Below are 57,671 nucleotides of genomic sequence, written 5' to 3' on the forward strand. Positions count from 1 at the left end.
CGCAGTATGGTGACATGCCTGTTGCGGCGGCGTCCCTGGGCGTTGCTCAGAAGTCCGATGCGAAGATCACCTCGATGGGTCAATATTCTTACGCAATCGGCACAACCGGCGCAGACACCGGCAGCGGTTACTCTGTCGGCACAGTGACCAAGACCGAGACCAAGGGCACCATCACCATCACCAACTACTGGGATAACACCCGCGGCATGAACAATGCAGCATCGGGTCTGTCGAACTACAACAAGGCGATCACCGTTCTTGCAGTTCGTATCCCGGCAGGCGCGACCCTGTCCGTGAGCGGCACAGGCACAGGCGTCAAGGCGAGCGTTGTCGGTTTGGAATACGGCACATTGGGCCTGAACTCCACCGACGGTTTGGTCGACGCGTATGTCACGATCGAATACTCGACCGTGAGCAGCACAAGCTTCACCCTGACAGTCAACTATGACGATGGTCCGAACGACGGTGTCAAGGGCGTCAGCGCATTCAGCAGAAGCTGGACAGTCACAACCAACTGGGTTGTCAGAACTGATGCGAACCCCGACACGACGAATGCTGCTTCGAAAGCGTACAACGCATTCACAAGCACACTGGGCAAGACCCTGACCCCGGCCGCGGCAGTTATGCCGTCGAACCCGAATGAGGCTCAGGAAGTCAGCTCGACTCCGTCGGTTGCTCCGTCCTCCACCGTGTCTGTTGCTCCGTCCGACACAAGCACCCCGGCGATGGGCAATCCGTTCAACGCGATTGCATACCTCATCACCATCGGCGCTTCTGCCATCGGCGGCATCTCCACACTGGTTATCCGCAAAAGAAAGTAATTAAACCTTTCGGTTTAATGAATCCTTAACGGACTAAGAAAACCCCCGCTGCATTCGCAGCGGGGGTTTTTCAGTTTATCATAAGATCAAGTTGTCATCCTGAGCAGTCCGCCGTTTCACGGCGGGCTTGTCGAAGGGTCTTTAATTGATAAAAGCTAAAATATTCGCATCCGTAACCCATAATCTTTTGGAGATTCTTCGACTCCGCATTTGATGGAAACCCAAAAATGCTCCGCTCAGAATGATATCACTTGCTTTTTATATAATTATTGAATGAATAAGAAAAGAAATTATTTTAAAAAATCTGTGCGTCTGTCAATTAAATAAGGAAAACGCTTGCGGTACACATATACTTCGGTAAGATTTACAGTTTGTACAAGAAGCCCCTCTTCCTGAATGGGAAGTTGAGAAATCACCGTACCTCTCGGGTTTATTATTTTGCTGTTTCCGAAAAGATAGCTCGTGTCTGTTTTTTCAAATAAATTGACACCGCAGACAAACATCATATTTTCCGCTGCTCTGGCGGGCAAGAAAATCTCCCACAGATCTTTATTGATATAATCCCATGCCGCGGGTAAAACCAGCATTTCAGCGCCTTTAAGCGCGGCGGTGCGTGCCATCTCGGGGAAGTCAATATCATAACAAATCATCAATGCGATTTTGCCAAACGGGGTACAGGCAACGCAAACGCCGGTATCACCGTATGAAAAATAATTCTTTTCGCTGTCCCACAGATGGGTTTTACGGTACTTGCAGAATATATCACCATGCCCGTCAATCAGCACAAGAGAATTATACATCTTACCGTTATCTTTTTCGGCATAAGGCACCACGGCCCAGACAGAATTGCTTTCACAAAGCCGTTTGAACTGTTCCAGCATATACAGATTCTTTTTGGAGGTCTCTTCCGATTTGTCCGGTGTGTAAGCGTTCAGATCATATCCCTCGTAAAACAATTCGGGCAGAACAATAAAGTTTGCACCTTGCTGTACGGCTTTTTCAAATAGCTGTGTGGCGTGTGCAAGATTGTTTTGGCAATTTCCCAAGACGCATTCTACCTGTAAAAGAGCGATTTTGAGCTCCATGGATTCTTTATTCAAACGGACGGCCACCTTTCTTTTAAGGGCTTCGCAATAATAATTTTCAGCAGATGTTTTATATGGGCTTGCGATTTTCGAGATTATAATAGGTGATTTTTAACTTTTTGTCAACCGTAAACACTGTCATGATTCGCTAAAGGAAAATTCGCATTGACATGATTCTTGAAAATTGTTATAATGGCAGCATTAGGAGGGTGATTTTGGAAGGTGATTCGAGCGCGATGAAAACCAAAGAGCTGCAAGCAAAAGAACGGGCGAAAATTGCCGTGCAGATACTGGAGAACCGTTATCCTGAGGCAATTTGTTCTCTTGATTATGAAGACCCTTTCCGCCTGATGGTCAGCGTCCGGCTTTCGGCGCAGTGTACGGATGAGCGGGTAAATATGATTACGCCGGAATTATTCAAAAGATATCCCACGATCACTGATTTTACCGAAGCGGATCAGGGGGAATTGGAGAAATACATTTTTTCCTGCGGCTTTTATCATTCCAAAGCAAAGGATATTATCGGTGCGGCAAAGGCGGTCAATGAACGGTTCGGCGGGAAAATACCCGATGATATGGAACAACTGCTTTCGATACCAGGCGTGGGGAGAAAAAGCGCGAATCTGCTGTTGGGGGATATCTACGGAAAGCCCGCCGTGGTCGCCGACACACATTGTATCCGAATATCAAACCGGCTCGGACTGTGTGAGACCGTCGATCCTTATAAAGTCGAAATGGCGTTGAAGGCGATTTTACCGCCGGAAAAAAGCAATGATTTTTGTCATCGGCTGGTTTTGTTCGGACGGGAGATCTGCACTGCAAGATCGCCGAAATGCAGTGAGTGCCCGCTTTTTGAAATCTGTTTGAGCAAACCGCAATCGGAAAAATCCGATCGCATAAAGAAGGGGAGAACGAAATGAAATCATATGGGAAAAAAGCAGCGGCAATTGCAGCGGCGTTGATATTATTATTTTCAACTTTAACCGGATGTGCGGGGACCTCTATGAAGGAAGTCACGGACGCAATCGATGCAGCATTTATGGCTGATGTGGGTACAGTTGCCGTTCCGGTGGGGCGGTCAGAACTCTCGAAGGATGCATTTTTAATGGCAACCGGTTTGAGTGCGGATGATATTAAGGACTATTACGGCGTTGTCAGCTCAGATGACGGATATTGCGACCGGATCATTGCGGTACGTGCGGGGAAAAATTCAATTGAGACAGTAAAAGCCGCATTGGAGCAGATGAAAACGGATTTAACGGCCTATTATCGGTCGTATTCCGTGAACGGCTCTTATCAGCGCGCACAGCTGTCTCAAATCGTGGAACGCGGTGACTGCCTGTTTTATATCTGCCTCGGAATGATGCCGACCGACACAGATGCACCTTTGGAGTTTGGGATTGATCTGGATTTGGCCGTGAACACCATCAACAATTATTATCCGCCCGAAAACTAAGGCGAAGAGTGATGTTCGAATTTTTAACAGGGAGAGTCGAATTGATCAGCACCTATTCGCCGGAAGTTTTTGCGCGAACCACAGATTTATTGAACAGCGAACGCATCAGATATTCGTTTAAAACGACTTATACAGGAAGCAGGGGCAGAAATACGGGAACGCTTGTCTCACTCGGGAATAATCCGGAATTTGAAACGCAGTATCAGGTCTTTGTGAAAAAGCAGGATTATGAAAAAGCGGCTCATGTAATCAACAAGAAATAAAACCCGGTTTCCTTTTGGGAAGTAACTTTGACGACCTGTCTGGGCATCAAGATAAACATGTTAATATCATAATAGTGAGTAATGGATTCTATAACGGCACAAGGAAAGCGGTAAAATAATGAGAGTCGATTTATTACCAGCTGAAGGAAATTTATACAAAGCAAACCTGCATTGTCATACAAAAGAAATTGATTCCGGTTACGGATTTTCGACCCCTCAGCAAATAAAAGAGCTTTATAAAGAACACGGGTATCAAATCATTGCTTTCACAGATAATAAACTTTCGTATAAAGATTATCTGAACGATGATGAATTTATGGCGCTTCCGGGATTTGAAGTACATTGGGAAAACCGTAAAACGCTGAAAATCTATCATTTTAATTGTTATCCGAAATATTACGGCGTAAAGGAAGAATATTTTCCGCTCGATCTCGAATGTAACCTTGTAAACGCCAATAAATTGATAAAATCCTATGTCGACAACGATTATTTGGTGATGTACAATCACCCCGCCTGTTCATTCCATGGTGCTTCACATTATGAAACCAAAGAATTTTTCGGACTTCAAAACATCTTCGCGATGGAGATTTATAATCATATCGTTGAAAAAATGAACCGCACGGGCTGGTCGGATGTCTACTACGATGCGATGTTACGAAACGGGCGTAAGATATGGGCTGTCGCTACCGACGATAACCACAGCGGAAATAAAGATTTTGACGCACCTCCCGATTCGCCGTACAGCAGCTATATGGGCGGATTTATCATGATAAAAGCAAAAGAATTAAACCATTCGAATATTATCAATGCCCTTGAAAAGGGAAACTTTTATTCATGCGTCGGGAAAAACGGTATAGCTCCGCAAATACATAATATGTACATTGAAGATCATGTTTTTTATGCGGATTTTTCGCCTGTGAAATCCGTTTATTTGAAAAATCCGATTTGGCACTGCCCGCGACAGTTATCTTTTAACGATGATATCACGCATTTCGAGACGAAAATTGATGACTCGTGGACTTATGTTCGTCTTGAAATTACCGATTCCGACGGATGCAAAGCGCTTGGTAATCCGTACTATATAACATGATTAATCCGGTACTGCACTTGTTCAAAATCGCCCTGATTAAATTTAAAACCCCGTTGTCCGAAAAATCGGCAGCGGGGTTTTTAAATCATATGGGAATGTCACTTTAAACTTTACATTTTACACAAAACTGCAAAAAAACTTATTCCATGCTGTGCCAGTAGTCGGTGACGTCGTCGTTATCGTCGAGTCCGTCGGTGAGTTTGCTGAATTTGATGAGCGCTTCTTCGTCGGTGACTTTGGTGTAGGTGGTGGGGATATAGGCCGCCTCTTCGGATTCGAGCTTGTAGCCTGCTTTTTGCAGGGTGGCGCTGACGGTTTCGAGATCAGCGGTCGCGGTTGTGATGATAAAGCTTTCATCGTCGAGTGTGATGTCGTCGGCACCGGCGTCGATGCAGGCCTCGGTGAGTTTTTCTTCATCGACGTCCTCGGCATCGATCGTGATAATGCCCTTTTGATTGAACATAAAGGACACACAGCCGGTCTGGCCGAGATTTCCGCCGTTTTTATCAAAAATGTGGCGCAGGTCACCGGCTGTACGGTTGCGGTTGTCGGTCATGGTTTCGACCATGAAAGCGATACCCGCGGGACCGTAACCTTCATACATGATAATTTCGAATTCATCCTTATTATCCGCACCGGCCGCCTTTTTGATAGCGCGTTCGATGTTATCGTTTGGGACATTGTTGGCTTTTGCTTTTGCAACGAGGGTGGCAAGCTTAAAGTTGGTAGAAGGATCTGCACCGCCCTCGCGGACAGCGATGGAGATCTCACGGCCCATCTTGGTGAAGATCTTCGCCTTGGCACCGTCGGTAATTTCCTTTTTGCGTTTGATGTTATTCCACTTGGAATGACCGGACATAAAACCCCTCCGAATCTGATTATAGTATTATTTTATCATAAAATACAGAAAAGTTCAACACGTGTGTGATGGTTTGTGGAAAAAATTCGAAAACGGTTGACATTAACAAAAAGTTATTCTATAATGACCTTATGAAATTATTTCGGGGGTTCTGATTTATGGCTTCATTGAAAAAGCGCCAGGGGTTGGCGCGTATGATCATTCGTCGGGTGGTTTGTTCCGTCTGTGCCGCCGTTATGCTGTTTTCAGCTGTGATGGCATGCACAAAATTGGATCAAAAAGCCGATATTTTGGATGATCTCTATTCTCGAACGATGCGGCAGGAGGAACCGTACATCAACCAAGTTGCCCACTATAGACGCAACGCTCGTTTGTGGTATGCTTCTTCCGACTTGGGAACCTTTATCAGTCAAGTGAATTTTGATTTGGTTGATCAAATCGATTCTAAATATAATGAAATCAGCATTTTCACCGAACAATATCACTTGATCATCAATAATCTCCCCAAAGATACCGATAATTATTTTTTGAGAAAAGTTTTTTCAACATTTGATAGCCAGTATTTGTTCGATATGTGGTTGGCAGGTTTCCAAAAAGCAAGTGTTACTCCCTATCTTGAACAGATTCGCGCAATAGAAGGACAGATGTTCGGTTGGTACGGTATCTTTACTGCAGCATTGTTCGTCCTTTTACTGGTATATGCTTTTACGGTAGAAAAGGGTATGTTCAACCGGTTTATGCCGAAAGGTGAAAAGTCCTCAACGGGCGCTCCGTTGTACTTATTGAGTATCTTAAATTATCTGACCTTCGGAATTGTGGGTTTGATCTATTTCTTTATTGAAAAGAAGAGCCGTTATGTTAAGCAAGCGGCAGTTCAGACAATGTTGCTGGCTTTGATCACAGTGGTTATCGTTTTTGCGTTGTCGATTATGTACAGGATTTTCTCCTACATGTTCCCGCCCGTGCAGAATATCACACAGACGATTCGTCTGTCCATCATGTTTACATTTATCGGTACTTATGTGTTTGGTTTATTGATGACCCTTGCAGGGCGTGTGTTCCAGATTCCGATTCTCGGTAAGTTGTCTGTCAGAAGCTCTTATTGCGACTGATTCGTTTTGTTGAAACCAATAGTGCGGGAATTTGACGATTCCCGCATTATTTTTTAGAGATAAGAAGGTTTAATAAAGTTTTTCTCCCGGTCCGAAAGGATGACTTAATATGGTTACACTTATGTGCGGAAAAATTGCATCGGGAAAGACCACCGAAGCGCAAAAGATTGCTGAAAATGGTACGGTATTACTGTCGTGTGACGAATTGATGCTCACGATTTTCACCGAATGCTTGGGTGCGAAACATGCCGAGACTGAGCGTCGGTGTCTGCGGTACCTGTTTAAAACAGCCCGGCAGCTCGATGAAAAAGGTATAGACAGTGTGATTGACGCGGGATTTTGGACAAAGGCGGAACGCGCCGAAGCGGAAACGTTTTTTGAAGACCATTGCATTCGATATGTTTGGAAAAAGGTTGAGACGCCGGATGAGGTGCGGGCTGAACGCATTAAAGCGCGGTATGAACAAGCGAAAAACAGGGAATCCAAAGAACGGGTGTTTGCTCCGTCTCCCGAGCGAGCCGCACAACTGGATCAAAAATTTGAAGAATAAAAGGTGGGTTTTATATGCAGCATTTTCAACGCATCCCGTTTCAAAAAGTGGACATTGAGGGCGGATTTTGGGGACAAAAACAGCAATTGAATCGCGATGTGACCATTCGCGCGGTGCGCGATCAATTTGAGGACACCGGGCGTTTTGCCGCCTTTGATTTCGACTGGACGGAAGGAAAGCCGAATAAGCCGCATTATTTTTGGGATTCGGATATCGCGAAGTGGATTGAAAGCGCGGCTTACATCATTGATAAAAACCCCGATCCTGAACTCGAAGCAAAAATCGAGGAAGTGATCGATAAAATCGAAGCGCACCGCCAACCGGACGGTTATTTTAACATCTATTTTACGGTGGTGGATCCGGAAAACAAACTGAAAGTCCGCGGGTGGCATGAACTCTACTGCGCCGGGCATCTGTTCGAAGCGGCCGTGGCTTATTACGAGGCGACCGGCAAAGACCGCTTTTTGAATCTGATGCGCGACTATGCCGATTTTATTTATGATACATTTGCAGTGAAAAGAGCGGCTGCGTTTTTAACGCCGGGACATGAGGAAATCGAACTGGCGTTGATCAAGCTCTGGAAGGCCACCGGCGAGCAAAAATATCTCGACCTTTCAGCCTTTTTTATTGATAACCACGGTACACCGGAAGATGAACTGGACGGTTGGGCGATGTACTGTCAGTGCCACCTGCCGGTGCGCGAGCAGAAAACAGCTGAGGGCCACAGCGTTCGGGCGTGCTATCTGTACAGCGGAATGGCCGACAATGCCTGGGCACGTAATGATAAAGCACTGTTTGAGGCCTGTGAAATGCTTTTCAAAAATATCACCGAGCGACGGATGTATATCACGGGCGGCATCGGGAGCAGCAACAACGGTGAGGCCTTTACAATCGACTGGGATTTACCGAATAAAACCGCTTACGCCGAGACCTGTGCGGCGATTTCACTGGCGATGTTTGCGAATCGGATGTTGAATTTGGAAGCTGACAGCCGTTATGCCGATACGGTGGAACGGGTGATGTATAACGGATTTTTAGCGGGTCTCTCACTTGACGGAGAGAAATTTTTCTATACGAATCCGCTGAAAATCACTCTTTGGGACCGTGGCAGGCATACTTCGATGCCCAAAGACCCGGATTATTTACCGATCACCGAACGTGTCAGGGTGTTCAAATGCTCCTGCTGCCCTCCGAATGTCACGCGTTTTATCGCCGCGCTGGGCGAATATTTCTATACCGTTTCGGAAAACACCTTGTTTGTGCATCAATATGCCGGTTCGACAGCTGAATTCGAACTCGGAGGCCGCCCGGTGACGGTCACGCAAAGCACGAAATATCCGGCCGACGGCAAAATCGAGATTCGCGTCACGGGCGCAAAAGGCAAAAAGCTGGCAGTACGGCTTCCGGGCTGGTGTGCGAATCCCGTTATCGGTGAAACGAATACAATCATAAACGGTTATGCATATATTGAAGTTACAACCGATGATTTTACGGTTGAACTCGATTTCCCGATGATTCCGGTTGCATATGAGGCGAACACGCACATCACAGAGGATTCCGGACGCATTGCGATTATGCGCGGACCGGTGGTCTTCTGCGCCGAAGCGGTTGATAACGGCGATTATCTGGATAATGTACGGGTCAAGCTGCCGCTCGAAACCGAAGTCGGCTTTGATGAAGCGCTGGGTGTACAGACATTGACCGTTTCCGGTTTGCGTGAATATGACAATAGCCCGATGCTTTATCGGCCCTTTAGTGGAAACACCCAACCGTCAAAACTGAAATTGATCCCGTATTATGCGTTTGCCAACCGCGGGCCCAGTGAAATGGCGGTCTGGCTGCGCCGTTAAATGTTTGGTTATATCAAGCCGTTTACCCCCCGGCTTTTGGTCTGTGAATACGAGAATTATAAGGCGGTCTATTGCGGGGTGTGCCGCGAGCTTCAAAATTATGCGCCGATGCTTCGGCTGTCGCTGTCCTATGATTTTGTCTTCGCGGCGCTGTTTCGCATGTGCGCGACCGGTGAGACAGAAGTGACCAAACCGTTCCGTTGCGCCGTGAATCCGACCAAAAAAAGACCACTCTGTCAAAACGAAGCCACAAAGTTCAGCGCGGCGGTCGCGGTGGTAATGAGTTATTATAAACTCTGCGATGATGTTGCCGACGGAAAGCGGCTGCGGGTTTTGTTGAAACCGTTTTTCAAAAGGCCGCTGAAGCGGGCCGAGCGCGATCACCCGGGACTTCGTGCCATCGTATCGGAGGGGTTTGACAATCAACTGCGCGTTGAAAAAGACCCGGACGCCGGCATCGATTTAGCCGCTGACCCAACCGCGACCGCATTGGGGAAGATTCTCGAGAGCTGTGAGCCGAACCCGGAGCGGAAACGGCCGGTATATGAATTCGGGTATATGCTCGGGCGGTGGGTCTATCTGATCGACGCGGCGGACGACTTGAAAAAAGACCAAAAAAGCGGCGGATTCAATCCGTTCAAAACCTGTCCGGAACGGATGATTGAGGTTTTAAATCTGTGCCTGACCGAGGTCTCGGTACGATATGATAAACTCCCTTCACAATATCATCACCCTATTATCGATAATATAGTTGAGCTGGGAACACTCAAGGTTCAAAACGACGTCATGCGTCCCGGATCTGAAAAACCGAAGAAACAAAACGACAGACGCAGTTTTCATATGGGAAACTGAAGTTCTCCGAATATCCGATTCTGTACGAAAGGAACGGTTTAAAAATGGACCCTTATGAAGTGCTCGGTGTAGCGCCGAATGCCACCGAAGAGCAGATCAAAGCCGCTTATCGCGAGTTGGCGCGCAAATATCATCCCGATAACTACAACGGCAACCCGATGTCGGATCTGGCTAAAGAGAAGATGCAACAGATTAACGATGCTTATGATCGCGTTATGTCCGCCAGAAGGGGTACGACGGGCTCGGGTGAGGGCAGTGCGCAGTTCGCTGAGGCTCGCGCTTTTATTGCGCGCGGGGATTACGCCGGCGCCGACAGTGCTTTGGAACGGTTTCCGAGCTCGGCCCGTAACGCCGAGTGGTATTATCTTAAAGGCGTCGTATTCGAACGGCGCGGTTGGATGGAACAAGCTGCTGCGAATTATGAGCGGGCGGCCAATATGGATCCCAATAATAATGAATATGCCTCTGCGACAAACCGGGTTAAGTGGCAGCGTTCCGGGAATTACGGTTCTCCGAATCAACAGCAAAACGGGCCTTATCGCCAGACCGGCACCGGCGGCTGCGGAACGGGTGGCTGCGGTTCCTGCGATATGTGCGCGGGTCTGTGCTGCGCCGATACCTGCTGTGAGTGCATGGGCGGCGACTTGTGTACCTGCTGTTAAGGAAACCCATTTGATGGTTGAATTGCGGGGGAGCCGATGAGAATCAAAACAAAGGCTGTGGCGTTCGGCGGCGTGATTACGGCACTGGCATTGGCGCTGATGCTGCTTGCAGGCGTATTGCCGACGGCCTCGTATTCGCTAGCGGCGCTGGCGGGTATGCTGCTGGTACCGCTCGTGATTGAATTCGGCTTCAAGACCTCGGTGAGCGCGTTTGTGGCGGTGGGACTGTTGTCCATTCTCCTGTTGGCTGATAAAGAGGCGGGAATCCTGTTTTGCTGTATTCTCGGCTGGTATCCGATCGCCAAAGCGCCGATTGAGAAAATTAAGTCGAATATACTGTGCTGGATCGTCAAAGTGGCGGTCTTTAACCTTGCGGTAGTGGGGTTTTATTTCATCAGTACCCGGTTGTTTTTCGTGACCGGGTTCGAGAATACGGTGTTGGGCCAATACGGCATCCCGGCATTGTGGGGGTTGGGTAACATCGCTTTTGTAGTTTATGATATCGCATTGTCTAAATTGATTGTTTTATATATGAGACGGCTGCATGACCGGCTGAAAAAACTGATTGGGTGAGGTGTTTGGTTCATGAGCGTTATTACAATTAAAAAGGCGGAAATGACTTCTCGGCAGCGGGTGTTGACCGCGTTTTCACACGAGATTCCGGACAGGGTTCCGATTGATTACGACTGCAATCCCGGCATCAACCGCAAGATTGCGGCGGCGCTCGGGGTCGATCCCGCTGATCGATACGCGGTCAAAAGCGGCCTCGGCTGCGACTTTTTCGGTATTCGTCCCAAATACATCGGCAAGCCGCTGTTTGCACCGTCGGAGAAGCCGGGTGTTACGGTCAATTCGATCACCGGTATTCACACCCGCTGGGTCCAGCATGAGTCGGGCGGCTATCAGGACTACTGCGATTTCCCGCTGGCCGGTGCTGACGAGGAAGTGATCGCCAACTGGCCGATGCCGAATCCCGATGATTATGATTATGAGGGCTGCCGGGATTTTCTGCGCGCTAACACCGACAAGGCGATTTATTACGGCGACCCGGGCGTCGGCGACATCATCAATTCCACCGGTATGCTGATGGGCATGGAAGACGTGCTGGTGAATCTGATTACCGACGATGAGGCAACCCTGACCTATATCAAACGCAAAACCGATCACCAACTGGCGGTTATGGAGCGGATGTTTGAAAAATTCCACGACGACATCACGTTTTTCTGGATGGGTGAAGACCTGGGGACACAGAAAGGTCCGATTATCGGCCATGATTTATATTTGCGCAATATCCGGCCGATTCATGCGAAATTCACCAAACTGGCACAGCACTACGGCAAAATGTCGATGATCCACTCCTGTGGGTCGTCGAGTTGGGCGTTTAACGATTTTATCGAAATCGGCATCAATATCGTGGACACTCTTCAGCCCGAAGCGGCGAACATGGAACCGGCTTATTTAAAAAAGACCTACGGCGATAAACTGGCCTTTCACGGTTGTATCTCAACCGCAGGGCCGCTGGCCTACGGTACGGTGGAAGACGTCGTTCAAAACTGTAAAGAGACGTTGGACATCATGATGCCGGGCGGCGGATACGCCTTTGCTCCGACCCATGCGATTCAGGATAACAGCCCGTTGGAGAACGTGTTGGCTGCTTATAATACGGCGCATGAATACGGAATCTATCACAAATAAAGGGGACTGACTGAAATGACGGCAAGAGAACGGCTTCAATGTATTTTCAACGGTAAAAAACCCGATGACAGACTGCCTGTGATTGAGTGGGCCGGATGGTGGGATAAGACCGTCGAGAACTGGGAGAGTCAGGGGATGCCGAAAGACCTCGGCAGGATCGGGATGTACGATTATTTCGGCATGGATCGGAATCATCAGATTTGGCTGCAGCACAGCACGTCCGATCTGCCCAAACCGGCTTATCACGGCGCACCACGTATCACCAATATTCAAGAGTACCGCGAGGCCCGTAAAAACGGCTGGATTCTGCCGGATGCCATCGAGCCGATCAAAGAGCAGCTCGAACAATTGGCTGAATGTCAAAAGGACGGACAGATCACCTGGTTCACATTTGACGGCTTTTTTTGGTGGCCGCGCGTGCTGCTCGGGATTGAACCGCACCTGTATTCCTTTTATGATGAACCCGAGATGTACCATGAGATCTGCGAGGATCTGCTCGACTGGCATCTGCGCATGCTTGAAAAAATAACGGCGATCTTTGAACCCGATTTTATGACTTTTGCCGAGGATATGTCCTACAACAACGGCCCGATGCTGTCGGAGGACATTTTTAACGAATTTATGAAACCCTACTATCAGCGGATCATTCCCGAACTGAAAAAGCACCACATCAAAGCCATTGTCGATTCGGACGGAGATATCTCCAAGATGGTGCCGTGGCTGATCGGTTCCGGGATAGAGGGCATTTTGCCGCTGGAACGCCAAGCCGGTGTGGACATTGTCGAACTCACCAAAAAGTTCCCCGATTTTGTTTGGATCGGCGGATTTGATAAGATGACGATGTTCAATGTCAAAGAAGACCCCAATTATAACCCTGAAAAGAGCATGAGAGCCGAATTCGAGCGCCTGCTTCCGGCGATGAAATACGGACGGTACGTCGCGGCAGTAGACCATCAGACGCCGCCTAGCGTTAAAATGACTGACTATCGGATCTATGTTCAACTCGCCAAGGAATATGCCGAAAAAGCTGTGAAATAACGCTCAAAATACGTGAGGATACATAAAAAGCGGCAAAAAAATTTAACAAATACCTTTTCTTTGGCGCGACAGTGTGATATAATGTAACCGCTTTGGTTTGAAAAAATGTGTAATTATTGGCCAGGGCGGTTTATCTGTCTCTTACTAAGCTATAAAAAGGAGGGTTACGATGGACGTGAAATCCGAGAATAGCTCGCTCAGAACTGCAGCAGCGGCTGTGACCGCCGATAATTCCGATCCGGTATACATCTCAATGCTCGGGCGTTTCGAGATTCGTGCCGGAAACGGCGTTGTTTCCGATGCGACCAACCGTTCGATGAAGATGTGGAATTTTCTGGCGTATATCATCACAAACCGAGGCAAACGCATTTCTCACGAGGAATTTTTTGATCTTCTGTGGGGAAGTGATGATAATGAGAGTGAAAATCTGATCAGCGCCCTGAAAACCCTGCTTTATCGCGTAAGAGCGTTTTTGTCCCCGATCGATCCCGCAGGAGAACTGATCATTGCGCAGCGGGGCAGTTATTGTTGGAATCCCGAGTCAAAATGTGTGGTGGACGTCGAACAGTTTGAACGGCTTTGTAAACGGGCCGCAATCAAAGGACTGTCCGATGAAGAGGCCATTGATTATTACGCAAAGGCGCTGCGTCTTTACCGGGGCGACTTTTTGCAGAAATTATCGGGTGAACTCTGGGTCATTACCCTCCAGACCCATTATCACACCATGTATTTGAACGCCGTCTACAGCATCTCCGAACTGCTGCAGACCAACGGCCGGTACGCCGAGATGGAAGAATACTGTACCAAGGCACTGCAGACCGACGCGATGGATGAAAAACTTTACTGCCTGCTGATTACGGCATTGCTTCGTCAGGGAAAAGAGCAGGCGGCAATGGATAAATACAAGACCATTACCGATCTTTTATACCGCAATCTCGGCGTAAAGCCCTCCGAGGAACTGCACGGGTTGTACGAGGAGATCATGAAGATTCAAAAGGATTATGAAACGGATCTTTCGGCGATCTTCGACGACCTGCGTGAATCCGAAAAAGCGGCGGGGGCATTTTATTGCGAATACGGCTTCTTCCGCGAAGCCTACCGGCTTGAAGCCCGACGTGCGGCTCGATTGGGACTGTCGATTTATGTGGCGCTGATGACCGTCTCGGCACAGAGCGGGAAAATGCCGCCGATGAAATCCGTCGTCTCGGTGATGGACAAGCTACAGCAGAGTATTTTGACTTCACTGCGGAAAGGCGACGTCGTATCCAAATACAGCCCCCAACAGTTCGTCATCATGCTGCCGGCGCTGACATTTGAGGACGGAGAGATGGTTATGCGGCGAATTATCTCCGCTTTTTATAAGAATAACCGAAAAAATTGGATGACGATCAGTTATAAATTACAGCAGATTGAGTTGGCCGAATAGGCCTTCTCTTTTATGGGAAAAATGATGGAACAAAAGAGGATAATAGCGTTTTTTACTGCTTTAATACTGACGATGTTTTCGGCGGGCTGCTCAGGCATGCCCCAATCGGAGACATCGTCCGCTTTTTCAAGCGTTGCCTCTGTCGCTTCCATCACAATGTCACAATCCGAGGTGCAAAGTTCATCTCTGCTCTCTTCGGCCCCGGAGATCTCTTCGGAACCGGTTTCATCGGCCATTTCAGCTGAATCATCTCTCGAGAGCTCTTCGGAACCGATTGCATCATCCGAACCGGTATCGGTTGTTTCAACAATTTCTTCGGAACCGGAAAGCACAGCGGAATCGGTTTCGTCCCAGCCGGTTTCGTCACAGGCGGTTTCATCGGAACCGAGCGGTCCGGTACAGCGGGTTTATTCATCAAACGTACCCGATATAAGGGATATCGTATACGGTGCTGACGTTCTGGCGGGTGAAGGGGCAAGCGTGGACTGCAGCAACCTGTCCGAGGGGTTTATCATCGTCAAATACGGCGGCAGCGGTACGGGCGGACGTTTGAAAACCCAGGTGATCAAGAGCGGCGGTGCTACATACAACTTCGATATTGCCCCCAATAAAAATGAAATTTTACCTTTGACACAGGGCAGCGGAAATTATACAATCAATGTGGTAGAGGGGATCGGCGGAACAAATTACGCGGTGATGTTTTCCTGTACAATCAATGTCACTTTGAGGGACGATTTGCTGCCGTTTTTATATTCCAACCAATTTGTCGATTTTGCCTCGGCACCCGATACCCGCGCGAAGGCCGAAGAACTTGCAAAAGGCCTGTCCACCGACGTCGAAGTGACTTCGGCAATATTCGACTATGTCACACGGACGCTGACTTATGATTATGAGCTGGCCGCAACGGTTAAAAGCGGTTACATTCCGGTGTTGGATAACGTTTTAGCCGCAAAGACAGGGATTTGTTTTGACTATGCGTCCTTGATGTCCGGCATGCTGCGCTACAACCGCATTCCCTGTAAATTAATTATCGGTTATGCGGGCGACGTTTATCACGCTTGGATCGATGTGTGGCTGGACGGTGAGGGCTGGATCGGCGGGTTGATTTATTACGACGGAAACGGCTGGGAGATGATGGACCCCACTTTCGTATCGGCCTATCTCGATAATCCTAAATTGAATTCGCTTTACAGCAAAGGCGTCAATTATACACAAAAATATCAGTATTAGGGGAGTGGCGTGTATGGAAACAAAAATCAAAAAACTCACGGACGAAGAACTGGGGGCGTTCAGCCGCGAGCTGGCGATGATCATGCAGGCCGGAATTTTGCCTTCGGATGCAATTGCGGCAATGAAAACAGATTGCACGGACAATCGGGAGATGGAAATCCTCGAGAAGCTGTATACCAAATTGGAAGCCGGGAGTCCGCTTTGGGAAGCTGCGGAAGGTGCCGGCGTTTTTCCGGCGTACATGCTGAGCATGCTGAAACTGGGAGAGACCTCGGGGAAACTTCAACAGGTATGCACGCGTTTGGCTGAGCATTATGAGCGGCTTGCCGAGATTTCGTCGAGTGTCCGCCGTGCGGTGACCTATCCGCTGATTCTGCTGCTGTTGATGGTCATCGTCGTTATGGTGCTGACGGTCAGCGTACTTCCGGTTTTCGCCGGAGTTTACAACGATTTAGGTATCGAGGTTTCAGCTACGACAATGGCACTGCTCCATTTCGGAGAAGCGTCTAAATGGGTGGCATTCGGCATTGCTATTTTGACAGCATTTGTGGGATTTGCCATGCTGATTATGACAGCGCAGGAAAAAGGCAGGGAACGGGTGCGGGAGATCGGTTCGGCGATTTTCGGGGGCAAAAAACTCGCACGCGAAATGGCACTCTCCGATTTTTGCTCTGCGGCAGCGATGCTTTTAGCCGGCGGTGCGACCTACAGTGAAGCGATTAAAGGCGGAATGAGCGTTACTAAGGAAAAAAAGGTACTGGCGGATGCCGATAAATGCTTGGGATTGCTGGAAGAAGGGAAATCTTTCGGCGCGGCTGTCGGCGGCAGCGGTCTGATGACCGGTTTATCGGCGGGACTGCTCTCGGCGGGTGTAAAAGCGGGTGCAGCGGAAGAAGCGATGGCAGAAGCGGCACGCAGATACAAGGAAGCAGCCGATGAGCGCATCTCAATCGCGGTCGGTAGGGTCGAACCCGCAATTGTCATCGTGTTGTGCGTGATGGTGGGTTTGGTGCTGCTTTCGGTGATGCTGCCTCTGACCGCGATTATGAATTCGATCGGGTGACGGTATGTTTATTAAAGAAAAAGATCATTCGCTTCGCAATACGCTGATCAAGCTGATCTTTTTTGCCCTTATCGTGCTGGCGGTGGTGACAGGTGTCAAAGCCTATGACCGTTCGAGCGTCGAACGCGGCAGAAAGATTGTCAATGACAGTGTCATTCGGGCAGCCGTTCAATGTTATGCCTTGGAAGGCAGATATCCGGCGGATGTCGAATATTTGCGCAGTCATTACGGGCTGTCGGCCAACGAAGAAAAGTACACGATTCATTATCAATTCATCGGAGACAATATTATGCCCGATGTAACCGTGACCTTGAGGACGCAGCCATGATGAACAGCAAATTCAAAAAAGGAACGGGAACGCTCTCCGGCGTTGCAATTTTGATCCCATTGTTGATTTTTGCGCTGCTGGCAATGCTGCTGACGACCATGGGGATTTCGGTATATCGTGCCGTGATTGATAATTCCGAACAAAATTACAGCAGACGTATGGCGGTCTCTTATATATCCAATCGCGTGCGGAGAGCGGATCGGGCCGGTGAGGTTACTGTCGGTACATACGGCGATGGCGATGCGTTGCTTTTAGGCAGTGAATACGGCGGCGTGGATTATGTGACGAAAATCTATTATTACGACGGTTCCATTTGTGAATTGTTTTGCAAAGCAGATGCAGAAATTGATGTGAATGCCGGTACGGCGCTGATATCGGCAAAGGGTTTTTCGGTCAGTACGGGAGACGGTTTTGTAACCGTAACCGTCACGGATGAATACGGGAGTGTCAACAGCGCGGTGATCGCCCTGAAGGGGGTGTCGGAATGAGTGATACCGGGAGAAAAAGTTCTTTAATTATGATCGAACTGATGTCGGCAATGCTGATCTTTTCGATCTGCTGTGCGATTTGCGTGGGCTTGTATGTGGAAGCGGATCGTGAGAGCAAAAACAGCGCCCGCTTGACACAAGCGGTATTTTTGGCGCAAAACGCCGCCGAACTTTTGAATGGAGACTACGAGAAAAATTTAACTTCGGTTTTGAACATGAAGGCCACCGATAATGTTTATACGGCGCAGTATGATGAAAACTGGCAGCCGACATCCGAAACGGGGCATTATGTTCTGATCATTACGGTGGATGCGCAAAAAGGAATTGCCGACATTCTCGTAACCGAAATCGGAACCGAGGTTTATCGCATAAGTGCCGGGATCATCAATTTGAACGGCGGGAATGTTTGAAAACAACATCTTTCAAACATGGGATTTGGTCCTTTTCGTAAAAACATAAATTTAAATCTGCAACAGGGGCCCAATATTCCGATTTGATGAAAGGATGGTTATAAATTTGAAGAAACACGAAAGCGCTTACGGGTTAGGGATTATTTCAATCTTCCTGATTTTTGCGGTATTGTTTCTGACGGTTTTTGCTACGCTGGCGGTCAGCTCTGCGCGAGCCGATTATCGCCTGAGTGTTAAAAACGCCGACTATGTGAAGAAGTATTATATGGCGACTGCAGAATGTGCGGAATTCGTACAGCAGGCCGAAGCGGCTTATTCCGATGAAGTGCCGACTGCGGTTTCTTCAGGCAATATCGAAGGAGATCGGATTAAATATGATATGACTTTCAACATCGATGAAAACAGCGGTTTACATGCAGTATTTTATATTGCAGGCAGCGGCTGTGAGTTTACAACGTTTGAAATCACGACCTATGTGATCGGGAGTGAATCCACGGGTGAGCAGACCGTAAATGTCTGGCAGCCTTAAAAATGAAAGGACGACAATAACATGATGATGGAACTCAATGAAATTTTGCGGACAGCAGTTGACAGGAAGGCCTCGGATATTCTGCTTATCACCGGGCTTCCCGTATCACTGAAAATCGACGAATCGATTATGCGCTTGAATGACACGCGGCTTTCTCCGGAAAACACGGAGGGCTTGATTCGTCAGATCTACGGTATGGCCAACCGTCCGATCAATAAAGTGCTGACCGAACAAGGGGACGATGATTTCTCGTTTTCGGTCACGCAGCTTTCACGGTTTCGCGTCAATGCCTTTAAACAGCGCGGTTCGTATTCTGCGGTGATCAGGGTGTTGAGCTTTGAGCTGCCCAATCGGCTCACACTGGGCATTCCAGACGCCGTGATCGGACTTTCCGACCGCAAAAAGGGGTTAGTGCTTGTGACCGGTCCGGCGGGAAGCGGTAAATCGACAACGTTGGCCTGTATGGTGGATCATATCAACAAGACCCGCAGCGCACATATTATCACCATCGAGGATCCGATTGAGTATTTACATAAACACAATAAGAGCGTTGTGACACAGCGGGAATTGAATGTGGATACGATCAGTTACGATGAAGCACTTCGTGCGGCGATGCGTCAGGCACCCAATGTAATTTTGTTGGGGGAAATGCGTGATTACGAAACCATGCGGGCGGCATTGACGGCGGCCGAAACCGGGCATCTGGTTATCTCGACGCTTCACACAACAGGTACAGCCAGTACCATCGACCGTATTGTGGACGCATTCCCGCCCTCTCAGCAAGCGCAGGTCCGGATACAGCTCGCAATGATTTTACAGGGCGTGGTTTCGCAGCAATTGATTCCGAAAATCGGCGGCGGAGTCGCTCCGGCATTTGAGATTATGATTGTAAATAATGCAATTCGCAATATGATCCGCGAAGGGAAGACGCATCAGATTGACAGTGTGATTTATTCCGGACGCAGCGAGGGGATGATCACAATGGATGCCTCAATCTGCGAACTGACCGAGAAGGGTAAAATCACTGTGCAAAATGCCGAAATCTTTTGTATTAATCCTGAACAAGTCATGCGCAAATTACAAAAACAGTGAGAAATTTTACATTCAAATAGTTAAAATGTAACCGAGATGAAACCGATATGTAGTATAATAAAAACGAAAAAGGGCGAGATATATGTTTCACTCGATTTCGAAATTATGATATGCTTGGAGATAAACATGTACAACTATCATAACACGGGTATTACTGTGTGTATTGACAAGTCAATAAACGGAATTTTGAGCGGCCGGCTTGTCTGTCCGATACTTCCGCATGCCCGACATTTTACGGATGTCGGCAATATGCTTCTCCAAATTGAACAAATTCTCGATACCATTGGATACCCCTGCGCATTTCAACGCTTGCGCAGTTTTAATAACCAACTGCCTAAATACAGTAAACCCAATTTCGCCGAAAAAGTGATCCCCATTTTGCCGGAACAGAAAAAAGGCGAGCTGATGACTGTGGTGGTGCGGGTGATCTCGCGGCAGAACGCATCCTGGCAGGGCATCGCCGAGACAGAGGGCGGAAAGAGATTAAAGTTCGAAAGCGCATTGTCGTTTTTGAAGCTGCTGGTGGCCGAATATGAGCGGATGAGCGCCGAAACACAAACAACAGAGCAGCTTGAAAAAACACAACCCATGATGGCATAAATATCACAATATTAAAAATCCCCGAAAGGGGATTTTTAATTTGCAGGTTTTAAATTAATTTCTCACATGCCTAATAAACGAATTGTTTCTCGTAGTTCCAATCATGTCTCCAAAGGGTATAGTAAAATTCCTCCGGGACGTCTTCATCAGTGTCTGCATAAGGCGGGATGACGATGTAATACTGCCAACCGCCGATGTATCCGGGTAAATTTGTTTTATCCGCTTCGGTGATTTTAAAATCGTCCATATTGATATCCATTATAGCATATGACATATTTTGATCATAAATATAGTCAACAAAGAAATGTTCGTCTCTGACAGCCGAACTGCCAACCGAGAACTCAAAACCGAGTTTATTATTCAGAAATACGGTGGTTTTGTTTACAATATCATATAAATAAACATGTGTATACGCACCGGCGCTGTATAAAATGTAATCGCCTGAAACGGTAAATGCTTTTAGATTTCTCATTTCCATGACCCGGTTCAATTTCTGCGTTTCGAAATCAAAAAAGTAGACAGTACTGTAATTGTTATTATTGATTTCAGGATAATTAATTATATATATCCCTGTTTTATGGATTGAAAATAGACCGATATCGGTCATCAGCAGCTCATCTTCGCCGTTTGGATTCACTTTATATAGATCTCGTTTAAAACTGGGGTAAAGGACATCATCAATTTCTTTCAAATTGATGTAGTAATCATCCCCCAATCCTTTGAAAGGATAAAAGTGATCCTCCCTTTCGCTTGAATATGGGGTTACCGATTGATCGGTTAAATCAATCAGTAGATATTCGTAATAAAAGGGGCCAAGTGCTTCATATCCCCAAGATTGGTCAGCAAAACGTGCACAAATTATATTTTCATCAAATTGGATCAAACCGCCAAAGTAAAAATCGGTATCCGGATATTCATAAAGCACTTGAAAATCAGACCAATCTTCTTTAAAACTGATGAGCTTGTTTTTCGATCCTGAAAAGATCCGATCGCCGATTTTGATGGCCTCAACATAGGAGATTTCATCGCCGTTATCTGCGGGGATTTCGTTAATCAATGTGACATAATAGTCTTCATAATAGGTCTTGCTTGCTGCAGAACCAAAGCTGCTCTTCGGGGAGGCCGGCTCGCTTGCAGTGAAAACAATGACACTGCTTTCTGCGGATATGTTTTCGCTTGGGAATGAAGTTGGGCTGTCTTCGGATAATATCGGTTTTTTTGTGCTGCAGGAGCACAGAGCTAAGGCTAATAAAACAAACAATGACAGCGCTTTTCGCATAATTTTCCTCCGAAAACCGATCTGTTTTCAATTTGTATTTAAAGAAGAGAATATTTAATGAATGTTTTCTCGTTTCAATGAAATTAAATACACTCGGGTATCCTCTACCCCGAGTATTGCGGTTATCGTATAATCGGTAGCGCCGATAAATTCCTCTCCGTGTATATAATCAGCGGTGAATTGATATTTTCCGGGTTCGATTTCTTTCAAATCACATACCGGATCCGCGCGGCCACCACCAAAGCCCTCCATCAATCTGTAAATGCCTTGTTTTTCCTCTGACCAGCCGTCGATTTTTGTGCAATCGATCTTGTAATTAAAAAAGTAATATGCATATTTTTCAATAGTCTCTTGCTTATAAAAGAAAACACCATTTTTATCTGTAGTTTCTTCGATTTCTTGATTTTCCGGAAATTCATCAAATATCAGTAAACCTGTAAGATAATAAAAAATATTATTATCTCCTAACTCCTGAGGGGATGAAAATTCAATATTCGAAAATATCAAATCAAAATCGTATACGAACGCCTCAATTACATCCATTAAATCCGAATCACTTTTAACAAGATATATCTCCGGATATTTGATGTTTTTAATCAAATTCTCGTAATAAGCATCGTCTTTGACAACAGTATTTTCGGACGCGGGCAAACTGCTGCTGATTTTACTTTGTTGGCTTGTATTTGGGATTTGAGTTGAACATCCTGCGATCATCATAATTACAATAAAAATTATGATGATGTTTATCCTCTTTTTCATCTTTCTATCTCCTTATTCATCGACATATTCCATTATAATATAATCCGTAAAGGCGATTGAAATTACATGAAAACTCTTATCAGACCTTTAATCGGAGTATAGTTTAAATTTACCATTTTGTCAATATTTAAAAATATACTTTATCACTTTAGTTGACAAAAGCGATGAAGCGGTGTATAATGGAGGTATAAACCCTTGGAGGTGGCCTTGTTGACCGAGAAACTGCCGTTTTTTGACCGGATTCCCCTGCAGCTGCGGGCGCTTTACGAGAGCTTCGGCTATCGGAAATACCGCATGGATAAGTTCGAGACCTACGACACTTATCGCGAAAATAAAAATTTCCTGACCGGAGAGGGCATTATCACCTTTACCGGCGCGGGCGGCCGGTTGATGGCTTTGAAGCCCGATGTGACGATCAGCATCATTAAAAACGTCGATCCGGAAGATGTGCGGGAGAAATTATTTTATCACGAAAACGTGTTTCGGATGAAAAAAGGCGACGGCGAAGTGCGCGAGATCAGCCAGACGGGGTTGGAATACATCGGGGCTGACGACGCTTTCTCCGAGGCCGAGGTCGTGATTTTAGCCGCAAAGTCCTTGTCGTTGTTGGATGAAAATGATATTTTGAATATCGGGCATATGGGCTTTCTCTCGGGTGTATTCGGGGATTTGAGCGAGGAACTTTTAGACGCTTTGGCCGGCAAAAACCGCGCGGCATTGGCTGAGATCTGCGGCGATGCCGAATTGGCGGAAACACTGTGCACGCTCTGCGAAAAACCCACGGCGGAACTTGAATTTTTAAAAGGGCTGGTTAAAAACGAACGCACACAGGCTGCGTTCGAGGAACTGAAAACGCTGGCGGGGTTGCTTTGTGCGGCGGGACTGGATGAGAATATTCGCATTGATTTTTCGACCGTCAATGCCCCGGATTATTACAACGGCATCGTCATGCGGGGATATATCTCCAAAGCGGCTTCGGCGGTGCTGGCCGGCGGCCGTTACGACAGCATGATGCGGCGATTCGGCAAGCCGCAGACCGCGCTCGGGTTTGCGATTTATCTGGGCGAACTGGAGCGGGTGTTTTACGAGCCGTCCGAATTTGACGCGGACATATTATTGGTTTACGGCGAATGCGATCCCCGTGAGGCGTTGGAAAAGGCCGAAAAGATGCGGGCGCAGGGATATACCGTGCGGGCGGAAAAAGATCAAAACGGCGGCGTGCGCGCCAAGAAAACCATTGTTTTAGGAGCGAATCAAGATGCTTAACATCGCGCTTCCCAAGGGTCGTTTAGGCGATCAGGTGTATGATAAATTTCAAAAACTCGGGCTCGGCTGTTCCGGCATGGACGGCAGTGACCGCCGTTTGGTGTTCGAAAATCCCGAAGCGGGGGTGCGTTATCTGTTGGTCAAACCGTCCGACGTGGCGGTTTATGTCGTGCATGGCGCGGCGGACATCGGCGTGGTCGGCAAAGACGTTTTGCTTGAGACCGAACCGGACGTTTATGAACTGTGCGATCTCGGCATCGGCAAGTGCCGCATCGTGATCGCGGCGAAAAACGGCTTTAAAGAGGATACTTCGGTGCCGCTGCGGGTGGCGACCAAATATCCGCATGTGACCGCGCATTATTATGCCGATCTGAATCGGCGCATCGAGTTGATTAAACTCAACGGCAGCATCGAACTCGCTCCGGTGACCGGGCTTTCGGACGTGATTTCCGACATCGTCGAGACCGGAACGACGCTGAAAGAAAACAATCTTTCGGTTCTTGAAACCATCGCTTTTTCGAGCGCACGGCTGATTGCCAACAAGAGCGCTTATCAATTCAAGCGGGAGATGATCGACGGCATTCGGGACAGAATGGAGCAATTACGATGAATATCAAAATCATTGATATTAAAGATTTAAATAACGAGACGATTTTTTCGCGCAGTGTCTCCGAGACCCCGAAGCAGGTCTGCGAGGCAGTCGATGAGATTTTGAAAGCCGTTATCGCGGAAGGCGATTCGGCGGTTTTGCGGTTCACCGAAAAATTCGACGGCGCGAAACTTTTAAAAATTGAAGTTGATAAAACCGAACTCGATAAAGCGGAAAAGGAAGTCGGCGACGATCTGCTGGCGGCGATGAGGACCGCGGCGGAGAATATCCGGGAATTTCACTCAAAACAAATGCGCACGGGGTTCGAATTCAAACGGCCCGACGGGGCTGTTTTGGGTCAGCGGTTCACGCCGATTGAAAAAGCGGGCGTCTATGTGCCCGGCGGCACGGCGCGCTATCCCTCGACCGTTTTAATGGACGTGATTCCGGCAAAAATCGCGGGCGTCAAAGAGATTGTGCTGGCGACTCCGCCGGCAAAAGACGGGAAAATCCCCGCGGTAACTTTGGCGGCGGCCAAAATCGCAGGCGTCGACAGGGTATTTGCGGTCGGCGGCGCGCAGGCGATTGCGGCGTTGGCTTACGGCACGCAGAGCGTCCCGAAAGTCGACAAGATCGTCGGGCCGGGCAACGCCTATGTCACTGAGGCCAAGCGGCGGGTATTCGGGTTGGTCGGGCTGGATATGCTGGCCGGGCCGAGTGAGATTTTAATCATCGCCGACGAGAGTGCCAATCCCGATTTTATCGCGGCGGACATGCTTTCTCAGGCGGAACACGACAAAAACGCCTCTGCGGTGTTGATCTGCGAGACCGAGGCCTTTGCGCAAAAAGTGGTCGGCTGCCTTGAAACGCGGCTTGCAAGATTGCCGAGAAACGAGATCGCGGCGACATCGCTCGAAAACAACGGCATGATCATCATTGCGGGACTGGATGAGGCGGTCAAAATCTCCGATTCTCTGGCGCCCGAACATCTGGAACTGTGCGTGGACGACCCCGAAGCCCTGTTGGCCAAAGTCAAAAACGCGGGCAGCATCTTTTTGGGCAATTATACGCCCGAGCCGCTCGGGGATTATCTGGCCGGTACCAATCACACGCTGCCGACGATGGGTACGGCGCGGTTTTCAAGCCCGCTGTCGGTCGACGATTTTGTGAAGAAGAGCAGCTACATCCGCTACGATGCGAGTTCGCTCTCCGGCGTCGCCGAAAAGATCGTGAATTTTGCCCACGCCGAGGGGCTTGACGCACACGCTGAGAGCGTTCTTGCGCGGTTTGAGGATTAAATATATGAAATATTTAAATTCGAAACTGAAAAATCTTGTGCCGTATGTGCCGGGCGAACAGCCGGCGGATATGGACAGATTGATGAAATTAAACACCAACGAGTGTCCGTTCCCGCCGTCGCCCAAAGTGATCGAGGCGGTGAATGCGGAAGCGGTGTCCAGACTGCGGCTTTACAGCGACCCGACCTGCCGGAAGCTTGTTGAGGCCATCGCCGCGTTCGAGGATGTAAAACCGGAGAATATATTCGCCGGAAACGGCAGCGATGAGATTTTGTCGTTTGTTTTCCACGGGTTTTGCGAAAACGGTGCGGCGTTTGCCGACATCACCTACGGGCTTTATCCGGTGTTATGCCAAATGTTCGGGGTTGCCGGAACAGTGGTTCCGCTGAAAGATGGTTTTTCGCTCGACCCTGCCGATTATGCGGATTTGAGCGAGACGGTTGTGATTGCGAATCCCAACGCGCCGACCGGAATGGCGCTGCCGCTTGACGGCATCCGAAAACTGATGAAGCCGGGTCGGCTGACCGTGGTAGACGAGGCCTATGTCGATTTCGGAGCGGACAGCGCGGTGGAGTTACTTAAAGAATATGACAATTTACTGGTCGTCAAGACCTTTTCAAAGTCCAGATCACTGGCCGGCGGGCGCATCGGCTACGCGGTCGGCAGCAAAGAGCTGATCGCCGACCTGAACATGTTGAAATACAGTTTTAACCCTTATAATATCAATTCGCTATCCATAATCGCGGGTGTTGAGGCCGTCAAGGACGTTGAATATTTCGAGGAGTGCCGCGCAAAGATCATTCAAAACCGCGAAATGCTGACTGCGGGACTGCGGGAACTGGGATTCACGGTATTGGACAGCAAGGCGAATTTCGTGTTTGCGAAACCGTCCGGTATGAGCGGAAAAGAGTGCTTTGACGCGCTGCGCGAAAACGGGATTTTGGTGCGTCGGTTCGACAAGCCGCGCATCAATGACTTTTTGCGCATCACGGTCGGCGACGAAGCACAAACGGCAAAATTTTTAGAGACGATGCGAAAGATCGTTCGGAAAGGATAGATTGCCATGAGAAGCGCGCAGATTTCACGCAAGACCAATGAGACCGATATTGCGCTGACCCTGTGTTTAGAGGGCAGCGGCAAGGCCTCAATCGACACCGGCATCGGGTTTTTGAACCACATGCTGACGCTGTTCGCCTGCCACTCGGGGTTTGATCTGCAATTGACCTGCAAGGGCGACATCGACGTGGATTTTCACCACTCGGCGGAAGATATCGGCATTTGTTTAGGTAAGGCGCTGGATACGGCGCTCGGTGATCGGGCGGGCATCACGCGCTATGGCAGCGTGTTCGTCCCGATGGACGAGGCGTTGGTACTGGCGGCGATCGACATCTGCGGGCGGGCAACGCTCGGGTATGCGCTTGAGATTCCGTCGCAAAAGATCGGCGATTTTGACACCGAACTGATCAAGGAGTTTTTTACGGCGCTGACGCGTGAACTGAAAGCGGCGGTACACTTACGGGAGTTCTGCGGCGAAAACAGCCACCACATCGCGGAGGCCGCGTTCAAAGCGTTCGCGCGGGCGATGGCGATTGCGGTGAAAATTGACCCGGCGAAAAGAGATCAGATTCCCTCTTCGAAAGGCACGATTATTTAGATAAATCTCGCAAAGGATGGTTAAACATATGACGGCGATTGTCGATTACGGCGTCGGAAATCTCTTCGGGCTGGCGGCGGGTTTTGAAGCGGTCGGTGAGGAATGCAAAGTGACGGGCGATTTTCTTGAGATCGCGGCTGCGGATCGGATTGTGCTGCCCGGCGTGGGCGCGTTCGGAGATGCGGCGCAAAAACTGGCCGACAGCGGTCTGGTCGGGGTCATCAAGGACGAGGCGTTGGCAGGAAAACCGCTGCTCGGGATCTGTCTGGGCATGCAGCTGCTGTTTGTGCGCAGTTACGAATACGGCCTGCATTACGGGCTGGGGCTGCTCGGCGGCAGCGTGAAGCCGTTTGCGGACGTCCCTGGGTTTTCGCTGAAAATTCCGCAGATCGGTTGGAATTCGCTCGAAGTCAGACGGTCCGAAGACCCGCTGATGAAATACACCAAGGACGGTGATTTCGTCTATTTCGTGCATTCTTATTACGCCGACGAATGCGATCCCGACATCACGGCGACGACCGAATACGGCGTGCATGTGCCGGCGGTGGTCTCGCGCAAAAACATTTTCGGTTGCCAGTTCCACCCGGAAAAGAGCGGCGAAGTCGGGCTGCGGATTTTGAAGGCATTTTGTGAGGTCGAAGCATGAAGATATTTCCGGCAATCGATCTTTCCGGGCAAAAAGTGGTTCGGCTTGTGCGCGGGGATTATGACAAAATGACCGTTTACGGCGAAGACCCGGTCAAAACCGCACTGGAATTCGAGGCGGCGGGTGCGAAATATCTGCACGTCGTTGATTTGGACGGCGCGAAAAGCGGTTCGCGTGAGAACCTTTCGGTCGTTGAACAGATATTGAAAAACACGAAACTCTCGGTCGAGATCGGCGGCGGCATTCGGAATATGGAGGCCGTGAGGGATTATTTAAACGCAGGAGCCATGCGCGTGATCATCGGTACGGCGGCGGTCAAAGACCCCGACTTTTTAGCGGCTGCGCTGAAGCAGTACGGAGATAAAATCGCGGTGGGTGTGGACTTTAAAAACGGGCAGACGGCCATCGACGGTTGGACCAAAGCCGCCGGGGATGCGTTTGACTTCTGCCGAAAACTGGCCGATATGGGCGTCGGGGCGCTGATTTGCACTGATATCGCCAAGGACGGCATGCTCCAAGGCCCCAATCAGGAACTGTACCGGCAGTTGGTGCAGTTGAAAACGGAAATAATCGCCTCGGGCGGTGTGAGCGGCCTGGAGGATTTGAAGATTTTGAAACAGACCGGCGTCGGCGGCGCAATCGTCGGCAAGGCGCTTTACACCGGGGCGGTGGATTTGAAAGAAGCCCTGTTATTGGAATGTAGGGAACGGTCTTGACCGTTCCGTTTTGGAAAGGATGGCACACGAATGATGACGAAGAGAATTATACCCTGCCTTGACGTGCGGGACGGCAGAGTCGTCAAGGGGACGAATTTTTCGGGACTGCGCGACGTGGACGATCCCGTGGCACTGGCCAAACGCTATAACGACCGCGGCGCGGATGAACTGGTGTTTTACGATATTGCGGCCAGCGTGGCCGGACGCCCGCTGTTCGCGGATGCGCTCACCAAGGCGGCCAGACAGATTTTTATCCCGCTGACGGTCGGCGGAGCGATTCGGTCGCTGGACGATTTTGACCGCGTTTTAAAATGCGGTGCGGACAAGGTCAGCGTCAACACCGGCGCGATCCGCGACCCGATGCTGATCGAGCGGGCGGCGAAAAAATACGGCAACCAGTGCGTTGTGCTGTCGATGGACGTGGCGCGCGCGGGCGGAAAGTTTCACGTTTTCACCGCTGCGGGCAAGACCGACACCGGCATTGACGCGCTCGAATGGGCGGTCAGGGGTGAGGCCAACGGTGCGGGTGAGCTGGTGATCAACAGCATCGACACCGACGGCGTGAAAAAGGGGTTTGACATCGAACTGTTAAACGAGGTCTGCAAACGGGTCAAGATTCCGGTGATCGCCTCGGGCGGTGCGGGTAAAAAAGAGGACTTTCTGACCTTGTTTCGGGAGACCGACGTCGATGCGGGTCTTGCCGCGAGCATCTTCCACTACGGCGAACTTGAAATCCCGGATTTGAAGAAATATCTGTCCCAAAACGGCATTCCGGTGCGGATTTAGATGGAGGGCAACATGGACATCAATCAACTGAAATTTGATCAAAACGGGTTGATACCTGTAGTGGTTCAGGATTTTTACAGCAAAAAAGTGCTGACAGTCGCCTATATGAACCGGGAAGCGCTTGAGATCACGCTGGCCGAGAAAAAGACCTGCTTTTATTCGCGCAGCCGCCAAAAGCTTTGGCGCAAGGGTGAGACCAGCGGTAACTTTCAACATGTGGAACGTATCACCGCCGACTGCGACGGCGACGCGCTGACGGTCGAGGTCATCAAAGACGGACCCGCCTGCCACACCGGCAAGGAAAGCTGTTTCTTTGAGACGATTTATGAGGATACGGACGCCGAGAAAAAGGCGTTTTCGCTTGAAGCGCTCTACGGGCTGCTGTGCGACCGCAAAGAAAAACTGCCCGAGGGCAGCTATACGACCTATCTGTTCCAAAAGGGCAGGGAAAAGATCTTGAAAAAGGTCGGCGAAGAGAGCACCGAGGTCATTATCGGCGCGATGAAAGGCGATAAAAAAGAGACGGTCTGCGAGATCGCCGATCTGTGTTACCACACGCTGGTGCTGATGGCTGAGATGGGCATTTCGCCATCGGATATCGCGAACGAACTTGCCTCCCGCAGCATTGTCGACCACAAGGTCAAGCAGGGAGGTTGAAACGGTGAACAAGAACTTAAAAGCGCCCGATACCGATTTTTTATTTGAGGCGGTTTTAACGCTGAAGAGCGTTGACGAGTGCTATAATTTTTTTGAGGATTTATGCACTGCCGCAGAGATCAAAGAGTTTTCGCGCCGTTTCGCGGTGGCAAAGATGCTGTCGGAAAAGAAGTCCTATATCGAGATTATCGCCGAGACCGGTCTCTCAACCGCGACGATCAGCCGGGTCAACACCTGCCTGAAATACGGCGCGGGCGGCTATGTGCTGGCGTTGGAACGGACGGGGAAAGATTGATTTTCCGGAAGCTGTTATCAGTCCGAGATCCTTTGGCTGCGCTCAGGATGACAATTTTAGGGATTGTAAAAAAGGAAAATAAATGGTATAATTTTGTCGATTTGGAATGAGCTAAGTAAGCTGATTTTCGGAGGGCAAAATGATTATATATAAGCCCAGACACTGGCATATGGTTGCTGTCTACTCTGCAGCGCACTTTTTGGTGGACTTCGCCTGCGCCTTTTTTATGTTCCGCAGTATCGCCGGGACATCCGATGGGTTTCTCTGCGTGCTGCTTTATAATTTTTGCGCCTTTGCCATGCAGATGCCGCTGGGAATGATTGCGGATAAAGTGAACCGAAATTATTTGTTTGCGATATTCGGCTGCATCCTTGTCGCGTTCGCATTTGGCATCGGAATATTCCCGATTGCGGCAACAATCGTCATTGGGATCGGCAACGCGTTGTTTCATATCGGCGGCGGTATTGACGTTTTAAATATCAGTGAAAAGAAATTAGGAGCGCTTGGTGTATTTGTTTCGCCGGGTGCTTTCGGCATTTATTTCGGAAAAATATTTGGAAGCGGGAATGGATTTTCTGTCGTTTTCTTTCCGATGGCGTTGGTTTTGACAGCGGCATTGATTTTCGCGGCATATAAGGGGCAAAGAGGCACTTATCCAAAGAACGCCGCTTTTTCATTGGAAGGTGCAAGCTCAGCACATATCCTTGTTATCGCGGTTTGTCTGTTTTTAGTCGTCTGTCTGCGTTCTTTTGTGGGATTGGCATTGAATTTTTCGTGGAAAACGATCGGCATCTGGGGATTGGTGTTGATATGCGCTGTGGTGTTCGGCAAAACCCTCGGCGGTTTTGCGGCGGATCACTTTGGATTGCGGCGGGTTGTGATTATTTCATTGGGGTTGTCGGCTTTATTGTTTTTGTTCCCTGCAATTCCGATTGCGGGCGTTTCGGCGGTATTGTTGTTTAATATGACTATGCCGATCACGCTTTGGGCGATGGCGAAGATCATGCCCGGTGCAAAGGGATTTGCTTTCGGCCTGCTGACGTTTGCGCTGTTTCTCGGTTTTTTGCCGGTTTATCTCGGGGTTGAAGTACCGCAAAGCACCGCATGGATATTTGCGCCGCTTGCCGTGCTTTCCCTCGCTCTTCTTTGGTTCGGGTTAAAGAGAGCAAAGATATGAGTCGGGCGTTGTTGGCTTCTTTGGGGATTTCGCTTTTATTGACCTTAATTTTTGAAACAGGATTTTTCCTGCTGATAGGAAAACGGGATAAAAAAGACCTGCTGCTTTTAGTGATGGTGAACGTCGTCACCAATCCCTTGGTTGTGCTGCTCTATTGGTTGACGGTATTGCGCTGGGAGGTAAATTCTGTTATAATCATCCCATTGGAAGTATTTGCCGTATTAACCGAAGGTTGTTATTATAAAAAATACGGGATTAAGTTTAAACATCCGTACCTTTTCTCACTTGCTGCCAACGCTTTTTCGTTCGGGGCGGGACTGTTGATTAACTGGTTGATTTAGGAGGAAATTAATGATGAAAACAGTACGCATTTTTGTGATTATCCTGATTTGTCTTTTGTTGCTCCCTTCTGTCGTGATGAGTGCGGATTCGATTTTACAGCCGGAAAATGATTTTTATGAACAGTATAGGAACCAAATGGTCGAATTACGCCGCGACTTTATCGCTAACGGGGAAGACGGGTTTGCGGCTTTGAGAGAAGCGCCGGGAGCAAAAGACGAAACAGGCCGACTTCAAAACGGTGAAAAAATATACATCTTGTATGTATGCCTGTATGATGGCGAATACTGGGGCGTCTCAGATGAAGATTGGATTCGAATGGACCAGCTTTTAGTGCTGTATGATTATGTTTCCTTTGAAAAAGATCACTTTGATGAATTATATCTCTATCAAGGCGATTATGAAAAATTGAAAGAAACCCTCTCAGCCATCGCATGGCCGTGGCCGGGAGCCGATGCTCCGTTATGGACGACTGAAGATATCGAAATGGAGTATTTCAGCATTACTTATGCTTACTTAGATTCACAGGGGCGCGAGTGGGTGTTTGTGGATTCGCGCTACGACGGTTACATATGGATTTGCATGAGCGATCTGATGAACAGCGATATTCCGGCTTTTAATCCGGCTCCGGAGCCGACGAAGTGGGTTCCGGAAAGAAAATATGCCATTACGAAAATAGAGCCTACCGACAGTGACACCTCTGTGGATTCCTCAAGTCAAACCAGCAGTGATACCTCCGTGGTTTCCACGAGTCAAACCAGCAGTGATACCTCTGTGGATTCCTCAAGTCAAACCAGCAGTGATACCTCTGTGGTTTCCTCGAGTCAAGCTGATAGTAATACCTCTGTGGTTTCCTCGAGTCAAACCGATAGCAGCGCCTCCGGGGATTCTTCAAGTCAAATCCATATTAACACCTCCGGGGATTCCACAGAGTATACCGATATTAAAACCTCCGAGAATACAATGCTCTGGTTGATTATTGGGTTGGTAGCGGCAGTGGTCTTCGGCACAGCGGTATTGATTCGGGTGTTTTGGAAACCGAATAAAAAAGAGCAGGGTGGAAATGCCAATGAGGATGGTTGATTCAGGAGAGTTTCGATGAAAATAGTACGCAAAATAATATTAATAATATTTTGTCTCCTGCTGCTTCCTTCTTTTATTGTGAATGCAGATGTGATTATCGAACCGGAAAACGAGTTTTATAAACAGCACAGCAGTAAGATTATCTATCTGGGCCGAAAATTTACCGCAAACGGAAAAGACGGATTTGCGTCTGTAAAAGAAGCTCCGGGTTCAAGCGGCGAAACAGGCCGACTTCAAAACGGCGAGGAAACATATCTTCAGTATTCATGCCTGTATGACGGGGATTACTGGGGTTATTCTTTGGAACTTCTCGGTTGGATCAAAACAGATCAGCTTTTGGTGCTGTATGATTATATTGCCTTCGAAGAAGAACACTTTGATGAACTATATCTTTATAACGGCGACTACGGAGCGATCAAAGAGACCCGTTCGGCTATTGCTTGGCCGTGGCCGGGCGCCGATGCCCCTTTATGGACGCTTGAAGATATCGATACGGAGCATTTCAGCGTTGCTTATGCGTACACCGATGAACAGGGGCGCGAGTGGGGATTTGTGACTTATTTCACCGGAAACAATAATATCTGGATTTGCCTGAGCGAACCGCTGAACCGCGATTTGCCCGTTTTTAATCCGGAACCTGAGCCGACGATGTGGGTTACGGAAACCATACATACCGATATCAACGCCTCCGGGGATTCCATGCTTTGGCTGATTGTCGTGTTAGTGGCGGTTTTGGTTGTCGGCACGGCGGTATTGATCCGGGTGTTTTGGAAACCGAATAAAACCGAGCAGGGAGGAAACGCAAAATGATGAAACGCTTTATCTGTATACTTACGGTCATTATTTTCTTTGCATTACCGCTGACTCTGCATGCCGATTTGGTATCGGGCAATCATTTCTTTTATGAAAACGAGGATAAGACAGAGAGAGTCAGCGAAAGGTCATATGGGAAAAGTTTTATCATCAACAGCCCGTTGGGTTATGTGATCCCGGTGGAGGAACCCGGTTCGGATAAAGGGATACCGACAAATCTGGGATATGGAACTCATTTTGGGGAAACGGCACCGAATACTGATATATTCATATTTAAAAACGGCGAAGTTACGACGATAACAGCAGTATATCTTTATAACGGAGAATACTGGGGTGTCATGTCTCCCAGTCATGTATATCAACCACCCGGCTGGGTTTTGATGGACGACCTATTGATGAGATATGAGAGCGAAGATTTTGAGAGAGAAAACGAGGATGAAATTTATGAATTTACCGGAACCTTTAATACTTTACCGCTTAAAAAATTGGTTGTATGGCAATGGCCGGGTTCTGACAGAGAAAAAATCGTCATAGATGTGTTTTATATTGAAAATTATGAGAATGTCTATTTCGCTTACAAAGACAGCGAAGGCCGCGAATGGGGTCAAATAGCAAGTGGCTGGATATGCCTAAGCGACCCGGAAAACAAAACCGATATACCGAGTTTTAATCCTGCTTTAAAGCCGGTTAAATGGTCACATGACGGGAATCGTGACTGGACAAATGAGGCCACAGTATGGCCATCTGCTGATCCCACGGCTGAGAAAATTCATTCAATAGATATTATGCTTTTAATTTTCATTTCAGTATTTATTTTGGCTATGTCAGTTTTAATGATTGGATTAGTACATCGTGCAAAAACAAAAAAGGAGTAAGATGACTGATAAAATTCCGCATTATTATGCAAACGGTTTTGGATGATGATTCATGTTCATTTCCGCAGGTTTTCTGCATAAAATAGGGTCGTGACGGACAATGGGGTTCGTGCCGCGAATTTTGCGGCAGATCCCCCTTGTTTTTTTGGAAGGAGCGGCTTTATGTGCGGCATCGCGGGCTTTTGTGATTTTCATAATAATTTTCTCCATGAACAGGAACAACATATTGCGATTTTAAAACAGATGCGGGAATCGATTGCGCACCGGGGGCATGACCAGACCGGTGAATATCTGCGCGAGAACGTCGGGCTTGCGCATACACGGCTATCGATTCGAGACCTCTCGCGCGGAGCGCAGCCGATGATTCGTAGCAAGGATGGATTTGAATACGCCATCGTTTATAACGGTGAGATTTATAATGCCGGAGAGCTGACCGACGAGTTGAAGACGGCGGGGTATGAGTTTGAGACCACCTGCGACACCGAGGTCATTTTAAACGCCTACATCGAATACGGCATGGAATGCGTCGGAAAATTGAACGGGATTTTTGCTTTTGCGATCTGGGACGAAAAAGAAAAACGTCTGGCGCTCTTTCGTGACCATGCGGGTGTCAAGCCGCTGTTTTATACTGTGCAGAATGGGTTGCTTGTCTTCGGGTCGGAATTGAAAGCGCTTTTTGCGCACTCGAACATCGAGTCGGAATTGAATCTCGACGGTTTTCGAGAGGTATTCGGTATCGGACCGGCCAGAACGCCGGGCTGCGGCGTATTCGCGGGGATTTATGAACTGGAGCCCGGCTGCCGCGCGGTGTTTAACGAGAGCGGATTTTACAGCGAAAAGTACTGGGATTTGACTTGCAAAGAACACACCGATAACTACGAAAAGACCGTCGAGACCGTCTCGTTTTTGGTGCGGGACTCGATTACGCGGCAGATGATATCAGATGTCCCGGTGTGCAGTTTCTTGTCGGGCGGAGTCGATTCGAGCATTGTAACCGCCGTCGCCGTGGAGGCGTTGAAGCAGGCAGGTGCAATGCTGAATACCTATTCGTTCGACTTCTCCGGAAACGACCAATACTTCGCCGCAAATTCCTTTCAGCCCGAGCGCGACCGGCCTTATGTTGACATCATGCTTTCAACGGTTAAGACCAATCATCGGTATTTGGAGTGTGATGAGCGGGAACTGGCCGGGCTGCTCGGGGAGTCGATGGTCTCGAAAGATCTCCCCGGTATGGCCGACATCGACGCGTCGCTGATGTACTTTTGCGGGCTGGTCAAACGGCACAATAAGGTAGCATTAACCGGCGAGTGCGCGGATGAAATTTTCGGGGGATATCCGTGGTTTTATCGGGAGGATTTGATGGCGGACGACGGATTCCCGTGGTCAAAAAATATCGCCACACGCCAGTGCTTATTACAGGATGATCTGATTCAAAAACTTGATCTCGCCGATTATGTCAACGACACTTATCGGGCATCGGTGGCCAAGGTGCCGGTGTTGCCGGGGGAAACGCCGGAGGAACGGCGGCGGCGCGAGATCACCTATCTGAACATCAAGTGGTTTATGCAGACATTGCTCGACCGCATGGACCGAGCCAGTATGCACTCGGGGCTGGAAGCGCGTGTGCCGTTTGCAGACCATCGGATTATGGATTATCTTTTCAACGTGCCGTGGGCGATGAAACGCCGAAACGGCATCGAAAAATCATTACTGCGGGACGCGTTTAAAGACGTCCTGCCGCCGCAGTTGTTACTGCGCAAAAAAAGCCCGTATCCCAAGACCTACAATCCGAATTACGAGCGGTTGTTAAAAGAAAAACTGCTGACGGTTATATCCGATGCGAATTCGCCGATTCACGCGTTTGTCGATAAAAAGAAGGCTAAAAGTTTCCTCGAAAAGCCCGCCGAGACCGGCAAGCCGTGGTTTGGGCAGCTGATGGCATCACCGCAGCTGATTGCGTATATGTTGCAGTTCGAGGAGTGGTTGAGGGTTTATCAGCCGAGGATTTTAATATGAATTGTAGGGAACGGTCTTGACCGTTCCGAGCGAGCAAAAGCCCGCCAATATGAGATAAGAAAATAATGTTCACAACGCTGTATAACACCGCTGAAGCGGTGTTACATAATATTCGCTAATGTTTCCCCGACATTGGCATGAATAACCAAATCGGCGGTATCATCGAGGGGCGTGGCGTCGCGGTTGATGAGGACAAGCTGTTTGCCGTGAAAATAACGCAGCAGACCCGCTGCCGGATAGACGGTCAAGCTCGTGCCGGCGACAATCAGGACTTCGGCTTTTGAGATGGCGCCGACCGCGCCTTCAACCGTGGCAGTATCTAACCCCTCTTCGTATAAAACCACATCGGGTTTAATGGTGCCGCCGCAGGTGCATTTGGGAACGCCCAAACTGTCCCTGATAAAAGGCATATCGTAAAAGCTGCCGCATTCCATACAGTAATTACGGTGAATCGAGCCGTGCAGTTCGAAAACGATTTTGCTCCCAGCAGCCTGATGCAGGCCGTCGATGTTTTGCGTGACAACGGCTTTCAGCTTTCCGGCCTGTTCGAGCTCGGCGAGTTTTAAATGAGCGGCGTTGGGTTTGGCTGTGTAGGAGAGCATTTTCTCGCGGTAGAACCGGTAGAATTCCTCCGGGTGTGCGATGAAAAACGTATGCGAGAGAATGGTCTCGGGCGGGTAGTTGTATTTTTGGTTGTATAATCCATCTTGGCTGCGGAAATCGGGGATGCCGCTCTCGGTCGAGACCCCGGCACCCCCGAAAAAGACGATATTGTTGCTTTGGTTGATGATTTGTTGAAGATTACTATGCATATATGCCTCTTTAAGTAAGTGAAAAGTGTAAAACGTATAGTTTAAAGTGAAGGTTTTTAAGCCGTAGGGCGTGACGACTCCGGCACTTCGTGCCACCCCTCCAAAGAGGGGAATTTTTGGGGACGCCGATCCCTACAGAGGGACGGACGACCACATGGGGTCGTCCCTACATTTTAAATTTTACACTTTGATCAATTCGTATTTCGTGCTGCCGAGGCCGATTTTTTCGGCGTGCTCCGGGCCGACGCGCCAGTCAGTGTGCGGATACATGGTTTTGAAATGGTCTCCCTGCGGCTTTTTGCCGTCAAGTAAACTGCCCGAGAGCACAGGCGCGTTGTTCACGGCGTCGGCACAAGCCACGTCGAGTGCGGTTGGATCGGTCGAAGCGAAGATGCCGATATCGGCGACGATCGGGGAATCGTTTCCGGCATGGCAGTCGCAGGCCGGCGTGATGTCCATCACGAAACTGATATGGAACGACGGCTTGTCCTTGACGACTGCGAGCGCATATTCGGAGATCTTTTTGCAGAGTTTATCCACGGCGCTGAAATCGTTCGTGTGAATGGCGTCAAACGGACAGATGCCGATGCAGCGTCCGCAGCCGACGCATTTTTCGTGATTGATATACGCTTTTCCGTTTATCAGGGTGATCGCGTCCTGGCCGCAGTTTTTAATACACATACCGCAGCCCCGGCATTTGTCGCTGCTCCGGGGTTTGCCGTCGCAGTGCATTTCGGTCTTGCCCGCACGGGAACCGCAGCCCATGCCGAGATTTTTGAGCGCGCCGCCGATGCCCGCTTCTTCGTGCATCTTAAAGTGATTCATCGAGATGATGATGTCGGCGTCGGCGACAGCGCGGCCGATTTTGGCCTCTTTGACGAATTCGCCGTCGATCGGGATCAGCGCCTCGTCGGTGCCTTTTAATCCGTCCCCGATGATAATCTGGCAGCCGGTTGTGAGCGGCGAATAGCCGTTTTCATAGGCCGCGTCGAGATGGCTGACGGCATCTTTGCGCCGGCCGACGTACATCGTGTTGCAGTCGGTCAGAAAAGGCTTCCCGCCCTTGCTTTTAACCGCATCGGCGACGACTTTGGCATAGTTAGGGCGCAGGAACGCCAGATTGCCCGGTTCGCCGAAATGAATTTTAATGGCGGCGTATTTGCGCTCGAAGTCAATGTCATAAAACCCTGCGGCCTTGATGAGTTTTGCCAGTTTGGTCAGGCGGCTGCCGTTGTGGGTATTGAAGTCGGTAAAATAGACGGTTGAAGCCATGGTGCACCTCCGAAAATGATTGTTATTATTCTACATCATCGAGCTTCCGAAATCAACCCGGAGCAACTGCCATAATCTTGACATTGAGGCGGGTTTTGGGTATTATATATGAGGGGAGGTATGAGGTTTGAAAATCCATTTTTAAACCCATAGTTTGATTCATTTGCCTTCACCAAATGAACCATGCCCAAAATCTGCGAGAGGATGGTCCTGATCATGCGGCAGGGGCTTACGAGTATACCGATACAGGCGGTTCGGGACTGGGTGAAAGACCGCGGCCTGCCGTCCTATCGCGCGGACCAGATTTTGAAATGGGCCTACGGCGGCGCGGAGACCTTTGATGATATGACCAATCTTCCGCAGTCGCTGCGCGATTCCCTCAAGACGGATTTTGCCCTGCAGGAGGTCACCACCGACCGGGTTTTATTATCTGAAGACGGCACGAAAAAATTCCTTTTTGCCATCACCGGAGGCGAAAAAGTCGAGGGTGTGCTGATGAAGTATAAGTATGGCAATTCGGTCTGCATTTCCACGCAGGCGGGCTGTCGGATGGGATGCAAATTCTGCGCCTCACCTCCGGCGGGTTTCTGCCGGAACTTGACGGCAGGCGAAATGCTGGGACAGGTCACCGAAGCGGGAAAAGAATGCGGCGGCAGAGTAGACAACATCGTGCTGATGGGTATTGGCGAACCGCTCGACAATTTTGAAAATGTCGTCATTTTTTTAAAGAACCTCTCCGCGCCCGATGGTTATCAACTCAGTTTACGCCATGTTTCATTATCGACTTGCGGCCTTGCGGACAAAATCCGTGAACTTGCCGAACACAAATTCGGCCTGACACTCTCGATTTCGCTGCACGCGCCGAACGACGCCATCCGTGACAAATTGATGCCGATTAATAAAAAGTATCAAATTGCGCAGCTGCTTTCGGCAGTGGATTATTATACTCGAATGACCGGGCGGCGGGTGGTTTTTGAATACGCTTTGATCCGAGGCGTCAATGATTCGGTTGAGAACGCACGGGAACTTGCGGCGCTTTTACGCGGGAAGCTGTGCCACATCAATCTGATTGCCTGCAATCCGGTTAAGGGAACCGGATTTTTCCCGCCTTCGGCACAGACAGTGCAGAAGTTTTATAAAACTCTGGAAGAATGCGGTGCCAGCGTCACAATCCGTCGGACGATGGGCGCCGACCTCGATGCCTCCTGCGGACAGCTGCGCAGGAATGAGCAGTGTTAATAAGCTGAAAAGGGAGCAATGACCCGCATGCAGATCGTGGGAAAAACCGACGTCGGCCGTGAGCGTTCTCAAAACGAGGACTGTTTTGATTTTTCCGTACTCGGTGACGAGTTTGGCTGGGCCGTGGTCTGCGACGGCATGGGTGGTGCCGCCGGAGGCGAACGTGCCAGCCGTCTGGCCGCCGAAACGGTGATGAACGAACTGACAAGGCAGCATAAAAAGAACGCGGGCGATACCGATTTGCGCAGGGCAATGAACATGGCGCTGAAAAAAGCCAACACCGTAGTTTGGAAGGCGGCACACCGCGATTCGGCCTACGACGGCATGGGTACGACACTGGTGATGGCGGCGATGAACAAACGGGTACTGCACATCTCAGCGGTCGGTGACAGCCGCATTTATTCATTTCGCAGCGGCGTTTTGAACCAGCTGACGCGAGATCACTCCCTGGTACAAGACATGGTGGAGCTCGGGTATATCACGAAAGAACAGGCACGCACACACCCCGAGCGAAATATTATCACCCGCGCAATCGGCATCAGCGAGAAAATCGAGGAAGATTACCGGTTTGTCACGCTCCGGCCGGGAGATACGATTTTATTATGTACGGACGGACTCAGCGGATTTGTCACAGATGAAGAGATCGCGTCAATAATGCTGAAGTACCGTTTTGAGAATATCTGTGAGCGGCTGATCGAGTGCGCGAACGCACACGGCGGCGGCGACAACATCACGGCGGTTATCATGAGATCGGAGGCATAATACTTGGGACAGTTTGAGAGATATCTCGGCAAGAAGCTGGACGGCAGATACGAACTGCGCGAGATTATCGGGATTGGCGGGATGGCAGTGGTTTATTCCGCTTTTGACCTCGAGCAGAACCGCAAAGTGGCGGTAAAGCTGCTTAAAGAGGAATATCTGGCCAACGACGAATTCCGCCGCCGGTTTAAGACCGAATCCAAGGCGATTTCGGTGCTTTCGCATCCCAATATCGTCAAGGTTTATGACGTCTGTCTCGGCGACCGGCTGCAGTATATCGTCATGGAACTGGTCGAAGGTATCACATTGAAGGAATTTATCGAGTTACAGAAAATTTTATCCTGGAAGGACAGTATATTATTTGTCTCGCAGATTTTGTCCGCATTGGTGCATGCCCATGAAAACGGCATTGTGCATCGTGATATCAAACCCCAGAACATATTGCTGACCTCGAGCGGCACGATTAAGGTGACCGACTTCGGCATCGCGCAGTTTATGCGCCAGAACGCCGCCGACGCCGGACGCACGATCGGCTCGGTACACTACATGAGTCCCGAACAGGCCAGAGGAGACAAAGTCGATGCCCGCGCGGATTTGTATGCGGTGGGCATATTGCTGTATGAGATGCTGACCGGCCGGCTGCCGTTTGACTCTGAGAATCCGGCTCAGGTGGCCGTGATGCAGATGAATGCCGCTATGATTGCACCGCGCAAGCTCAATCCGGATATCCCGGTGGGGTTGGAAGAGATCATCGCCAAGGCAATGCGCAAAAATCCTGCCGAACGCTATCAATCGGCAGCTGAGATGCTGGCGGCGTTGGAGAAATTCAAGCACAATCCCGGGATTGTCTTTGCTTATAAATATACCCCGGCTATTCAGAAACCCGCATCGGCACCGGTGCAAAAACCTGTCAAAGCAGCGAAGCCCGTCAAAGAAGGAAAGCTCCGGCGCATCAAAAGCCGCTGGCTCGGAATTTTATTCGGCATCACGCTTTCGGTCATGCTGGGAACCGGATTGTTTGTGTTCAGCGCGGTATTGCTGAAGACAACTCTGTTGACGCCGGCGGGCGCTGAGGTCGACCTCCCGAATTTTGTGGGTCAGAATTATTATGACATCATTTCCAATGAGAATTATGCCAAATTCAACATCGAATATGATGATTCCTCGCAATATAACGATCAGTATGCCAAAGACGTTATTTATGAGCAGACCCCGACACCGCCGAAAAAGGTGATCGAGGGTAGCACGATCACCGTCAAGGTCAGCAAGGGACCGAATTTGGTCACGATCTCCGATTTCTCGGGACGTGAGAAGACGGCAGTCATCAGTTCTCTTGAAGCACTCGGCCTGTTCCCGAAAGTGGTTGAAAAATTTTCGACCGAGACTGCACCCGGCTATGTGCTTTCGACCGATCCTGCAGTGGGCACAGAGGTGCAGCTCGGTACGACCGTCACAGTTTATGTCGCGATTAACACCGAGAGCAAAGCGGTCTTAATTCCGGAATCAATCAAAAACCTCACGCTTAATGAGGCCAAACGGATTTTGATTGAAAAGGGTCTTCAGGTGGGTACGGTGACCTATGCGGCCAGCGCAATGGAAAAAGACCTTGTTATGGAGACGACGCCCAACACAGGCGAATATGTGGCCCTCGGAACCGTTGTTGATATCGTCGTTTCGGACGGTTCGTATTATTTCGACGAAACTCAGACGATGGACGTCATGCTGACCAATCTGCCGCAACGCAGTTTTGCCTATCTGGTTGAGGTCTATTATAAAACCGATGAACCGCCGATTGCCTCCATTGTAATTTCTCCCGGCAGCACGACCGTCGTATTCACGGTCGAGATCGCCGACGGCACGCAGCTTTTTAAAGTCAATGCCAACGGTCAATTATTACGTGAGATCTTGGTGGATTTCGATATGCTTGACTATCAGATATACGGCGTGGATTATGCGGTGGATTTATCCCCCGGTTATCTATCAACCAACTCGGAGGAAAACCAATGACCGAAGGGCTCGTGCTCAAATGCATCGGTGGGCTTTACAGCGTGCTTTGCGGCGATAAGATCGTGGATTGCAGGGCGCGCGGGATTTTTCGAAAGGACAATTTTGCGCCGACCGCAGGGGATCGCGTGCTGATCGATGAAGAAGGAGCAGCACCGGTATTGGCGAAAGTGCTGCCGCGCAAAAATCTGATGCTGCGGCCGTTTGTGGCCAATGTAGACAGGATGTTGGCAGTAGCCTCGATTAAGGAACCGAATTTCAACGTCGGATTGCTGGATAAAATGCTGGCGATTGCCGTGGCAAAGAAGATAGACTGCGCGGTCGTGATCACCAAGGACGACCTCGCGTCGGCGGAACGTTATGTTAAACTTTACACGGATGCCGGATATCCCTGTGTGGCGCTGTGCGGGAAAGACGCCGACCAGGCGAAAGAATTGAAAAAGCTGTTGGTTCCGGGCGTCAATCTGCTCTCGGGCAACTCCGGCGTCGGAAAAACCACGCTCCTCAATTCGTTTGCGGGAATGACCCGCAAGACCGGTGAGATCAGCAAGGCGCTCAACCGCGGCAAGCACACCACTCGCGAGGCGGAACTTTTTGAGATTGAATCGGGTGTTTTCATCTGCGATACCCCCGGATTTTCGGCAATGAATCTCGAGACACTGACACCGGATATCAGCCCCGAAGCGTTGGCGGATTGCTTTTTGGAGTTTTCCTCCCAAAAAGACCGCTGCCGGTTTGCCGACTGCAGGCATATCAACGAACCGGGATGCGCAGTGCGTGAAGCCGTCGAAAGCGAAGAGATTGCAAAAAGCCGTTATGAAAGTTATAAGCTCTTATATGAAGAGGTTTCTTCAATTAAAAAGTATTGAAAAACATTACATAAAGGAGTTTGAAGAAAATGAGAGGTAAATTGAAACGGGTTCTGTGGGGCGTGGCGTTGATTTTGTGCGGCATCGCTTACGCGCTGACTGTGGTTGGCGTACTCCCGGCGGCAGCGGGCGGCTGGTGGGCATTTTTCATCATCATCCCCTGTCTGATTTGGCTGATTACCGACGGCATTCGCAGCGGCGCTTTGTTCGGGCTTGCGGCCGGTATCATGTTGTTTTTATGGAAATCTGGTTATGTGGCGGAAGATATACTCGGAAAATTGATTTTGCCGGTTATCATCGTTATCATTGGCCTGATGGTACTGGTAAAAACCATACACAGGCATCGGTTTTGTGTGAAAATCGACCGGGATTATGACAATGACGATTCGGCAATTTTCAGCGAGCGCAAGAGTTCCTTTGACGGAAAAAAATTCACCGGCGGCAGTTATTCCGCGGTATTCGGCAGTTTTGAACTCGACTTGCGCAATGCCATCATTGAAAGTGATGCGACCATCAGCGTCAATACTGCGTTCGGCAGCGCAAAGATTTTTCTTCCGAACAATGTCAACGTCAAAATGAGCGGTGACAATGTGTTTGGCGGTGCCAAAAATCAACACACCGACAGCGGATTGGCAAGTGCGCCGACCGTATTTATCAACGCCGACAGCGCGTTCGGTTCGCTGACGGTGTATTGAGTTCATTCTATCAAAAAAGCGCCGGTATTCCGGCGCTTTTTATATTTCTGCATATCCAAAGAGGTGTTTACGACGGGGTATAAACGACATCCATATTTTCTTCCAATCCGGAGAGCACTTCGGTGTAATCGCCATTCTTAATGCCGATTATAATGTTTTTTCGAATCGGAACGTCTTTGTAAAGAATATTGACGTAATAAGCGGTGTTTCCGTCGTCATCCGTGTAGGATTTGAGTAAATAAGTGTCAACCAGAACCGTGTCTTTGTGATCTTGTAAAACGATATTGAGATCACCGCCGGAGTTTCCGTTGCTCGCTTGAGAATAGTCGAAACCGATCAATCTGATAAAATATACGGGAGATTCGGCGTTACCGCCCAAATTATAATTAATGTCGCCGGGTATTGAACCGGGCGCGTAAAGAATGCGTCCCTGATATTGTACGCCGGTTTTTGTTGTGATCACAGTGACGACATCTCCGACTGAGAGGTATTGAGAGTCGGTGGAAGATCCATAATAGACATGTGCAAAACCGCTGTCATTTTCAATGGTGGCGACCTGGCTAAAGGCACTTACAGTGTAGCCTTCGGATATTCGCTGACCGATCCAGGTGATTTCGCCGCTGATCGGTGCTTTGAGAAAACACGCTTCATATTTTGCCTGTGCCTGGTCATATTGAATTTTGAGGGTATCATAGTTCAGCTGGAGATCACTGTATGTATTCTTTGCTGTGGAAGCAAGATTTTCGTATGTGGCTTTGAGGATTTCCGTGTTCAGGCGAAGTTGTTCGTTGTCGCTGCCGGAGGCTTCAAATTCGTTTTGTGCCTGCTGCCATTTTAATTGCGCAAGCGCAACTTCACCGCCGCCTTCGGCGTTCGTTTTGGCTTGATTGAGGTTTATTTCGGCAATATCAAGCGCTTGCTTGGCTTTTGCAACTTCTACTTTGTAGTCCGCAGCCTCGACGAGGGTCGCAATAATATCTCCGGCTTTGACGGTTGTTCCCCAGACGACGTTAACCGTTGCAATGGTCCCCGATACGGTGAAGTAGGCGGTTGCGGCATCGGTTGAACGGAAAGTGGAAGGGGAAGTGCTTTTTAGGACTTTTTTGATGTCTCCGCGTGTAGACAGAACGGTGACATAATCGTGGGTCAAGCCGTCGGCACTGGATGGTGCAACCAGACCTCCGGAAGGACCGTTCTGTGAACAGCCTGAAATCAACCCGCATACAAGTATAAGTGATAATACAGAAGCAAAGAACTTTTTCACAAATCGGCCTCCCCGAAACGGTTTTTAATGACGGCTACATTATAATATCAATTTTCAATAATGTCAATCTCATCCACTGAAACTTGCCGATTTCATCACAAAAAAATCACGGAAAATGTTGGAGCACCCCCTTGACAAAGCGGGGAAGGGGGTATAGAATGTGTTTAGCACTCGAACGAATGAAGTGCTAATTTTATGTAAAATTTCTTCACAGGAGGAAAAGAACATGAAGATCAAACCGTTAGCTGACAGAGTTGTTTTAAAACTGGTCGAAGCGGAAGAAACCACAAAGAGCGGCATTATTCTGGCCGGCTCCGCAAAGGAAAAGCCCCAGATCGCCGAGGTTATAGCGGTCGGTCCGGGCGGCAATGTCGACGGCAACGAAGTCACGATGTATGTTAAAGTCGGCGACAAAGTCATCACCAGCAAGTACAGCGGTACCGAAGTCAAAATGGACGGCGTGGAGTACAACGTCGTGCGCCAGTCCGATATCCTGGCAATCGTAGAGTAATCGGGAAAGGATTGAACAACCATGGCAAAAATTATTTTATATGGCGAGGACGCCAGAAAGTCCCTGCAGGCGGGCGTTGACCACCTGTCGAACACCGTCAAAATCACACTCGGCCCCAAGGGCAGAAACGTCGTTCTGGACAAGAAATTCGGTGCACCTTTAATCACCAATGACGGCGTTACGATCGCCAAGGAGATTGAACTCGAGGACGCTTTTGAGAATATGGGCGCCCAGCTGATCCGCGAAGTCGCCACCAAGACCAACGACGCGGCCGGCGACGGCACAACCACCGCGACCCTGCTGGCACAAGCCATCGTGCGCGAAGGTATGAAGAACGTGGCCGCAGGCGCGAACCCGATGGTCATCAAAAAGGGGCTTGCAAAAGCAGTCGATGTGGCAGTTGATGAAATCAAAAAGAATTCCCGCACCGTCAGCGGCAGCCAGGACATCGCACGTGTCGCGACCGTCTCTTCCGGCGACGAATTTATCGGAAACATGATCGCAGAGGCCATGAGCAAGGTCAGCGCCAACGGCGTTATCACCATCGAAGAATCCAAAACCGCAGAGACCCTGTGCGACGTCGTCGACGGTATGCAGTTTGATCGCGGTTATATCTCTCCGTACATGGCAACCGATTCCGAGAAGATGGAAGCCGTCATTGACGATCCCTACATTCTCATTACCGATCGCAAGATCAGCAATATTCAGGACGTTCTGCCGTTGCTCGAGCAAATCGTTCAGGCCGGCAAGAAATTGGTCATTATCGCCGAGGACGTCGAGGGCGAAGCCCTTGCCACCATCCTCGTCAATAAACTGCGCGGTACCTTCACCTGCGTCGCCATCAAAGCACCGGGCTTCGGCGACCGCCGCAAGGAAATGCTCCGTGACATCGCGACCCTGACCGGTGGTCAGGTGATTTCCGAAGAACTGGGCATGGAACTCAAAGAGGCCACCATTCAGATGCTCGGAAGAGCGCGTCAGGTCAAGTCCGGCAAAGAGAACACCATCATTGTCGACGGTATGGGCGACACCAACGAGATCAAAGCCCGCATCGACCAGATCAAGACTCAGATAGAGACCACCACTTCTGATTTCGACCGCGAGAAGCTGCAGGAACGCCTTGCCAAACTCTCCGGCGGCGTCGCCGTCATCAAGGTCGGCGCGGCTACCGAAGTCGAAATGAAAGAAAAGAAACTGCGCATGGAAGATGCACTCTCCGCAACCAAAGCGGCCGTTGAAGAGGGTATCGTCGCGGGCGGCGGCGTCGCACTGCTGAACGCTGCATCTGCTGTCGATAAGTTGATCGCACAGGTCGACGGTGACGAAAAGACAGGCGTTAAGATTATTCTCAAAGCGCTTGAAGAACCGATTCGCCAGATCGCTGCAAACGCCGGTCTCGAGGGTTCGGTCATCATCAATAAGATCAAGAGCAGCCGCAAAGCCGGTTACGGCTTCGATGCCTACAAAGAGACCTACTGCGATATGATCGAATCCGGTATCGTCGACCCGACCAAGGTCACCCGTTCCGCATTGCAGAATGCCGCGTCGGTCGCATCCATGATTCTCACGACCGAATCGCTGGTCGCCGATAAGAAAGAACCAACTCCTCCGCCGGCGCCGATGGGCAATCCGGGCATGGATATGTATTGATCATCATCCCGCAATTGCTAAGTGCACGGTTCACAGTTAAAAGTGTACAGTGACAGTGTAAAAATCGGCAAACGAAAATCAGAATTAAGGGCGGCGGCGCGAAAGCGCCGCCGCTTTTGTTTATATTTGTCGTCATTGCGAGGGGCTTTATGCCCCGCGGCAATCCAGACACTGGGGGCAATTGGATTGTGCGGTATCCAGACACTTGTTCTCTGGATTGCTTCGTCGTACCTCCTCGCAAAGACGGATTCGATCTTGTTTAACTCAACCCCCGGTGCCGAATCCCGAGATCACCCAGTTGCCCGTGGTTTCGTCTTTCATAACGCCGATATGTTTCCATGTGGCATATCGACCGTTATCAAGGAGATTGTAAATATCATCGGTCTCTTGGGTGAAATACATATCAAAAAGCGCAGGATCGTTTTTGAGATAATTTTGATATTCGCGATTATCCTTGTCGATTTCATACGTCACATTGTAACTCTCAGAGGCAGAGTACCACCCCGTGGCTTCATGGCTGGCGCTGTATTCGATTTTCAAATTATAAGCAATCGCATTTCCGTAGGATTTGATCGGGCAAGTCCAACCACCGTCTTCTCCTTTTTCATAACCGAAGAGAGCAATTCGGTAATTTGTTAATTCCGCTAGCGCTTGGGTGTCATCATTTTCCAGAGCTTTAAAATAACGTTGGATGACATCAGTAATGTCTGCGATTTGTGCGGTCGTTTCGTCGGTCTGCGCTTCAGATTCGGTTGGATCGATTGAGAGGGCAGAAGACTCCGATTCGGCGGGTTGCCCGTTGCTCATACAGCCGGGCAGGAGTAAACAAAACATAAGGAGGGCAATCAATACTTTTTTCATCATAATCCACCTTTCTTCTTGAAAATGAATTCCATAAATTGGAATGTCTCAATCATAACAGAGATATTAGCAGATGTCAATTCATATTATGTAATATGACCGAAAACACAAAACAACGGTTTCGCGGGCGAAGGAGGTTCGCCCGCTCGGAAAAGTCAAGACTTTTCCCTACAGGGACGGCGGGTTCATTACGGCAAAATCAACGGCGGCGCAGAATTTACGCCGCCGCAATTTTCCCTCTTTTTATAAAAGGAAAAGATCGCATCCGAATTTTAACCGGTGAAATTTTTTAATCCTTGGTGCTGCGGGCCTGCGCTTCCATGCGTCCCTCGGTGACGGCGCTGCGTTCCCTGAACAACAGAGAGATACACCAAAGTGCCGCAATGCCGACTAGTGAATAGATGATTCGGGCGACAACACTGCCGCTGCCGAAGGTGAGCGCGACCAGATCGGTGTTGAACAATCCGACACTGCCCCAGTTCAGCCCTCCGATTATCATGATTATCAAAGCGATTCTATCAATGACCATAAAAAACCCTCCTAAAATAGGATGTGTTCTTATTTTCTCAAGGTAAACGGCAATTATACTTTTAATCGTATAAAAAATATGGTATAATTCCTTCATCAACCCGAAAGGGATCGAAAGTTTGAAAATGTTTTTTTAACTTTTTACTGAAAAGGCGGGTATCATTATGAAGGCAGTTATTACCGTTTTGGGAAAAGATACGGTTGGAATATTGGCCAAAATTTCCGCACAATGCGCCGCAAACAGCATAAACGTCACCGACGTGAACCAGACAATCATGGACGACATGTTTGCGATGCTGATGTTGGTGGATATGGCCAAATCAAAAATTAAACTTGCGGATTTTGCCGCGGCACTCAAGGCCGAGGGCGAACGGATGGGGCTTGTGATCTATGTGATTTCGGAAGAGGTCTTCGACACAATGCACCATATTTAAAACAAGTTTTCCGACAGCCAAAGGACGGATTATACGATGAACAAACGCGATATACACGACATCCTTGAGACCGTGGGGATGATTAAAGATCAAAATCTCGACATCCGCACCGTCACGATGGGGATTTCGCTGCTGGACTGCATCCGCGGCGACAGCAAAGCCACCTGTGCGGCGGTCTACGATAAAATCACAAAAAAAGCGGGACGGCTGAAAGAGATCTGCGCGGGTATCAGCGCTGAATACGGCATTCCAATCATCAACAAACGTATTTCGGTCACGCCTGCCGCAATGCTGTGTGCGACCGCTGATCCTTTTGAACTGGCGCTTACACTCGACAAAGCCGCAGAAGCCACCGATGTGGACTTTCTGGGCGGCTTTTCGGCGTTGGTGCAGAAGGGTTTTTCCGGCGGCGATCTGCCGTTGATTGAGGCGATTCCGCAGGTGCTTTCCGAAACCAAAAAACTCTGTTCCAGCATCAACGTGGCTTCGACACGGGCAGGTATCAACATGGATGCGGTGGCGATGATGGGCGAAATCGTCAAGAAAACCGCTGAAGCGACCAAAGACCGTGACTGCATCGGCTGCGCAAAACTCGTCGTGTTCGCCAATGCGGTTGAAGATAATCCCTTTATGGCCGGCGCATTTCACGGCACCGGAGAACCGGAGTGCGCCATCAACGTGGGCGTCTCGGGGCCGGGTGTTGTGGCGGCGGCTCTGCGCGAAGCGGGCGACTGCGATCTGTCGCAGGCGGCGAATATCATCAAGAAAACGGCTTTCAAGATTACCCGCATGGGTCAGCTTGTGGCCGAACTGGCGGCGGACCGACTCGGCGTCGAATTCGGCATTATTGATCTCTCATTGGCACCGACACCTGCCGTGGGTGATTCGGTGGCAGAGATTTTGGAAATAATAGGCCTGGAGAGCGCCGGCTGCTGCGGTACGACGGCGGCGTTGGCACTGCTGAACGACGCGGTCAAAAAAGGCGGCATCATGGCCAGTTCGCACGTCGGCGGGTTGTCAGGCGCGTTTATTCCGGTCAGTGAAGATGCGGGTATGATCGCGGCGGCAAGGCGCGGCAGTCTGCGGATTGAAAAGTTGGAGGCCATGACGGCGGTCTGTTCGGTGGGTCTCGATATGATTGCAGTGCCGGGCGATACGAGCAAGGCGGTGATCTCGGCGCTAATAGCCGATGAGGCCAGCATCGGGGTCGTCAATTCCAAGACCACGGCGGTGCGTGTGATTCCGGCCATCGGGAAAAAGGTCGGGGATGAGGTCAGTTTCGGCGGACTGCTCGGCAGCGCGCCGGTGATGGAGATCAGCACCTGGTCACCCGAAAAAATGATTCAGCGCGGCGGACGGATCCCCGCGGTATTACAGGCATTGAGGAATTAGAAATGACATTTTTGGATAAGCTGGCATATAAATTTAGAAAAATAGCGATCAAAAATCTGATGCTTTACATTGCAGCGGGGCAGTTTTTGGTGTTTTTGATCGATTTGCTGATGAGCGCGAGATACGGTACCACTCTGTCACAGTTGATTGAATTTAACCGAACATTGATTTTGCAGGGGCAGGTTTGGCGGGTTTTAACCTTTGTTTTTGTTCCGCCGAGTGCCGGTATTCTTTTCATCTTTTTCGTGTTGTATTTCTATTGGATGATCGGCAATTCGCTTGAAAACGAATGGGGTGCTGCCAAGTTCAATCTGTATTATTACTTCTGCATTCTGTTTTTAATCGCGGCGGGCTTTATCACGGGATACAATGACAATTTGTATCTGAACATGTCGTTGTTCTTCGCGTTTGCGATATTTTACCCGAATTATCAGATTCTGCTGTTTTTTATCCTGCCGATCAAGATCAAATGGCTGGCTTATGCCGACGCGGCGTATTTTTTGCTTATTTTAATCATCGGGACTTGGGCTGAACGGGCATCAATTCTGGCGGCGGTAGCGGTGCTGCTGTTGTTTTTCGGTAAACAGCTTTTCCGAGATGTCAAGAACCTCTCGCTGAGCATGTATAACCGGCGCAAATATAAAAAATCCGTAAAGTGGGGCGAGAAACAAAACCGCGATTATTGGAATAACCGTTAAGAGCGTCAAGTTTTCGCTTGACGCTTTGAAAGAATGCTCCTGACGGAGCATTCTTTTGTATTATAAATTCGGAGGGAAAAGGGTTATGCGAAGTGAACGGGAAATATTCGATTTAATTTTAAACGTCGCGAACTTGGATGACAGGATTCGGGCGGTTTTGCTGTCCGGCTCCCGGGCAAATCCGAATGCGCCGAAAGATTGTTATCAGGATTACGATATCACCTATTTTGTCTCGGATATTGAACCTTTTTACAACAATCCGGCGTGGATTGAGGGGAAGTTCGGTAAGCCTTTGATGATGCAGATGCCTGAGGCAATGCGTTATTCGGAGGGGGACGGTCATTTCACTTACTTGGTATTGTTTTCCGACGGAAATCGAATTGATTTGAGCTTTGAGTTTAAGCCGTATATCGATGACGGCGAACCCGCGATGGTTTTGCTCGATAAAGACGGAGGAAAGGGGTTGGTTCCGGTTCTTCCGCCGCCGAATGATCAAATCTGGCATGTCAAGAGACCTTCGGAATTGTTTTACCTTTCCTGCTGTAATAACTTCTGGTGGTGTCTGAACAATGTGGCAAAGGGTATTGTCCGGGACGAACTGCCCTATGTGATGTGGATGTACAACGAGATCGTGCGCTCGGAGTTGGAGGATATGCTGCATTGGCTGATCGGCACCGAGCACGAATTTACGGTATCGTGCGGCAAGCATGGAAAGTATTATAAAAACCTATTGACGCCCGAACGGTACCAACAATATAAGAAGACCTATTCCGGCGTCGATTATAACGAATTATGGGCAGCGGTTGACGCCGCCTGCGATCTGTTTCACGAAGCGGCTTTGGAGGTGGGGCAATATATGAACTATACATATAACCAAAAAGATGAGGATGGCATACGGGATTATTTGAAAAAGGTAAGAGGCGGAGCATACTGCCGATAAATGCGGAATTAAAATCAAAAATGCCGGCCCGAGAAGCCGGCATTTTAATTGAGATGTGATAGAAATTTTATTCTTCGGAAATATCGATACGCTTTTTCCTGATGATGACAGCGCCTGCCAATAGAGAGCAGAAACCGAGAACCATCAACGGGTAAAGCGGGAAGGAACTGCCCATACTCGGTGCGGTTACATCGGAACCCGTACCGGAATTCCCGCTTATTCCGATTGTGCCGCTTTGAGGAGCGGCGACTTCCCACGTGGCACAGAAGATGATGTTCCCCGTGATTTTATCGAGCGATTTATCCCATCCTTTAAAAGTATATCCTTCGCGGGTGGGAAGGGCGGGGGCGGGGGCGGTGCTGCCGTATTCGATCGTTTCTTTGAGCAAAACGGTGCCAGCTGAATCCAGTTTGAACGTAACGGTGTACACAGACGCCACATGGATGGTCTTTGTGCTCTCGTTTCCGAGCAGGTCTTTTGCCGTGATAACTACGTCATATTTCCCGTCGGCGAGGGGGGAGATTATGAATTTTCCGTTGGACAGGATCGCATTTTGTGCGTTGCCGCCGTTTATCGTGTAGGTGACCGTATCGACACCGGAACCGCCGTCAATGACAGTCGCTTCTATGGAGGACGCGTTCTTTGTGTAATCGGCGAAAATCAAGGGAGACTGCAGGTCGAATTCCATTTTGTCCGAGCTGACGACGGTGACGTTTCCGGCGTTATCGGTGACTTTGACATAGACGATGACTTGGCTTGCATCTGTCGGGGTCAAGGAGATAACGGAGGTGTATTCGCTCCAGCCGGACAAGGTCCGCACTTCCTGCTCGGTGAGTTGAACGGACGATATATAATACGCCACGCTCTTGATTCCGCTGCCGCCCTGATCGCTTGCCTTTACGGAAATCATGACCGTATCATTAAAGAACAATCCCAAAGTGACGGTGTTGAGGAAGCTGTTCCAATGGTTGATACCTTGTGTAATTTCTGCGGTCGGACGGATATTTTCTCCGATGACTGCACCGTCGCTTGTGATGCTGCCGCAGAAATTTCCGGTTGCGTTCAAAGTGACGGAAAGGGACTTGCCGTAATCGGCGGACCTGACTGTATAGCTTGCGGATACGGCGCCTTCAATCGGCGTTGCGTCGAGGCTCCACTGATAGCTGTAAGTTACAGCTGCCGGCAAAGCGCCTGTGACGTCTGCCGAAACGGTGTCACCGGTTAGAATTGCGTTGGGAATGGATACGATGCCCACGATTTCAGCGCAATCGATTGAGAATTTGAAGGTTACCTCTGCGGCCGTATAGTTCGTGCCTTGCGCAAGCGAAGCTTTTACCCAATAGGTCCCCGCGTTTGTCGGTGCGCCGGAGAGCTGTGAACCAAGTGCATTCTCATTATCATTATAATAAGTAAAGGAAACGATTCCGTCGCCGGTTTTGCTGATTGACGGATTGGAAACGGCGGTACCGTCATAGGTCTTGCCGGGATTGGAGGTGATGCTGACGCTGCCGGAGGCACGGGCGATTGAGAATTTGAAGGTTGCTTCCGCAGCTGTATAGTTCGTGCCCTGCGCAAGCGAAGCTTTTACCCAATAGGTTCCCGCGTTTGTCGGTGCGCCGGAGAGCTGTGAACCAAGTGCATTCTCATTATCATTATAATAAGTGAAGGAAACGATTCCGTCGCCGGTTTTGCTGATTGACGGATTGGAAACGGTGGTGCCGTCATAGGTTTTGCCGGGGTCAGAGGTGATGCTGAGGCTGCCGGAGGCGCGGGTGATAACCGCCGTGTTCAGTGTGCTTGTCCAGTCGGTATAACCGGTTCTGGAAACTTTGACATAAACGGGATAGCTGCCGGTGTCGGTGATTTGCGGAAGCGTTGCGAAATAATCGGAGCCGTTCGTGCTGTAAGTGATGACATCCCCGGAGAGCGTCCCCGTTACGGTGACGGCGTCGTGAGCCGTACCGTCATAGGTTTCGGTGTAGGGAGTGACGGTGATGCCGCTGATGTCCCAGGTGGCGTTGACGGTGATGTCCGCCGTGACATTGTCAAACGCCTTGTCCCAGCCCTTAAACGTGAATCCTGTGCGGGTGGGATCGGCGGGCGCGGTGGCGGAACTGCCGTATTCCACCGTTTGGGTTTTCAAAGGCGCACCTGTGTCTCCCTCATACAGTTTGAAGGTGACCGTATGTAACGAGACTATATGGACGGTTTGAGAGCTCTCGTTCCCGACGGTGTCTTTGGCCGTGATGACGACGTCATATTTTCCGTCTGCGAGCGGGGAGATCGTGAACTTTCCGTCGGAGAGAACAGCGGTCTGTGTGCTGCCGCCGTTGATTGTGTAAGTGACTGTGCCAACGCCGGAGCCGGTGTCAGTCACGGTGACGCCGATGGAGGTTGCGTCTTTGACATAGCTTGTGGAAATGGCAGGGGCCTGAAGGTCGAATACCATTCCGTCGGAATTGATGTAGGTCACATTGCCGGCATAGTCGGTTATTTTGGCGTAGATGATGAACTTTGATCCGTTTATGGCGTCTATGGTGTAACCTGAGGAGACGTAGTTATTCCAGTAGGTCACTGTCTGTAATTGTTCAAGGGTAAGCGAAAGGGCTGATTTTAAACACTGAACGGTCATGATGCCGCTGCCGCCCTCATCGTTTGCCGTTATGGTGAATGAAACCGAATTTTTGAAGAATATTCCGTATGTGACGGAGCTTATAAAGCTGCTCCATTGGTGCGTTCCCAGATTGATGGTCGCGGTCGGTGCGATTCGGTCGACGACGGTCACTGTGATCGTGCGTTCGACGGTCGCATATCCGTCGCTGACCTGAATGGTAAAGCTGTCGGTTCCCGCGTAGTTATCGGAAGGCGTATAAGTGACAGAACCGCCCGGTTGAACGGATGTGCCGTCGGAAGTGGCGGTTGCACCGGAAAAACCAAGAGTTCCGTGACTCGGAGCGGTCTTCTGCGACCATGTCAGCGTCTGTCCGACGTCGCTGTCGGAGACACCGATCAGGGCTCCGATGTCGTTTTCGGAAGAATTTGCGTCGACTGTCAGCTTGGTATTAGTTCCCGAAAACACCGGTGCGGTATTGAAGTTTGCAATATAAATTTTCAGCATGGCGCTGACATTGCCGGCTGCGTCTTTCACTTTGATATAGATGTCCTTTGCACCCGCCGTAAGGCCGATCGGATTGGTGATGGTGTTTTCACCTGTGTTGCAGGTGATTCCCGTGCCTGTGGCATTGATTGTGGGTGCGGTTGTACCGGCAGCGACAATCGCGTAATAGTATTGTCCCGCTTCGCCGGAGGTGAATTTTACGGTTCCCGTGGTGTCGGAGGTGCGGGAGACGGCACCCGCCGTAAGCGTCGGAGCTGTAGTGTCCGCGGTGGTGGTCTTTGTGTCTTCTTGAACGACGCTCTCGGTGGAACCGCCGTCAAAGCCGGAAAATTCGACAATATACCCGGTCACCTTTGCAAATCCGTTGGCGGTGTTGTCGCCGGAATAGGCACTGAGATCGTCCCAGTAAGCGCCCTCCCATCCGATATAGACAAAGTCGCCGTTGTTGGGCTCGCCGGAATGCCAGGGCGAGAAGTCGTCTGTGTTGAACGCAATCTCCTGTCCGGCTTCCGGACCATCGAGCCAATAATATTTTATTATTTCCGGTGTGGTATTAATAAAACTGATATCGTTCCCGTATTTAATTGTATAATCCAAAAGCATGCTTTGGCGTTGGGCGGCGGTGGCGCTCAGGAGATTTTGGTAGGAAATTTCGTTCCCGTCCGTTCCTCTTGTGATACTCGGGCTGGAGACGGTGCCGGTATTTCTCTGCCAAAGGCCGCCCATCCAAGCGTCGTACCAGTGGTCTGCTGTGGTGCCGCCCGTGTCGGTCAGCTTCAGCAGGATCGAATTTTCTGCCTGATTCGTAGCGGTTGCGATGTAGCCGCGGCCTCCGAAATACGGATCCACTGTGCTTCCCGCCGCAAGCACAGCGCTGATCCAGTCGATACTGCCCGCGACATAACGGTAAAAATGCCCTTCAAAGTAAATGTCGTTGCCCTGGGGTGAGACGGTACTTGACCAGGTTGTGATGGTTTGGGGTGTCTCTCCTTCCGTCGAATAGATGATATTGCTCAACAATGTTTGGGCCGCTGTGTTATCCGTGAAGGAAAAGACGGCGCCGGCAAACTGTTGTGCGGAGGTAAAGGTGTCGATGTAAATCGATCCGTTGGTTCCGCCGAGGAAGGTAAGCGTACCGCTGCCGAGTGAAGGAACGGTAAAATACCCGCTGTTCACCGAGATTGTAACCATTTTCGACGTAGACGGAAGCTCAAGGCCGCAAGTGTAGGAGGTCGTGCTCTTCCATGTTATATCGGTGAGCTTCAAACAAGCCGGAATTTCGATTTTCAATGCGTCACTGACGGTGTTTGCCGCGTTCTTCACTTTGATATAGATATCCTTCGCACCTGCTGTCAGGCCGGTCGGATTGGTGATGGTGTTTTCACCGGCAATGCAGGCCGTTCCCGTGGCGGAAGTGTCTATTGTGGGTGCGGTTGTACCGGCAGCGACAATCGCATAATAGTATTCTCCCGCTTCGCTGGAGGTGAATTTTACAGTTCCCGTGGTGTCTGTGGTCCGTGTGACATCGCCCGCCGTCAAAACAGGCTTAACAGAAAGCGTACTGCCGGCAGATGCGAATGTGGAGTCTCCGCTGCCGGAATCTCCGGTTTCCCAATCGCCGTATTCGACAAAATAGCCCTTAGCTGAATAATCATTGGTTTGGTCAATAAAATTGTACGCAATATCGTTCCAGGTAAACGACGTATCATGTTTTCCGATGCGTTCGGAAAGAAACAGCGTCGTCAGGCAATTTTCATCGCGGCCTGTGTCTGAAACGGTGTTGTTGGGTTCATAGGCGTTGCCTCTTGACCAATTGTAGTAAGCGTCAGGATTGGCATCATCCGTCAGTGCATCTGCAACTGCGGCTTTTGCTTCGTC

60 protein-coding genes (1 of these 60 running past the window's edge) are annotated in these 57,671 nt (G+C 49.6%); 49 read left to right on the plus strand and 11 right to left on the minus strand.

Annotated elements, in window-relative coordinates; genetic code table 11:
• A partial coding sequence (locus PK629_08080; GenBank protein HOP11434.1) for a hypothetical protein occupies positions 1-821 on the plus strand: 821 nt, incomplete at its 5' end.
• A 290-nt stretch (positions 822-1,111) separates the two neighbouring features.
• On the opposite strand, the gene PK629_08085 is transcribed toward PK629_08080, so the two are convergent.
• The gene (locus PK629_08085; GenBank protein ID HOP11435.1) at positions 1,112-1,921 is read right to left on the minus strand and encodes a carbon-nitrogen hydrolase family protein; all 810 of its coding nucleotides are present in this window, start codon (positions 1,919-1,921) and stop codon (positions 1,112-1,114) included.
• Positions 1,922-2,142: 221 nt separating this feature from the next.
• Here PK629_08085 and nth point away from each other — a divergent pair, with 221 nt between their 5' ends.
• The 4 genes from nth (at position 2,143) to PK629_08105 (ending at position 4,715) form a co-directional block, all read left to right on the plus strand.
• Positions 2,143-2,826: an endonuclease III gene (gene nth, locus PK629_08090; GenBank protein HOP11436.1), complete on the plus strand. Its 684-nt coding sequence runs from the start codon at positions 2,143-2,145 to the stop codon at positions 2,824-2,826.
• The gene (locus PK629_08095; protein HOP11437.1) at positions 2,823-3,362 is read left to right on the plus strand and encodes a DUF4358 domain-containing protein; all 540 of its coding nucleotides are present in this window, start codon (positions 2,823-2,825) and stop codon (positions 3,360-3,362) included. Before nth ends, PK629_08095 begins: the two co-directional genes overlap by 4 nt.
• Before the next feature lie 11 nt (positions 3,363-3,373).
• On the plus strand, positions 3,374-3,625 hold the full coding sequence (locus tag PK629_08100) for a hypothetical protein (protein HOP11438.1): 252 nt from the start codon (positions 3,374-3,376) through the stop codon (positions 3,623-3,625).
• 118 nt (positions 3,626-3,743) lie between these two features.
• Positions 3,744-4,715, plus strand: coding sequence for a hypothetical protein (locus PK629_08105; protein ID HOP11439.1), 972 nt, complete (start codon positions 3,744-3,746; stop codon positions 4,713-4,715).
• Positions 4,716-4,854: 139 nt separating this feature from the next.
• On the opposite strand, the gene PK629_08110 is transcribed toward PK629_08105, so the two are convergent.
• Positions 4,855-5,574: a YebC/PmpR family DNA-binding transcriptional regulator gene (locus tag PK629_08110; protein HOP11440.1), complete on the minus strand. Its 720-nt coding sequence runs from the start codon at positions 5,572-5,574 to the stop codon at positions 4,855-4,857.
• A 158-nt stretch (positions 5,575-5,732) separates the two neighbouring features.
• Between PK629_08110 and PK629_08115 the strand changes: the two genes are divergently transcribed.
• The 9 genes from PK629_08115 to PK629_08155 all read left to right on the plus strand — a co-directional run bounded on the left by PK629_08115 (position 5,733) and on the right by PK629_08155 (position 14,759).
• Positions 5,733-6,686, plus strand: coding sequence for a hypothetical protein (locus PK629_08115; GenBank protein HOP11441.1), 954 nt, complete (start codon positions 5,733-5,735; stop codon positions 6,684-6,686).
• A 109-nt stretch (positions 6,687-6,795) separates the two neighbouring features.
• Positions 6,796-7,236, plus strand: a complete 441-nt coding sequence (locus PK629_08120) for an ATP-binding protein (GenBank protein ID HOP11442.1) — start codon at positions 6,796-6,798, stop codon at positions 7,234-7,236.
• Positions 7,237-7,250: 14 nt separating this feature from the next.
• Positions 7,251-9,086 (plus strand): glycoside hydrolase family 127 protein, encoded by a 1,836-nt coding sequence (locus PK629_08125; GenBank protein ID HOP11443.1) that lies wholly within the window; start codon positions 7,251-7,253, stop codon positions 9,084-9,086.
• Positions 9,087-9,938: a DUF5685 family protein gene (locus PK629_08130; GenBank protein HOP11444.1), complete on the plus strand. Its 852-nt coding sequence runs from the start codon at positions 9,087-9,089 to the stop codon at positions 9,936-9,938.
• Between the two features lie 44 nt (positions 9,939-9,982).
• On the plus strand, positions 9,983-10,600 hold the full coding sequence (locus PK629_08135) for a DnaJ domain-containing protein (protein ID HOP11445.1): 618 nt from the start codon (positions 9,983-9,985) through the stop codon (positions 10,598-10,600).
• Between the two features lie 36 nt (positions 10,601-10,636).
• A complete protein-coding gene (locus tag PK629_08140) occupies positions 10,637-11,173 on the plus strand; it encodes a hypothetical protein (protein HOP11446.1) in 537 nt (178 codons plus the stop codon).
• Between the two features lie 12 nt (positions 11,174-11,185).
• A complete protein-coding gene (locus tag PK629_08145; protein ID HOP11447.1) occupies positions 11,186-12,295 on the plus strand; it encodes a uroporphyrinogen decarboxylase family protein in 1,110 nt (369 codons plus the stop codon).
• Between the two features lie 15 nt (positions 12,296-12,310).
• Positions 12,311-13,333 carry a uroporphyrinogen decarboxylase family protein gene (locus PK629_08150; GenBank protein ID HOP11448.1) on the plus strand — a complete coding sequence of 341 codons (1,023 nt, stop codon included), beginning with the start codon at positions 12,311-12,313 and terminating at the stop codon, positions 13,331-13,333.
• Between the two features lie 169 nt (positions 13,334-13,502).
• Positions 13,503-14,759 carry a BTAD domain-containing putative transcriptional regulator gene (locus PK629_08155; GenBank protein HOP11449.1) on the plus strand — a complete coding sequence of 419 codons (1,257 nt, stop codon included), beginning with the start codon at positions 13,503-13,505 and terminating at the stop codon, positions 14,757-14,759.
• Here the strand turns inward: PK629_08155 and PK629_08160 are convergent.
• Entirely contained in the window at positions 14,726-15,091 is a 366-nt protein-coding gene (locus PK629_08160) for a hypothetical protein (GenBank protein ID HOP11450.1), read from the minus strand. The genes PK629_08155 and PK629_08160 overlap by 34 nt on opposite strands.
• Positions 15,092-15,239: 148 nt before the next feature.
• Between PK629_08160 and PK629_08165 the strand changes: the two genes are divergently transcribed.
• From PK629_08165 to PK629_08200, 8 genes are all read left to right on the plus strand, one after another.
• The gene (locus PK629_08165) at positions 15,240-15,989 is read left to right on the plus strand and encodes a transglutaminase-like domain-containing protein (GenBank protein ID HOP11451.1); all 750 of its coding nucleotides are present in this window, start codon (positions 15,240-15,242) and stop codon (positions 15,987-15,989) included.
• A gap of 13 nt (positions 15,990-16,002) precedes the next feature.
• On the plus strand, positions 16,003-17,052 hold the full coding sequence (locus PK629_08170; protein ID HOP11452.1) for a type II secretion system F family protein: 1,050 nt from the start codon (positions 16,003-16,005) through the stop codon (positions 17,050-17,052).
• A gap of 4 nt (positions 17,053-17,056) precedes the next feature.
• Complete coding sequence (locus tag PK629_08175; GenBank protein ID HOP11453.1) at positions 17,057-17,380, plus strand: hypothetical protein; 324 nt, start codon at positions 17,057-17,059, stop codon at positions 17,378-17,380.
• On the plus strand, positions 17,377-17,868 hold the full coding sequence (locus PK629_08180; GenBank protein HOP11454.1) for a DUF4860 domain-containing protein: 492 nt from the start codon (positions 17,377-17,379) through the stop codon (positions 17,866-17,868). Before PK629_08175 ends, PK629_08180 begins: the two co-directional genes overlap by 4 nt.
• Entirely contained in the window at positions 17,865-18,278 is a 414-nt protein-coding gene (locus tag PK629_08185) for a hypothetical protein (protein ID HOP11455.1), read from the plus strand. Before PK629_08180 ends, PK629_08185 begins: the two co-directional genes overlap by 4 nt.
• A 106-nt stretch (positions 18,279-18,384) precedes the next feature.
• Positions 18,385-18,807, plus strand: coding sequence for a hypothetical protein (locus PK629_08190; protein HOP11456.1), 423 nt, complete (start codon positions 18,385-18,387; stop codon positions 18,805-18,807).
• Positions 18,808-18,834: 27 nt separating this feature from the next.
• On the plus strand, positions 18,835-19,899 hold the full coding sequence (locus PK629_08195; GenBank protein ID HOP11457.1) for a PilT/PilU family type 4a pilus ATPase: 1,065 nt from the start codon (positions 18,835-18,837) through the stop codon (positions 19,897-19,899).
• 249 nt (positions 19,900-20,148) lie between these two features.
• Complete coding sequence (locus PK629_08200; GenBank protein HOP11458.1) at positions 20,149-20,499, plus strand: hypothetical protein; 351 nt, start codon at positions 20,149-20,151, stop codon at positions 20,497-20,499.
• Between the two features lie 70 nt (positions 20,500-20,569).
• Here the strand turns inward: PK629_08200 and PK629_08205 are convergent, their stop codons facing one another.
• Both PK629_08205 and PK629_08210 read right to left on the minus strand, forming a co-directional pair.
• Positions 20,570-21,778, minus strand: coding sequence for a hypothetical protein (locus PK629_08205; GenBank protein ID HOP11459.1), 1,209 nt, complete (start codon positions 21,776-21,778; stop codon positions 20,570-20,572).
• Positions 21,779-21,832: 54 nt separating this feature from the next.
• Entirely contained in the window at positions 21,833-22,537 is a 705-nt protein-coding gene (locus PK629_08210) for a hypothetical protein (protein HOP11460.1), read from the minus strand.
• A gap of 210 nt (positions 22,538-22,747) precedes the next feature.
• Between PK629_08210 and PK629_08215 the strand changes: the two genes are divergently transcribed.
• From PK629_08215 to asnB, 16 genes are all read left to right on the plus strand, one after another.
• On the plus strand, positions 22,748-23,803 hold the full coding sequence (locus tag PK629_08215) for an ATP phosphoribosyltransferase regulatory subunit (protein ID HOP11461.1): 1,056 nt from the start codon (positions 22,748-22,750) through the stop codon (positions 23,801-23,803).
• On the plus strand, positions 23,796-24,413 hold the full coding sequence (gene hisG / locus PK629_08220) for an ATP phosphoribosyltransferase (protein HOP11462.1): 618 nt from the start codon (positions 23,796-23,798) through the stop codon (positions 24,411-24,413). Before PK629_08215 ends, hisG begins: the two co-directional genes overlap by 8 nt.
• Entirely contained in the window at positions 24,410-25,690 is a 1,281-nt protein-coding gene (hisD, locus tag PK629_08225; protein HOP11463.1) for a histidinol dehydrogenase, read from the plus strand. The genes hisG and hisD overlap by 4 nt, the downstream gene beginning before the upstream one ends.
• A gap of 4 nt (positions 25,691-25,694) precedes the next feature.
• Positions 25,695-26,747: a histidinol-phosphate transaminase gene (gene hisC / locus PK629_08230; GenBank protein ID HOP11464.1), complete on the plus strand. Its 1,053-nt coding sequence runs from the start codon at positions 25,695-25,697 to the stop codon at positions 26,745-26,747.
• A 6-nt stretch (positions 26,748-26,753) separates the two neighbouring features.
• Positions 26,754-27,344, plus strand: a complete 591-nt coding sequence (gene hisB / locus PK629_08235) for an imidazoleglycerol-phosphate dehydratase HisB (protein HOP11465.1) — start codon at positions 26,754-26,756, stop codon at positions 27,342-27,344.
• A gap of 28 nt (positions 27,345-27,372) precedes the next feature.
• Entirely contained in the window at positions 27,373-27,990 is a 618-nt protein-coding gene (gene hisH / locus PK629_08240) for an imidazole glycerol phosphate synthase subunit HisH (GenBank protein ID HOP11466.1), read from the plus strand.
• Positions 27,987-28,706, plus strand: coding sequence for a 1-(5-phosphoribosyl)-5-[(5-phosphoribosylamino)methylideneamino]imidazole-4-carboxamide isomerase (gene hisA, locus PK629_08245; protein HOP11467.1), 720 nt, complete (start codon positions 27,987-27,989; stop codon positions 28,704-28,706). The genes hisH and hisA overlap by 4 nt, the downstream gene beginning before the upstream one ends.
• Positions 28,707-28,736: 30 nt before the next feature.
• Positions 28,737-29,492: an imidazole glycerol phosphate synthase subunit HisF gene (gene hisF / locus PK629_08250; protein ID HOP11468.1), complete on the plus strand. Its 756-nt coding sequence runs from the start codon at positions 28,737-28,739 to the stop codon at positions 29,490-29,492.
• A gap of 12 nt (positions 29,493-29,504) precedes the next feature.
• Complete coding sequence (hisIE, locus tag PK629_08255; protein ID HOP11469.1) at positions 29,505-30,149, plus strand: bifunctional phosphoribosyl-AMP cyclohydrolase/phosphoribosyl-ATP diphosphatase HisIE; 645 nt, start codon at positions 29,505-29,507, stop codon at positions 30,147-30,149.
• 4 nt (positions 30,150-30,153) lie between these two features.
• A complete protein-coding gene (locus PK629_08260) occupies positions 30,154-30,444 on the plus strand; it encodes a YerC/YecD family TrpR-related protein (GenBank protein HOP11470.1) in 291 nt (96 codons plus the stop codon).
• 139 nt (positions 30,445-30,583) lie between these two features.
• Positions 30,584-31,621, plus strand: a complete 1,038-nt coding sequence (locus PK629_08265) for a hypothetical protein (protein HOP11471.1) — start codon at positions 30,584-30,586, stop codon at positions 31,619-31,621.
• Positions 31,618-31,962, plus strand: a complete 345-nt coding sequence (locus PK629_08270) for a hypothetical protein (GenBank protein ID HOP11472.1) — start codon at positions 31,618-31,620, stop codon at positions 31,960-31,962. The genes PK629_08265 and PK629_08270 overlap by 4 nt, the downstream gene beginning before the upstream one ends.
• A 10-nt stretch (positions 31,963-31,972) precedes the next feature.
• Positions 31,973-33,043: a hypothetical protein gene (locus tag PK629_08275; protein HOP11473.1), complete on the plus strand. Its 1,071-nt coding sequence runs from the start codon at positions 31,973-31,975 to the stop codon at positions 33,041-33,043.
• A gap of 90 nt (positions 33,044-33,133) precedes the next feature.
• Positions 33,134-33,853 carry a hypothetical protein gene (locus tag PK629_08280; protein ID HOP11474.1) on the plus strand — a complete coding sequence of 240 codons (720 nt, stop codon included), beginning with the start codon at positions 33,134-33,136 and terminating at the stop codon, positions 33,851-33,853.
• A complete protein-coding gene (locus tag PK629_08285) occupies positions 33,850-34,731 on the plus strand; it encodes a hypothetical protein (protein ID HOP11475.1) in 882 nt (293 codons plus the stop codon). Before PK629_08280 ends, PK629_08285 begins: the two co-directional genes overlap by 4 nt.
• Before the next feature lie 162 nt (positions 34,732-34,893).
• Positions 34,894-36,747, plus strand: a complete 1,854-nt coding sequence (gene asnB / locus PK629_08290; GenBank protein HOP11476.1) for an asparagine synthase (glutamine-hydrolyzing) — start codon at positions 34,894-34,896, stop codon at positions 36,745-36,747.
• Positions 36,748-36,848: 101 nt separating this feature from the next.
• Here the strand turns inward: asnB and PK629_08295 are convergent, their stop codons facing one another.
• A complete protein-coding gene (locus tag PK629_08295) occupies positions 36,849-37,559 on the minus strand; it encodes an NAD-dependent protein deacylase (protein ID HOP11477.1) in 711 nt (236 codons plus the stop codon).
• A 180-nt stretch (positions 37,560-37,739) separates the two neighbouring features.
• A complete protein-coding gene (locus tag PK629_08300) occupies positions 37,740-38,831 on the minus strand; it encodes a DUF362 domain-containing protein (GenBank protein ID HOP11478.1) in 1,092 nt (363 codons plus the stop codon).
• Positions 38,832-39,035: 204 nt separating this feature from the next.
• Between PK629_08300 and rlmN the strand changes: the two genes are divergently transcribed.
• The 5 genes from rlmN to PK629_08325 are packed head-to-tail and all read left to right on the plus strand — an operon-like array spanning position 39,036 to position 44,397.
• Positions 39,036-40,070, plus strand: a complete 1,035-nt coding sequence (gene rlmN / locus PK629_08305) for a 23S rRNA (adenine(2503)-C(2))-methyltransferase RlmN (protein ID HOP11479.1) — start codon at positions 39,036-39,038, stop codon at positions 40,068-40,070.
• A gap of 27 nt (positions 40,071-40,097) precedes the next feature.
• Positions 40,098-40,832 carry a Stp1/IreP family PP2C-type Ser/Thr phosphatase gene (locus tag PK629_08310; protein ID HOP11480.1) on the plus strand — a complete coding sequence of 245 codons (735 nt, stop codon included), beginning with the start codon at positions 40,098-40,100 and terminating at the stop codon, positions 40,830-40,832.
• Between the two features lie 3 nt (positions 40,833-40,835).
• Positions 40,836-42,836, plus strand: a complete 2,001-nt coding sequence (gene pknB, locus PK629_08315; protein ID HOP11481.1) for a Stk1 family PASTA domain-containing Ser/Thr kinase — start codon at positions 40,836-40,838, stop codon at positions 42,834-42,836.
• On the plus strand, positions 42,833-43,702 hold the full coding sequence (gene rsgA / locus PK629_08320) for a ribosome small subunit-dependent GTPase A (GenBank protein HOP11482.1): 870 nt from the start codon (positions 42,833-42,835) through the stop codon (positions 43,700-43,702). The genes pknB and rsgA overlap by 4 nt, the downstream gene beginning before the upstream one ends.
• A 29-nt stretch (positions 43,703-43,731) precedes the next feature.
• Positions 43,732-44,397 carry a LiaF-related protein gene (locus tag PK629_08325; protein HOP11483.1) on the plus strand — a complete coding sequence of 222 codons (666 nt, stop codon included), beginning with the start codon at positions 43,732-43,734 and terminating at the stop codon, positions 44,395-44,397.
• 67 nt (positions 44,398-44,464) lie between these two features.
• Here the strand turns inward: PK629_08325 and PK629_08330 are convergent, their stop codons facing one another.
• Positions 44,465-45,661 (minus strand): biotin/lipoyl-binding protein, encoded by a 1,197-nt coding sequence (locus PK629_08330; protein ID HOP11484.1) that lies wholly within the window; start codon positions 45,659-45,661, stop codon positions 44,465-44,467.
• A 226-nt stretch (positions 45,662-45,887) separates the two neighbouring features.
• Between PK629_08330 and PK629_08335 the strand changes: the two genes are divergently transcribed.
• Both PK629_08335 and groL read left to right on the plus strand, forming a co-directional pair.
• The gene (locus PK629_08335) at positions 45,888-46,172 is read left to right on the plus strand and encodes a co-chaperone GroES (GenBank protein ID HOP11485.1); all 285 of its coding nucleotides are present in this window, start codon (positions 45,888-45,890) and stop codon (positions 46,170-46,172) included.
• A gap of 21 nt (positions 46,173-46,193) precedes the next feature.
• Positions 46,194-47,822 (plus strand): chaperonin GroEL, encoded by a 1,629-nt coding sequence (groL, locus tag PK629_08340; GenBank protein ID HOP11486.1) that lies wholly within the window; start codon positions 46,194-46,196, stop codon positions 47,820-47,822.
• Between the two features lie 264 nt (positions 47,823-48,086).
• Here the strand turns inward: groL and PK629_08345 are convergent, their stop codons facing one another.
• Positions 48,087-48,686: a hypothetical protein gene (locus tag PK629_08345; GenBank protein ID HOP11487.1), complete on the minus strand. Its 600-nt coding sequence runs from the start codon at positions 48,684-48,686 to the stop codon at positions 48,087-48,089.
• Positions 48,687-48,972: 286 nt separating this feature from the next.
• A complete protein-coding gene (locus tag PK629_08350; GenBank protein HOP11488.1) occupies positions 48,973-49,212 on the minus strand; it encodes a DUF378 domain-containing protein in 240 nt (79 codons plus the stop codon).
• A gap of 163 nt (positions 49,213-49,375) precedes the next feature.
• On the opposite strand from PK629_08350, the gene PK629_08355 reads away from it, so the two are divergent.
• From PK629_08355 to PK629_08370, 4 genes are all read left to right on the plus strand, one after another.
• The gene (locus tag PK629_08355; protein ID HOP11489.1) at positions 49,376-49,645 is read left to right on the plus strand and encodes an ACT domain-containing protein; all 270 of its coding nucleotides are present in this window, start codon (positions 49,376-49,378) and stop codon (positions 49,643-49,645) included.
• A gap of 36 nt (positions 49,646-49,681) precedes the next feature.
• A complete protein-coding gene (locus PK629_08360) occupies positions 49,682-51,037 on the plus strand; it encodes a PFL family protein (protein ID HOP11490.1) in 1,356 nt (451 codons plus the stop codon).
• A 2-nt stretch (positions 51,038-51,039) separates the two neighbouring features.
• Positions 51,040-51,735, plus strand: coding sequence for a hypothetical protein (locus tag PK629_08365; protein ID HOP11491.1), 696 nt, complete (start codon positions 51,040-51,042; stop codon positions 51,733-51,735).
• 85 nt (positions 51,736-51,820) lie between these two features.
• Positions 51,821-52,675 carry an aminoglycoside 6-adenylyltransferase gene (locus PK629_08370; protein HOP11492.1) on the plus strand — a complete coding sequence of 285 codons (855 nt, stop codon included), beginning with the start codon at positions 51,821-51,823 and terminating at the stop codon, positions 52,673-52,675.
• Between the two features lie 67 nt (positions 52,676-52,742).
• On the opposite strand, the gene PK629_08375 is transcribed toward PK629_08370, so the two are convergent.
• On the minus strand, positions 52,743-57,671 hold the 3' portion of the coding sequence (locus PK629_08375; protein ID HOP11493.1) for an InlB B-repeat-containing protein. It continues 798 nt past the right edge of the window; 4,929 of the gene's 5,727 nt are visible here — the last part of the coding sequence; the start codon falls outside the window, past its right edge; it ends in the stop codon at positions 52,743-52,745.

The sequence above is a fragment of the Oscillospiraceae bacterium genome, assembly GCA_035380125.1.
Taxonomy (GTDB): Bacteria; Bacillota; Clostridia; order Oscillospirales; family JAKOTC01; genus DAOPZJ01.

Coding starts and splice junctions, on each gene's coding strand:
- hisIE (HOP11469.1), top strand. CDS start 29,505: ATGGACATCAATCAACTGAAATTTGATCAAAACGGGTTGATACCTGTA.
- asnB (HOP11476.1), top strand. CDS start 34,894: ATGTGCGGCATCGCGGGCTTTTGTGATTTTCATAATAATTTTCTCCAT.
- PK629_08210 (HOP11460.1), bottom strand. CDS start 22,537: ATGAAAAAGAGGATAAACATCATCATAATTTTTATTGTAATTATGATG.
- PK629_08100 (HOP11438.1), top strand. CDS start 3,374: ATGTTCGAATTTTTAACAGGGAGAGTCGAATTGATCAGCACCTATTCG.
- PK629_08265 (HOP11471.1), top strand. CDS start 30,584: ATGATTATATATAAGCCCAGACACTGGCATATGGTTGCTGTCTACTCT.
- hisD (HOP11463.1), top strand. CDS start 24,410: ATGAATATCAAAATCATTGATATTAAAGATTTAAATAACGAGACGATT.
- PK629_08325 (HOP11483.1), top strand. CDS start 43,732: ATGAGAGGTAAATTGAAACGGGTTCTGTGGGGCGTGGCGTTGATTTTG.
- PK629_08125 (HOP11443.1), top strand. CDS start 7,251: ATGCAGCATTTTCAACGCATCCCGTTTCAAAAAGTGGACATTGAGGGC.
- PK629_08355 (HOP11489.1), top strand. CDS start 49,376: ATGAAGGCAGTTATTACCGTTTTGGGAAAAGATACGGTTGGAATATTG.
- PK629_08370 (HOP11492.1), top strand. CDS start 51,821: ATGCGAAGTGAACGGGAAATATTCGATTTAATTTTAAACGTCGCGAAC.
- hisC (HOP11464.1), top strand. CDS start 25,695: ATGAAATATTTAAATTCGAAACTGAAAAATCTTGTGCCGTATGTGCCG.
- PK629_08120 (HOP11442.1), top strand. CDS start 6,796: ATGGTTACACTTATGTGCGGAAAAATTGCATCGGGAAAGACCACCGAA.
- PK629_08175 (HOP11453.1), top strand. CDS start 17,057: ATGTTTATTAAAGAAAAAGATCATTCGCTTCGCAATACGCTGATCAAG.
- PK629_08180 (HOP11454.1), top strand. CDS start 17,377: ATGATGAACAGCAAATTCAAAAAAGGAACGGGAACGCTCTCCGGCGTT.
- PK629_08335 (HOP11485.1), top strand. CDS start 45,888: ATGAAGATCAAACCGTTAGCTGACAGAGTTGTTTTAAAACTGGTCGAA.
- PK629_08105 (HOP11439.1), top strand. CDS start 3,744: ATGAGAGTCGATTTATTACCAGCTGAAGGAAATTTATACAAAGCAAAC.
- PK629_08285 (HOP11475.1), top strand. CDS start 33,850: ATGATGAAACGCTTTATCTGTATACTTACGGTCATTATTTTCTTTGCA.
- PK629_08345 (HOP11487.1), bottom strand. CDS start 48,686: ATGATGAAAAAAGTATTGATTGCCCTCCTTATGTTTTGTTTACTCCTG.
- rlmN (HOP11479.1), top strand. CDS start 39,036: ATGGTCCTGATCATGCGGCAGGGGCTTACGAGTATACCGATACAGGCG.
- PK629_08135 (HOP11445.1), top strand. CDS start 9,983: ATGGACCCTTATGAAGTGCTCGGTGTAGCGCCGAATGCCACCGAAGAG.
- rsgA (HOP11482.1), top strand. CDS start 42,833: ATGACCGAAGGGCTCGTGCTCAAATGCATCGGTGGGCTTTACAGCGTG.
- PK629_08140 (HOP11446.1), top strand. CDS start 10,637: ATGAGAATCAAAACAAAGGCTGTGGCGTTCGGCGGCGTGATTACGGCA.
- PK629_08130 (HOP11444.1), top strand. CDS start 9,087: ATGTTTGGTTATATCAAGCCGTTTACCCCCCGGCTTTTGGTCTGTGAA.
- PK629_08300 (HOP11478.1), bottom strand. CDS start 38,831: ATGGCTTCAACCGTCTATTTTACCGACTTCAATACCCACAACGGCAGC.
- PK629_08365 (HOP11491.1), top strand. CDS start 51,040: ATGACATTTTTGGATAAGCTGGCATATAAATTTAGAAAAATAGCGATC.
- PK629_08145 (HOP11447.1), top strand. CDS start 11,186: ATGAGCGTTATTACAATTAAAAAGGCGGAAATGACTTCTCGGCAGCGG.
- groL (HOP11486.1), top strand. CDS start 46,194: ATGGCAAAAATTATTTTATATGGCGAGGACGCCAGAAAGTCCCTGCAG.
- PK629_08155 (HOP11449.1), top strand. CDS start 13,503: ATGGACGTGAAATCCGAGAATAGCTCGCTCAGAACTGCAGCAGCGGCT.
- PK629_08310 (HOP11480.1), top strand. CDS start 40,098: ATGCAGATCGTGGGAAAAACCGACGTCGGCCGTGAGCGTTCTCAAAAC.
- PK629_08350 (HOP11488.1), bottom strand. CDS start 49,212: ATGGTCATTGATAGAATCGCTTTGATAATCATGATAATCGGAGGGCTG.
- PK629_08150 (HOP11448.1), top strand. CDS start 12,311: ATGACGGCAAGAGAACGGCTTCAATGTATTTTCAACGGTAAAAAACCC.
- PK629_08205 (HOP11459.1), bottom strand. CDS start 21,778: ATGCGAAAAGCGCTGTCATTGTTTGTTTTATTAGCCTTAGCTCTGTGC.
- nth (HOP11436.1), top strand. CDS start 2,143: ATGAAAACCAAAGAGCTGCAAGCAAAAGAACGGGCGAAAATTGCCGTG.
- PK629_08110 (HOP11440.1), bottom strand. CDS start 5,574: ATGTCCGGTCATTCCAAGTGGAATAACATCAAACGCAAAAAGGAAATT.
- PK629_08275 (HOP11473.1), top strand. CDS start 31,973: ATGATGAAAACAGTACGCATTTTTGTGATTATCCTGATTTGTCTTTTG.
- hisH (HOP11466.1), top strand. CDS start 27,373: ATGACGGCGATTGTCGATTACGGCGTCGGAAATCTCTTCGGGCTGGCG.
- PK629_08185 (HOP11455.1), top strand. CDS start 17,865: ATGAGTGATACCGGGAGAAAAAGTTCTTTAATTATGATCGAACTGATG.
- hisB (HOP11465.1), top strand. CDS start 26,754: ATGAGAAGCGCGCAGATTTCACGCAAGACCAATGAGACCGATATTGCG.
- PK629_08270 (HOP11472.1), top strand. CDS start 31,618: ATGAGTCGGGCGTTGTTGGCTTCTTTGGGGATTTCGCTTTTATTGACC.
- PK629_08095 (HOP11437.1), top strand. CDS start 2,823: ATGAAATCATATGGGAAAAAAGCAGCGGCAATTGCAGCGGCGTTGATA.
- PK629_08360 (HOP11490.1), top strand. CDS start 49,682: ATGAACAAACGCGATATACACGACATCCTTGAGACCGTGGGGATGATT.
- PK629_08170 (HOP11452.1), top strand. CDS start 16,003: ATGGAAACAAAAATCAAAAAACTCACGGACGAAGAACTGGGGGCGTTC.
- PK629_08200 (HOP11458.1), top strand. CDS start 20,149: ATGCTTCTCCAAATTGAACAAATTCTCGATACCATTGGATACCCCTGC.
- PK629_08195 (HOP11457.1), top strand. CDS start 18,835: ATGGAACTCAATGAAATTTTGCGGACAGCAGTTGACAGGAAGGCCTCG.
- hisA (HOP11467.1), top strand. CDS start 27,987: ATGAAGATATTTCCGGCAATCGATCTTTCCGGGCAAAAAGTGGTTCGG.
- PK629_08115 (HOP11441.1), top strand. CDS start 5,733: ATGGCTTCATTGAAAAAGCGCCAGGGGTTGGCGCGTATGATCATTCGT.
- PK629_08295 (HOP11477.1), bottom strand. CDS start 37,559: ATGCATAGTAATCTTCAACAAATCATCAACCAAAGCAACAATATCGTC.
- hisG (HOP11462.1), top strand. CDS start 23,796: ATGCTTAACATCGCGCTTCCCAAGGGTCGTTTAGGCGATCAGGTGTAT.
- hisF (HOP11468.1), top strand. CDS start 28,737: ATGATGACGAAGAGAATTATACCCTGCCTTGACGTGCGGGACGGCAGA.